The following is a 54,151-nucleotide window of genomic DNA, read 5'->3' as shown; positions in this document are numbered from 1 at the left end:
ACGGCGTCGCCGGGGACGACGCGGAGCCGGTCGCCGATCTTCTCCGTGCTGAAGACGACGCCCGTACGGCCCTTGCCCGGCGCGACGCGCACGCCGTCGGCGACGAGGCTCACCCGGTCTCCCGTGATCAGCGTCACGGTACGGGCGGGGCCGCCCGGCGGGGCCGGCAGGCCGGAAGGAACGGCTCCGAGGAGCGCGATGGTCACTGAGACCGCTGTCGTTCTGAGGATCACATGTCTTCTTGGCGGAATGCCCGCCCCCTCTTCACGGGCTGAGAGGGCGTGAAGAAGGACGGGCGCTCCCGCCAAGTAGGGGTGTGACACAAACCATGACGGTCGAGGACGAGCAGGCGATCGCCGAGTCCCTGCGCCTCCCCGAGCGGTTCGGGGTGCTCTACGACCGCTACTTTCCCGAGATCCACCGGTACGTCGCCGGCCGCCTCGGCACCCAGGCCGCCGACGACCTCACCGCGGAGATCTTCCTGGCCGCCTTCCACGGCCGGGCCGGCTTCGACTCCGGCCGTGGCGTGGTCCGCGGCTGGCTGTACGGCATCGCCACCAACGTCGTCGCCCAGCACCGCAGGAGCGAGCTGCGCCGGTTGCAGGCGATGCAACGGGCGCCGGAAGGGACGCTCACCGGCGAACAGGCCGAGGACGGGCACGAGGACCTGGTCGCCGGGCGGCTGGCGGCGGCGGGCGTCAAGGACGACCTGGTGGCGGCCCTGCAGGAGATGCCGGACGCCGACCGCGACGTCCTGCTGCTCCTGGCGCTGGCCGACCTCAGCTACCAGGAGATCGGCCAGGCCCTCGACATCCCGTCGGGAACGGTCGGTTCCCGGCTGAACCGCATCAGAAGGAAGCTTCGCGCCGCCCTGGGCGGCGTCAATCCCCTGCTTGGAGACTCCCGTGGATGACCTGAACCAGGACCTGACCCTGATCCGCGACCTTTACGCGGCCCCGCCTCCCACCCCCGAGGTGCTGGCCGACGGCCGCGCCCGCCTCGCCGACGCCTACGCCTCACCCATGGACGCCGGCGTCCGCGGGGAGGAGCGGCGGCCGGCGCTGCGGGCGCTGCCGGACGGCAGGAGGGGCCGGCGGCGCTGGCCGCTCGTGGGGGCGAGCCTGGCCGGGGCGGCCGCCGTCACCGTGGCCGCCACCTTCCTCACCGCCCCCTCGACGCCTTCGACACCCTCGGCCTCCGCAGCGCCCGCCCGGCTCTCGGCCGGTGACATCCTGCTGGCCGCCGCCGGCTCGGTCACCCCCGTCGCGGGCGACGGCGCGTACTGGAGGCGCGACGGCGTCATCGGCCGGTACGAACGCGCGCCCGGCGGCCACTACACCCTCAAGACCACCCGCTCGATCGAGCTCTGGCTCCCCAAGGCGGCCGACCGCCCCACCTGGGTGATCCGCCAGGACCTCGGCGCCGAGCCGGCGACGCCCGAGGACGAGACGGCCTGGCGCGCCGCCGGCTCCCCCCGGACCTGGACCCTGAGCGGGGGCACGCCCCCGGTGAAGCTGCAGGCCGGCCCCGGCGAGCGCGACGCCGTACGCGACGACAGCGGCAAGACCCTCACCCTGCTGGGCACACCCATGACGCCCGCCACCCTGAACGCCCTGCCGACCACCCCGGAAGGGCTGCGCGACACCCTCGAACGCGTCGTGTCCAAGGGGTACGGCAAGGAGCGGGTGGACATGAACGCCCAGCTCTTCGAGACCGGCGTGCGGCTCGTCATGAACTTCCCGACCTCGCCGGAGGTGCGTGCGGCGACGTACCGGATGCTGGCCGCGCTCCCGGGGGCGAGCGCGGAGAGCGAGGCCACCGACCCGCTCGGCCGCAAGGGCCAGGCGGTCAGCCGGCCGGGCGGGCCGGGCGAGCGATACCGGTTCGTCGTGGACACCGCCACCGGCCTGCCGCTGGCCCTGGAGTCGACGGTCGGCCAGGACCGCTCGTACGAGGCGATCAGAACGGCCGCCTGGACCGACGAGGAGCCCCAGCTCCCGGCCCTGCGCCGTGACATGAACCGCTGACCCCCGTCGCGACGGGGGCGGCGGCACGTTCCCGGAAGGGCGGGTCACCGTGGCAGGCATGCGCGAAGGCGGATCATCCGGCACCGCCGCCCTGGCCGAACGACTCCCCGGAGAGGGAACGCCGCCGGCGGTCGGGTGCGGGTTCTGGGGGGTTGTGGTCCAGACCGTAGGATCGCCCGATATGTCCGTGTTCTCTTGCCGGTGGCGACGGACGGCGAGCACCATCGCCGTCCTCGGTGTGGGCATTGCCGTCTACCTGGCGGTACGCACCGAGGGCTCGCCCCAGCGGACGGCGACCGCGTTCCTGACGGCCTGGCAGCGCGGCGACCTGTCCGCCATGAAAGCCCAGGTGCTGGAGCCGCCCCGAGACTTCGACGGCGTCTACAACGCCTTCACCAAGGGCTCCCAGGCCAAGCGGATGACCATTCAGGACGTCCGCGTCCGCCCCAAGGCCTACCTGAACTTCGGGGAGACCGCCACCTACCACGCCTCGTTCGCCGTCACCCTCGACGGGCCGGTCCCCTACACCTACGACGGACAACTGGAGATCATCGAATTCGACCGCGCCTGGAAGGTGAGCTGGTCGCCGACGGCGATCCACCCCCAGCTGCAGAAGGTCGGCTTCAGCGAGGTGCGGCAGATCCGCGTCGTACCCCAACCCGACGGCTCCTCCCGGCTCGTCCTCCTGGAAACACGTGCCGAGGGAGAGCGGGCAGGAGCACTTTTCGCCGACGAGGGACTCAAACCGGTGGCCGTCCTGGCCGACTCGGCCCAACCTGGGGTCGCGGGTTAGCCGTCGTCGGGAAGACCGGTTCATCGCGCGTCACCAGCGCCGGAGGCCCGGTCAGCGGGTGCACAGGGCGGTGTCGAAGGCGGCGATCAGGAGATCGCGGGCCTTGCCGCCGTTGGCCGAGCCCGTGGCGTAGACGGTGACCGTGCGGCCGTCGCGGTCGCGGCCGCTGAAGGTGGACACGCCCGGGACGTCGCCGCCGTGCCCCCACAACTTCCCGCCGCAGCTCAGCGGGATCTCCATGACGCCGTAGCCGTAGCGGGCGCCCTTGGGCCAGCCGGGCCGGTCGACGTCGACGTACGAACCGGATCTGACGGACTGCGCCCGCCAGAACGTGCTCAGGTCGCGCGGCGTCGAGACCAGCCCGCCGCTGGCGCCGAACGCGTGGCCGGGCAGCCGGGTCACGTCGACGACGCCGTCCTTCGGGTGCAGCGGGTGCACGCCGTAGGTGTGCGCGTGCGGGCCGCGGATGCCGGTCTCGCCCTCGGCCGGCCAGTACGTGTCCCGCATGCCCAGCGGCTTCAGCACCAGGTCGCGGCTGACCACGCGGAAGTCGCGCCCGGTCACCGCCTGCGCGACCAGGCCGAGGACCATGTAGTTGGTGTTGGAGTAGGCGAACCGGCCGGGGGGCGTCGGTTCGAGGGAGAGGGCCAGCTTGAGCAGGGCCTGCTTGCCGATCTTCGACCAGTCGGCGACGGGGGTGAAGTCCGGCAGGCCGCTGGTCTGCTGCAGGAGCATCTTCACGGTGATGTCCCGTCCGTCGATGCCCTTGCCGCGGATGACCCCCGGCAGGTACGTCTCGACCGGCTCGTCCAGGTTCACCTTGCCCTGGTCGGCCAGCTTCAGCACGGTGGCCGCGATGATCGACTTGCTCACGCTGGCGATCCTGAACCGGCCGTCGGCGCCGGGCATGGGCCGCTTCGTGCCGCGCCGCGCGGTGCCGGAGACGACCGTCGTGGTCCGGCCGTCCGGGTGGCGGATGTAGGCCACGGCGCCGGGCACGTCGGGGGAGGCGGTGAGGGCGTCCAGCCGCGACTGCACCGACGGCGCCCGCTCGGCGGCGAACGCCGGAGCCATCGGTGCGAGCGCCAGCGGGACGATCACGAGCAGGGCGAGTGCGCGCCGGGCGGCGGAGGAAGGCATCGGGACTCCTTGTCGCGTCGATCAAGCTATGTCCCGACTGTGGCGAATCGGCGGCTTCGCCGCAGTCACGGCACCACCCACCCTCATGCGGGGGCTGTCCCTACCACCCGGTGCGCTGCCTTCTACCCGCGGGGGCGGGCGATGGCCAGGACGTGGCCGACGAGGGCGGCGTTGTCCTCGGCCGGGTCGCCGTCCGGGTCGAGCAGCGTGTCCTCCAGGCCGATCCGGGTGGCGAGGCCCCGCCGTACGGCCTCCGCCACGAGCGGCCACGTCGCCGGCCCCTCGCCGTGCAGCAGGCGGGGGGCGGGCGACCCGTCCAGGCGGTCCAGAATGGCCGCAGCCCGGGGGACGGCCTCCTCGGACGGCGCGTCGATCACCTCGACGAGGATGCGCGTCATGCGTCCGGCCAGGCCCGATGCGGTCAGCGTCGCGGCGTCGGCCGGCGTCCACACCCCCGCCTCGACCCCGATCCCGGCCGCCAGCAACGTCCGCGCCAGCTCGCCGAACCCCGGCTCCGACAGGTTCACCGAGGCGAAGTCCGGGCGGGCGCCGGCGGGCAGCTCCGCCCAGGCGGTCACCGCGTCCAGGCGGGCCGCGGCGTCGCCGCCCGTGATCCACAGGCCGGTGGACACGCCCACGGGCAGCCCAGGCGCCGCCGCCCTGACGGCCGACGTCGCCGCCCCGACGTCGGCGGCGGCCAGTGACTCGCGCCCCGCCGCGTCCCGCGGATGGACGTGCACCGCCCACGCCCCCGCCCGCCGCACGGCCACGGCGTCGGCGGCCAGCTCGGCGGGCGTCAGGGGCAGCCGGGGATGCTCACCTGCCGCCCGGCTTCCGTTCAGACACGCTTTGATGAACATGAGCACCATCCTTACCCGGGCGAATCGGGCTCAGGCGCGGCGTCCCGGCCGCTGCTCCGAGCCCTCCGCGGCATCAGGCGGGCGGGGTTTCAGTGGGCGGCGTCCAGGCGGGCGCGCTGGTCGTCGGTCAGCTCCAGGTCCACGGCGGCCAGGCTCTCCTCAAGCTGGGCCACCGACGACGCCCCGACCAGCGGGATCACCGGGAACGCCGAGCCGATCTGCCAGGCCAGCACGACCTGGTTCAGGCTCGCCCCGCACTCCTTCGCGACCTCGCCCAGCACCGCCATGCGGGCCGGGGTGCCGGGGTGGTCGTAGTCCGGCGGCACCTGCTTGTCCTGCCGGGTGTAGGCCCCGCCGAGCAGCGGCGAGTAGGCGACCAGGGTGAGGGCGGGCTCGGCGCGCAGGTAGCTCAGCAGCTCGGCTCCGGCGTGGCCGAGGCTGCCGTCCTGGAAGATCGACTCCGGCACGTCGAAGCGCGGGCGCAGCAGGCTGTGCTGGTACTGCAGCACCTCGTACCCGGCCACCCCCGACGCGGCGGCCAGGGCGCGGGCCCGCTCCACCCGCCAGATCGCGTGGTTGCTCGCCCCGAGCAGGCCGACCGTGCCCTCGGCCACCAGGGCGCCGAAGCCCTCGACGGTCTCGGCCACCTCCACCGTGCGGTCCTCGATGTGGGCGTAGAGCAGGTCGATGCGGTCCACGCCGAGGCGTTCGCGGCTGCGCTCGGCCGACTCCCTGATGATCTTGGCGGACAGGCCCTCGGCGTTGTCGACGTAGCTGGTGCCCGGCGCGAGCGGCCGCGCGCCCAGCTTGGTGGCGATCACGATCTCGTCCCCGGCGCCGCTGCTGCGCAGCCAGCGGCCGAGCAGCTCCTCGCTCTGCCCGCCCTGGCCGCCGTCCACCCAGAAGGCGTAGTTGTCGGACGTGTCGATGAACGTCCCGCCGGCCTCGGCGTAGCGGTCGAGGATGGCGAACGACGTCTTCTCGTCGGTCACCGAGCCGAACAACATCGCCCCGAGGGCGAGCACGCTCACTTCGCGGCGGGTGTCCGGGTTCGCGCCGATCGTCCGGTACTTCATGCTGTCTCCCCAGTTCGTCACGTTCTGTACGAGGCCCCGGAACGGGAGTCTGGGGGCTGGAGCGAACTCCAGGTCAAGCCGGACCGGCCATCTTCTTGAAATTAGATCATTTCTCTAGAAAAATGCTCTGATATGTCGATCATGGTGGTGACCGGCGGCAACCGGGGCATCGGGTACGCGGTGTGCGAACGGCTGGCCGGCGACGGGCACACGGTGCTGCTGGTCGCGCGGGACGCGGAGCGGGGCCGGCAGGCCGCCGCGCGGATCGGGGGCGACGTCCAGGCCGTGGCGGGCGACCTCACCACGGCCGAGTCGGTCCGGCGGCTGGCCGCCGACCTGCTGGACCGCTGCCCGCGCATCGACGTGCTCGTCCACAACGCCGGCCTCTGGCCCGCCCGCCGCGTCCTGACCGAGGACGGGCTGGAGGAGTCGTTCGCGGTCAACCACCTGGCGCCGTTCCTGCTCAACCACCTGCTGGAGGACCGGCTCGGACGCGTGGTGCAGGTCACCGCCGGCCTGTACGTCAAGGGCCGGGCCGAACCCGGACGCACGGCCGTGGGCGCCGCCTTCTCGCCGATGCGCACGTACGCCGACACCAAGCTGTGCAACCTGCTGACCGTGCCCCTGTTCGCCGAACGCTGGCGGACGGCCGGGATCACGATCGACGCCGTGCACCCCGGCGTCATCCGCACCGGGCTCGGCGACCGCCGCGGCCCGCTCGGCTGGCTGCTCAAGGCCGCCAAGCGCAGCTGGGCCGCGCCCGAGGAAGGCGCGCGGCACGTCGTCTCCCTGACCGGGGACGCCGGCACCGGCCGGTACTTCGACCAGGACCGCCAGGTCCCGTTGCAGGGCCCGGCGCTGGACGCCGACCTGGCCCGGCGCGTCTGGGACGAGGCCGAGGCGCTGGCCGCGGCGCGATGACCCGGCACCGGCGCAGCGAGGAGACCGTGCGCAGGCTTCTGGACACCGCCCTGGAGGTCTACCCCGCCGACTTCACCCTCCGGGCGGTGACCACGCGCAGCGGCGTCAGCATGGGCAGCGTCTACCACCACTTCGGCAGCCTGGAAGGGCTGGCCGCCGCGCTGTACAGCCGGTGCATGGACGAGCTGCTCGACACGCTGGTCGCCGTCACCGAGCAGACCGCCGACGCCCGTGACGGCGTGCGCCGCGCCGTGACGGCCTACCTCGGCTTCACCGCTTCGCACCCGGACAAGGCCCGCTTCATCCACGCGGCGCCGTACGCGCTGGACCTCGGCCCGTACGCCGAGCGCATCGCCGCGGCCAAGGCGTCCCGGCTGGGCAGGCTGAACGCCTGGATCGGGGCGCGCATGGCGGAGGGGACGGTGGCGCGGCTGCCGGCGGCGCAGGTGGAGATGCTGCTGATCGGGCCGGTGGCCGAGGTGAGCAGACGGTGGCTGGCGGGCGCGCCGGACATCGACCTGGACGAGGCGGCCCGCGTCCTGCCCGACCGCGTCTGGTTGTCGCTCAGCGGTTGACGCCGGGGGCCGGCGGCCTGTGGGGGGCACCTCTCGGCGGTGGGGTGCGGGGTGGTCGCCGGTATGATGGGGGCGGCTTCCCGTGCCGGGAGCCGCGGCGGTGGGGCCCGCCGCCTCCCGCCCGTCCGGGGGTAACCGCGGTGTCGCCGCCAACGGTCCCTGCCAGAGATGTGCCACGCTCATGTGCTGGTAGGAGATGCCTCATGACCCAAGCTCGTCCCCCCGAACCCGACCCCGACCCCGGCCGCGCGCCCGCCGCCGACGAAGGGGCGAAGGTTGGATCCCCGCACGCCGCCGCAGGGGCGGAGGCCGGGTCCCCGCACGCCGCCGAAAGGGTGGAGGTCGGTGGCGCGCATGCCGCCGGAGGCGCCGGCGCGCAGGTCGATCCGCGGGCCGCGGTCGATCCCGACGTCGACCTCCACGTGCCCGCCCAGCGCGGCGAGCTGGCCCGCGCCCCGGTCGCCACGCTGGCCGTCATCGCGGCCGGCGGCGTGCTGGGCGCGCTCGCCCGCTACGCCGTCCTGACCGCCTTCCCGGTGCCGCCCGGCGGGTTCGCCTGGCCGACGCTGGCCGTCAACGTCACCGGCTGCCTGCTGATCGGGCTGCTGATGGTGGCCATCACCGAGATTTGGCAAGCTCACCCGCTGACCCGGCCGTTCCTGGGGGTGGGGGTGCTGGGCGGGTTCACCACGTTCTCCACCTCCATCGCCGACGCCCACGGGGCGCTGGCCGCGGGGCAACCGCGCACGGCGCTCGCCTACCTGGCGGTCACGCTGGTCATGGCGCTGGCCGCGGTCTTCCTGGGCCAGGCGCTCGGCCGCGGGCTGTTCGGCCGGTTCGCCACTCCCGCCGAGACCACTCCCGCCGAGACCGGTCCCGCCGAGACCACTGCCGCCGAGACCGGTCCCGCCAAAGCCAGTCCCGCCGAGACCGGTCCCGCCAAAGCCAGTCCCGCCGAGACCGCCCCCGACCGGGCCGCCCCCGACCGGGCCGCCCCCGACCGGGCCGCCCCCGACCAGGCCCCGCGGGCTCCGCGCGGCGGGAGGCGTCCGTGACGACGTTGCTGCTGGTGGTGCTGGGGGCCGCCGTGGGCGCGCCCGCCCGCTACCTGATCGACCGCGCCGTCCAGGCCCGGCACGACAGCCTGTTCCCGTGGGGCACCTTCACCGTGAACGTGACGGGCTCGGCGCTGCTCGGCTTCCTGCTGGCGCTGCCCGCCACCGGCGCGGCGCAGGCCCTGCTGGGCACGGGCCTGTGCGGGGCGCTGACCACGTACTCGACCTTCGGTTACGAGACCCTGCGGCTGCTGCAGAACGGCGCCCGCACCTACGCCGCGCTCAACGCCGTGGCCGGCATCGCGGCCGGCCTCGGAGCGGCCTGGTGCGGCATCGCCCTCGCCCAGGCCGTCATCCGGTGAGCCGTCCCGGGAGCTCGACGGCGAGCGGCCGGCGCGTTTGACGATCACTCGACGGGAAAGCTGAAAGGGGCCGGCGTACCCCTTCCCGACCTCCGACAGACGAGACGATCATGCTTGTGGAGTTCGAGCTGCGCTGTCCCATCAGCGCCGATCTGGCGTTCATCCGCGACCTGGTGCGCATCCACGGCCACCACAGCGGACTGTCCGGCGAGCGGCTGGAGGACCTGGTGCTCGCGGTGAACGAGGCCGTCACCAACGTCCTTGACCATGGCGGCTCGGCCGGCCTGGTCACCGCGACCCGGGACCCGATCGGCGTCTGCGTGGAGATTCTGGACACCGCGGGCCGCCTGACCCCCGACCACCTCGACACCGCGGGCGTCGACCCGACCGCGTCCCACGGCTTCGGCCTGTGGGTGATCCAGCAGCTGTGCGACTCGGTCGCGCTGGAGCGGACCGGCCTCGGCTCGCGGCTGCGGCTGCGCATGCTGGTGCCCTCGGAGACCCCCGGCGCCGCCGATCGCCGCCTCAGCAGCACCATGGCCGGCGGCGCCTTCCCCTGGTCCTAGCCCGGCCGGCGCCGGCCCGGCACGTTCCGGGGTACACGCAGTCGGCATGTCAGTAATCATCCGATAACGTAGTGTGATGATGGCTGATGGGGGCGACGCCGGACACCGGCCGGACGGCTCCGGTTCCGGCGCCCAGCCGGCGGAGTGGCTGCTGCGGGCGGCCTTCGACGGCACGGGCATGGGCATCTACCTCACCGATCTCGCCGGCCGCATCACGTGGGTCAACCCGGGGGCGACGGCCCTGCTCGGCTTTCCCGCCGACGAGCTGCGCGGCGCCGACGCGCACCAGAAGCTGCACCGCCGCCTCGACGGCAGCCTCCCGCCCCGCTCCGGCTGCGAGCTGGTGACGGTGTGCCGGCAGGACCGGTCCGTACGCAGCGAGTTCGCCACCTTCGCCACCGCCGGCGGCCGGCTGCTCCCGGTCGCCTGGCTGGCCTCGCCCATCCACCACGACGGCGAGCCGGCCGGCGTCGTCGTGGTCTTCATCGACGTCGTCGAACGCCTCGACGCGGCCGGCCGGCAGGCCGAAGAGCTCGTCCGCGCCCAGAAGCTGACCGAGCAGTTCCGCCTGCTGACCGAGATCAGCACCGTCCTCACCCAGACGCTGGACGTGCGCGAGGCGATGACGCGGCTCGGCCGGCTGCTGGTGCCGCGCCTGGCCGACTGGGCGGCGGTGGACATGTTCCTCGGGCCGCGCGAGCTGCGCCGCCTGGCCATGGCCTGCGCCGGGGCCGCGCCGGTGGACCCCTCGTGGTTCGCCGAGCTGCCGTCGTTGCCGAAGGGCCCGTCGCGGTCGGCGCTGGTCCGGGTGCTGCGCGGGGAGCAGGCCCTGCTGCTGGGGCCCGAGCAGATCGCCGCGCCGCCCGACGGGCCGCTGGCCGCCGCCCACGACTCCCTGTTCAACGTGCTGGGCGGCTCGTCGGCGATCGTGGCGCCGCTGCGCACGCCGCGCCGCGTGCTGGGCGCTCTGACGGTGGCGCGCACCGACCCGGCGCGGCCGTACACGGAGGCCGACGTGGAGCTGGTGGCCGACATAGCCCGCACCGCGGCGCTGGCCGCCGACAACGCCTGCCTGTTCGGCCAGCAGCGCGACATCGTCGACACCATGCAGCGTCACCTGCTGACCGCGCTGCCCCAGGTCGATCACCTGCAGCTCGCCGCCCGCTACCTGGCGGCCCCGGCCGGGTCCCAGGTGGGCGGCGACTGGTACGACGCGTTCGTGCTCCCCGACGGCGTCACCGCGCTGGCCATCGGCGACGTCGCCGGCCACGACCTGGAGGCCGCCGGGCAGATGGCCCAGCTCCGCAACATGCTGCGCGCCCTGGCCTGCGACCACAAGGAGTCGCCCAGCCTGATCCTCGACCGGCTCAACAAGGTCATGGCCGTGGCCAGCGACGCCCACACGGCCTCGGCCATCCTGGCCAGGATCGAGCCGCCCCAGCCGGAGAGCGACCCCGACACGCGGATCCTGCGCTGGACCAGCGCCGGCCACCTGCCGCCGCTGCTGGTCACCGCGCACGGGCAGGCCCGCTACCTGGAGGAGGGCCAGTCGCTGCTGCTGGGCGTGCATCTCGACGACGTGACCCGCCACGACGCCCTGGCGCCGCTGCCGCCGGGCAGCACGCTGCTGCTCTACACCGACGGGCTGGTCGAGGTGCCCGGCGTCAACCTGGACAACAGCCTGGCCCGGCTGCGCCGGCACGCCGCGACGCTGGCCCGGCGCCCGCTCCAGGACTTCTGCGAGCAGGTGCTCGCGCTGGCGCCGTCGCCGCGTACCGACGACATCGCGCTGCTCGCCCTGCGCCTGCCGCCGCCCGGGCAGTAGGCGGACGCCGCCTCCGGGGCAGGGGCGGTCAGGGAGCGGTGAGCGCGGCGTCGATCGCCGGGCCGTGGCGCTCCAGCCACGCCTCGCGCCGCTTGATCAGGTCGCCGACGCCCTCCTCCCACATCCGGGCCCAGCCGCCGCCCTGCTCCTCGGCGATCTGCCGCATCGAGAACCACGACCGCCGGGTACGCAGCACAGCCACCTCGACCAGGCGCGAACGGTCGACGCCGGACATCCCGTACGCGTCGGCGAGCAGGCGGCAGCGGCGCGGCACGTCCAGCCCGCGCAGGGGCGGGTCGGCGTCGGCCGGGTCGGCCAGCGGCGCCCAGTACAACATCGCGCTCATCAGCTCCTCGACCCGGGTGGCCGGCCTGGCGATGTCGAAGTCGATCAGCCCGGCCGCCACGCCGTCGCGGAACACGATGTTGTCCGGCGTGTAGTCCAGGTGCCCGACCAGCTCCGTCGGGTACGGCGGCGCGGGCGGCATGCCCGGCGGCTCGGTGAACCCGAAGTCCGCCCGCACGCCGTCGGGCGGGACGAACCCCGCCACCGCCTCGTGGTAGGCCCGGATCAGCCGGCCCACGGAGGCCAGCCGCTCCTCGTCGGCCAGCCACGCGGGCCGCGGCTGCCCGGCGACCTCACCGGGCACGAAGGTCAGCACCTCGCGGCCGGCGGCGTCGATGCCGAGGAACCGCGGCGCGCCCGCGAACCCGGCCTCCTCCAGGTGCCCCAGCAGCGCGTGGACCAGCGGGGAGTTGGGCCCGACGGGGCGGCGTACGGTGTCGCCGACGCGTACGACGCCTTCGGTGACGTCGCCGCCGACGAGCGGGATCTCGGGTTGGGGCTCGGCGGGCTCGCTGTAGGTGACGGAGCTCATGATTCCCTGGGGTGGTGAGGAAGTGGGCCGGTCATGGTCTCAGGCGTGGGCGGCGGAGGGCAATCGTCCACGACGGGCCGGAGGAGGACCTGGCGCACGATCTCCGCGACGGCGGCCGGGTGGGTGAGGTGCGGGTGGTGCCCGGCCCCCGGGATGACCGTCACTGGGAGGGGGCTGTCGGTCAGCGGGTCCAGCTCGCCGGCCACGAGGTGCACGGGGACGGGGCCGCCGAGCAGCCTGCGGAGGTCGGCGCGCTCGGCGGGGCGGTGCGCGGCGCGCAGCACGCGGGCGGTGCGCCGGGCGACCCCGGGACGGCGGAGCCCCGCCGCGGCGCTCGCGACCGCCCGCCGCGCGTCCTCGGACGGGGACGCCGGGCCGAGGAGGGTGGATGCGAGCCGGTCGGGGCCCATCCTGCCGAGGGCAGGGGCCGCGAGCAGCAGCGTGAGCGCGGACGGCCGGCGCTGGAGGAAGTACGGCGACAGCAGGATCAGGGCGGCGATCCGGTCAGGATGGGCGGCGGCGTACCGGAGCGCCGGGGCGGCGGCGGCCGAGTGCGCGACGATCACCGGACGGGTGCGCACGGGCTCCAGCAACTCGGCCAGCCAGTCCGCCGCCGCGCCCCCGGCGGGTGAGGAACGCCCCAGCCCCGGCAGATCGGCGACAAGCGCGGGAAACCGGCCCGCGGCGGTGCTGTCGAGATCGTCGAGCACGCCGTGCCAGGAGTCGCCGTCGAGCGGAAGCCCGTGCAGCAGGACCAGCCGCGGCGACGTACGCTCACCCGCCACGTACGTACGCGACCCCGCCACGCTGTGGAAACCACCGGGACGTGCGGCCGGAGCGGCCCCGAAGCGGTCGGCGACCAGCCGGTCGGCCCAGCGGCGCAACGCGTCCTCCACGGGTGGCCGCCGGAGCCCCGCGGACGCGGCGACCCGGTCGGCCGAGCCCGTGTCGTACCGGTCCTCGGTCAGGAAGCCCAGCGTCTCGGGCTCGGCGCCGGTCAGCGCGGACGGCAGCCGGCGGATCACGCCCGCCGGCACGCGAATGCGCGGCGCGGGTACGCCGAGGTGGTCCGCGATCAGCCGGATCAGGTCGGGCAGGTCGGGCGTGGCGGGATCGAGCACCCAGTGCAGGCCGCCGGGCTCGGGGTCGTGCTCGGGCACGGCGGCCATGAACCGGGCGAAGTGGTCCACCGTCACCACCGGGACGAACGTACGGGCGCCGCCCGGCAGCGCGGGCAGCCGCCCCGCCCACAGGTCGCGGACCAGCGAGGCCAGCCCGAGGTACTGGCCGGCCTCGCCGGTCAGCGAATGGCCGATGACGCTGCTCGGGTTCACCACGGTCAGCGGCACGCCGAGCCGCGCCGCGGCGACCCGTACGGCGGCGTCCCCCTCGGCCTTGGAGCCCTCGTACGCCCCTTTGTCCCGGTACAGAGCCGCCAGCTCGGCCTCGGGGAGCGGATGGCGCGGTCGCGGGTCCAGCCCGACGCGGTAGCCCGACACGTGCACCAGCCGGCGCAGCGCGGGACGGGCGGCGGCCCAGTTCAGCACGTTGAGCGCGCCTTCGACGTTGACCGCCCTGGCCTCCTCGCGTCCCATGCCGAAGCGGTAGACGCCGGCGGCGTTGAACACGTCCCGCACGTCCGCCGCCCCTTCAACGGCCGCGCTCAGCCCAAGGCCGGGCCCGGCGGTGACGTCGCCCTCGACGACGGTGAGCCGCGTGCCGGGCACGCCGCGCTCGCGCAGCCAGCGGCCCAGCCCGTCGTCCGCGCGGCGGACGACGGCCGTCACGGCGCGGCCCTGTTCCAGCAGGTGCAGGACCGTCCATCTGCCGATGAAGCCGGTCGCGCCGAACACCACGGCGTCTTCCATGAAAATTCCTCTCTAGACCGATCTGCATATTCTGTGGGCACGAAAAACCGCCGGCTCAGGCCAGCAGCCTGACGACCTGGCGGCGGACCCGTTCGACCGGCAGCCGGGAACGGCTGGCGCGGGCCAGCACCAGCGCGCCCTCGATCATCGCGAGCACGGTCGCCGCCAGCTCGTCGGCTGTGTCGTTGCCCGTGTCGTTGCCCGTGTCGTTGCCCGTGTCGTTGCCCGTGCCGCTGGCCGCGTCGTGCTTCTCTGCGTGCAGGGCGTCGGCCGCGGCATGCCCGTCGGCGCGCAGGGCGTCGGCCAGCCTGCGCTGCCAGCCTTCGTAGATGCCGGCGCAGACGCGCCGCAGTTGCTCGTTGGAGGAGGCGACCTCCAGGGCCACGGTCGCCACCGGGCAGCCCTTGGCGTACCCGGCCGCCACCATCCTGTCGGCCAGCGCGTCGAGGACGGCCGGCACGAGGTCCCGGGCGGCCGGCAGCGTGCCGGCCAGATCGTCGATCATGGCGTCGACCTCGCGCCCGGCGGCGGCGAGCGCCTCGCCCACCAACTGGTCCTTGCCGCCGGGGAAGTGGTGGTAGAGCGACCCGCGAGGCGCGCCGGCCACCGCCAGCACCTCGTTGAGGCCGGTGCCGTGACTGCCCTGGGCCTCCACCAGTGCGCGGGCCGCCGCGATGATGCGCGCCCGCGTCTCGTCCCCCTTGACTGCCATGCGGCACACACTAGACCGGTCTGCATATTCCTGTCCACACGGCCGCCGGCGGTGGACCGGCCGCCCGACGTCGTGAGGGGCGGCCGGTCCCGGGGGTCAGGCGGCTTCGTGCTGGCGCTGGCAGTTGATGCAGAACCGGGCCAGCGGCCGGATCTTGAGCCGTTCGAACGGGATGCCCGCCTCGCAGTGCGAGCAGCGGCCGTACGAGCCGGCCGTCAGCCGGTCGCGGGCCTGGGTGAGCTCGGCGATGGCCCGGTCGGCGGTGGCGAGGGAGGCCAGCAGCTCCTGCCAGGTGTCGTCCGCGCCGTTGCCGTCCTGGGCCGCGGCCTGCAGGCCCAGCAGGTGGCGGCTGCGCCGCTCCAGCTGCTCGTCGATGTCCTGGCGCAGGGACTGGAGCTGCACGGTGCTGAGGTGGTCGGTCATGGTGGTTTCCTTTCCGCGCTGTGATTGCGGGGGTTCAGAGAGCGATGACGGGCGCCGCGGGGCGCAGGCACAGGCGCAGCAGGCCGCGGACAGTGGCGTGCTGCGGCTCCGGCGCGGCGTTGATCCGCGTGCGAAGGGCGGTGTGCAGGCGGTCCAGCAGTCGTGTCTGGAGCGCGCCCCCGCCGGTGACGGTCAGGCCGTTGTCGCGGACGGCCGGACGGAGGTGGGCCGGCTGGCGGCGCAGCAGGCCCGCGGTCATCTCCACGACGCCGTCCAGCGCGTCCGGCAGCAGGCCCGTGCTCGTCGTGGCGCTGAGCTGGAGCGCCGCCGCGTCGCTGACCGCGCCGCCGCTGACGACGACGGCCTCGACGATGCCCGCCCCCACGTCCAGCAGCAGGTACGGTCCCGGCCCCGCGACGTCCAGACCGGCGCCCGCGGCGGCGGCCAGCGGCGCCTCGACCAGCGTCACCTGGCAGCCGGCCGCCTCGGCGACGGCCGCGCGCACCGCCTGACGGTCGCTGCCCGTCGCGGCCCTCGGCACCGCGGCCATCACGTGCTCCAGCGGCCGGCCGCCGGCCAGCCAGGCGTCCTGCAGCACGAGATGCACCAGCCGCAGGCAGGCGCCCGGGTCGACGACCATGCCCCGGCGGATCGGGCGGACCGGGATCCCGGCCGCGCTCTCCGGCGACGGGACGACGACCGCCGAGGGACGGTCGGCGATGGCGAACCCGTCCAGGGACAGCGAACGGGTGCGTGAGGTGCCCAGGTCGAGCACCACGTGGGCGCGGTGCACCGCGGATGTTCGCGGTGAGTGTTGGTGGACTGATCCGGCGTCGGACATGACGATGATCGGCTCCTTGCTCTGACGCGGAGAACTCGTACGCGAAAGACGAGAGAAACGGGCGCATCCCGCACGCGGGCACGCCACGACGGCGACCTCCGGCCGTACGGGAACGCGCGGAACCCGCGGGCGACCGGGCAACGCGTGGACCCGGCCGTGCGAAGGCCGGGCGCGACGACCGGCCCCGCGGCGCGCTCGGCGGGCCGGGAGGCGGCGACTCGTGAAGAGGGAGGGAGCTAGATCAGCGGCGGGCTGCGCGAGCCCGCGGTGCGGTGCCCGACCTGCTGCGGGTCGCGGATCGCGGCCGCGTCGGAACCGGGCGCCGGGAGCAGCGCGAGGTGCGCGGCCTCGGCGTGCCGCGCGCCGCGCAGCGGCGGCCACAACGACAGCACGTGGTGCTCACGGCCGCTGGACGCCTGGGGCGGCAGGCTGGGCATCCGGTCGCCGCTCTTGTCCGGGGTCCATTCGTGGCCGGCGGACAGGGGGCGCGGGTTCGCCTGGTCGTCGGCGTAGGAAGGGCCGGCGATCAGCAGGGACAGCAGAACCAGGCCCACCACGCAACACAGCGCGATGGGGCCTCGTGGCGCTCTGCACGGTCCCGTCATAAGGCCGACCATAGCCCAGCCGGTGAGAAAAGGCATTACCGTCCGGTTTCCGGTTCCGGCGGTTTGGCGCTCGGTCGGCGGGGAGGCGGGGAGGGGCGTCCGAAGGGGCTTCCGGTGCTGGTGGGGGCGGGGGCGTGCGGGCGGGGCAGGCAGAGGTGCGGGTGTGCGGGACGGAGGCGTGGGGCGGGGCAGCAGGGCGGGGTTCGCCGGGACATGGGCGCGTGGCCGGTCGCCGGACCGGGAGCCGGTCTTCGTCCGGACGGCCGGTGTGCGCATGTCGCCGGGAACCCCGCCGTTCAGCGTGCTGGTGTGTCAGCGGGAACTTCGCCGCGGGTCATTTAGAACCCGTCGAAGTTCTCGCCCCACTCGCCCCAGTCGTCGTCCTCGTTGTGGTCGTCGTGGCCATGGTCCTCGCGGCCGTGGTCGTCGTCGTCGTGGCGGTCCGGCTTGTGGACCGACCGGCCGGGAGGGCCTTCCGGACCACGCGGGCCCTGGGGACCACGCGGGCCTACGCGGTGGTGGTGGTCGTGGTCGTGGTCGTGGTGGTGACCGCCGCCCCACCAGCCGCCCCAGCGCGGGCCCCACCAGCGAGGACCGCAGTGACGCCAGCCGCAGCCGCCCCGGAGGACCGGCTTCTCATCGGCTGGGCTCTGATACGACGCCGTGCCGGCCGTGCTGGCCTGGGCGGCCGGCATCTGGCCGCCACCCAGCAGCAGGCACGCGCTCGTGGCGAGCACGGCCGCCGGCTTCTTCATCATTGATTTCATCGCGCTTTCCGTTCAGAAGTTTCCAGAACCGCCGCGGGACTTCTCGACTGCCGTCGGTCTCCGGCATGAGCAGTCTTACCCGCGCATTGAGTTCGGAGTTCTGACAAGACAGGCATGAGCTGCTAAAGCTTGACCAGATTTACCAGGCCCTTACAGCCGACTTGTCCAGTTTTATTGCGACAAGGAGCGGTGGTGTCGCTTTACTGTGACTCGATAATTCCCTAGCACTGTCGCCCCGAAAATGCGGCGCTGCCGGGAACATGCGCTCCGGGCGGCCGGCGTCGCGGGCGCGGGGGTGCCGGTTTGGCCGGACGTCCGCTATCGTCACTGTCGTACCACGACTAGACAGTGAGGTTGAGGGTGACGGAACGTACGGACGTACGGCTGGAACTGCTGACCGGCGAGCAGGCGCTCGCGCGCCGGGCGGAGTTGATCGACCTCTACCGCGAGGTGTTCACCGGGCCGCCGTGGAACGAGGGGGAGGGCGAGGTCGCCGAGTTCGGCGTGCGGTTCGCCGCCGACGCGGCCCGGCCCGGCTTCCGCGCGGTGCTGGTCGTCGATGGCGCGGGTCCGTGCGGGTTCGGGACGGCCTGGCCGACCGCGACCCCGCTGCCGCGCACCCGCAGCTACGGCAAGGTGCTCGCGGCGCTCGGCCCGGACGGGGTGTCCCGGATGCTGGCCGGCGCGCTCCAGGTGGACGAACTGGCGGTCGCTCCGCGCGCCCGGGGCCGGGGTCTGGCCGGGCGCATTCTGAACCTTCTGTGCGGCGAAAACCGAAGCTGGCTGCTGACCTCCGTGAACGCCCCCGACGCCATTCGCCTGTACGAGCGCTTGGGGTGGCGACGTGTGGGCGAGAACGAGGGAATTGTAGTATTCATCAACCCCGAATAACCACGAACTTTCACGCAATCTCTAGACTAGTACCATATCCAGAACAAATCCCCACGAAAATCGAATAAGCCAGACATTACCCCCAAGAACCCCAGGCAAATCCCCCAAACCAAAGACATAGCCCCCCAAACGCCCCTGTGCCGCGTCCCCGTGCCGCGTCTTCGCGCTGCGCCCCCGTGCTAGCCCTCATGGCGCTGCGCGCCCGCTCGCCCCTCGCTGCCCCCGCCGTCGCGTCCGCCGCGGCGCGCCTCCCGCCGTCGCTGTGAGGGGGTTTGCGTTTGAGTGCGCTCGAAGTTCTACCGTTTCGGACATGACGAACATTGCTGAAGGATCCGACCGTGAACAGCGCTACGAGCATGGCCTTGAGGTGCTGCGGAAGGTCGACGGCGAGGCCGGGCAGCGGGTTGTGGACGCCCTTGCCGACATCTCGCCCGAACTGGCCCACCAGGTGGTCGCCTGGGCCTTCGGTGAGATCTACGACCGTCCCGGCCTGGCCCCCCGCGACCGCCAGTTGGTGACCCTGGGCGCGCTCACCGCGCTCGGCGGCTGCGAACCGCAGCTCGACGTGCACATCAACGCCGCCCTGAATGTCGGCCTGACGCCCGATGAGATCACGGAGTCCCTGTTGCACTCGGCCGTCTACTGCGGCATGCCACGTGCGCTCAACGCGACGTTCGTCGCCAAGAAGGTCTTCGCCGAACGCGGCCTGCTCCCCGTGCCGGACGGCACGGTCTGACCCCAGGCCCCCGCTCGCCCGATCCGGCCGTGACAGCGGGCTGCTCCACGATCCGGCCGGTGACAGCCGGGCGGCCCGCTCGATCCGGCCGTGGCAGGAGGCGGCCCGCTGGGTCCGGCCCGATCCGGCCGTGATGGGGGCTGCCTCCCGAGCGCTCGGTCTGTCATGATCGACTGGGATGAGCGTGCAGGCGTTACAGGCGACGGACCCACCCGAGATCGGCGGCCACCGGCTGCTCGGGCGCCTCGGCGCGGGCGGCATGGGCGTGGTGTACCTGGCCAGGAGCCGCCGCCTGGGCCTGGTGGCCATCAAGGTCATCAAGCATGACCCGGCCGACCCCGAGGCCATGGAACGCTTCCGCCGCGAGGCGGCCACCCTGCGCGGCCTGCGCAGCCCGTACGTGGCGCCGCTGGTGGACGCCCGGGTGACAGCGCCGCCGTACTGGCTGGCGACGGCGTACGTTCGGGGGCCGACGCTGTTGCGGGCGGTGGCGGAACGTGGGCCGTTGCCGCCGGAGCTGTGCCGGCGGCTGCTCGCAGGGCTGGCCGCCGCCATGGCCGACGTGCACCGGCACGGTGTGCAGCACCGCGACCTCAAGCCGCACAACGTCATCCTGTCGCCGCAGGGCCCGCGGCTGATCGACTTCGGCATCGCGCGGGCCCCCGGCCAGAGCACGATCACGACGTCGGGGGAGATCGTCGGCACCCCCGGCTACATCGCCCCCGAGGTCGTGCGTCAGGAGCCGGTCACGGCGGCGGCGGACGTCTTCGCGCTGGCCGGCACGATCGCCTACGCCGCCACCGGCCGTCCGCCGTTCGGGCGCGGCGAGCCTATGGCGGTGCTCTACAGCAGCCTGAACGCCGACATCGACGTGGACGGCGTCGAGCCCGCGCTCGCCGAGCTGATCCGCTCGTGCGCGGCGCGCGACCCGGCGGAGCGGATCACGTCCGACCGGGCGGCGGCCCTCGCCGGGAGCGCCGCCGGCCCGCTGTCCTGGGCCTCGGACGCGGAGTACCAGGCACTCATCGCCGAGACCGGCCCCACCGAGGGCGCCCCGGTCGAAGGCAACCCCGCCGAGGGCGTCTCCGCCAAGGGCAATCCGTCCGAGGGCGGCCCCGCCAAGCGCGACCTGGTCGAGGGCGTCCCCGCCAAGCGCGACCCGGTCGAGGGCGGCCCCGCCAAGGACGACCCGGCCGACGACGGCCCCACCGGGACGACCCAGCCCGCGCGGACGTCCTGGCCGGGCCGGGCGCTGGCGGCCGGAGCCGTCCTGCTGGCCCTGGGCGCGACGGCCGCCGTCCTGTTCCCCCGGCTCACCACGCCCACGACGGGCCCCACGACAGGCCCCGCGACGGGCGGGCCGGCGGCCGTCCGGGCGACGGTGGCGGACGATCCCGGGACCGTGGTGGTCACCCAGCCGCCGCCCGACCCCACCCCCACGGGCCCCGTCCGGTGGAAGGCCGTGCACGGCCCCCGGTGCGCGGCCGAGTGGTTCTACGCCGACCCCGCCTGGCGTCCCATCACCGGCGGGGGCGGGTGGAAGGACGACGGCTGCACGGGCGCGGCGCTGGCGCTGCGCGTCGGCAACGAGCCGGCCCACTTCAACCAGGCGGTCAACTGGTACTTCGACACCCGCGGCGGCGCACGCTGCACGATCGACGTGCACATCCCCGACGACCCCCGCTCGACCGGCCTGGCCTTCTACTACCTGGACGACAACGACACGAACCCGCCGCACCTCGGCCCGCCGGTGACCGTGGACCAGCGCGCCTTCCGGGGACGCTGGGCCCCGCTCGGCACCTGGCGGGTGCCCGCCCCGGGCCGGCTCACCGTCCTGGTCGGCAACCAGCCCGTCACGGCCGACGACACCCACGAGGTGACGGTCTCCGCCGCCCGCGCCCGTTGCCGCTGGTGACCCGGCGGCGCGGCCTGAGGGGTCAGCACAGGGTTCTGCCCAGGGTGCCCTGCTCGGGGTAGGAGTACCGGACGCGCAGCACGAGCTTGGCCTTGCGCGGCTGGCTGCCGGCGTAGGCCAGCAGGCCCGAGAAGAAGTCGAGGCCGTCGGCGTTCACCCCGACCTCGACGCAGCCGTGGCTGTACCCCTTGTGCGAGTTGTGCAGGTAGAAGCCGCCACGCCCGTACATGTTCCCCTGGATCGGGGTGAGCCGGACGCGGAAGGTGCCCCAGTCGGGGAAGACCGGGCCGTTGCCGCCCACGGGCAGGAACTGGATGCCCTCCCCGGGGTTGGAGACGGCCTTGTCGCCTCGCTGGTTCGCCGCCTCGACGGAGTTCTGCCGGGGATCGACGTGGGTGAGGAACGTGTACAGGCCCTCCGGCAGCGGGCCGTGGTCCTTGCTGTTCTGCATGGCGCCGATCTGGTGTCCCACCAGGCCGGACGTGGCCGCGTACAGCAGCGTGCCGGAGCCCTGGAGGGAGGCGGGCATGGATCTGCGCCAGTACAGGAACTTGCCGGTGTAGACCAGGTCGGCCTGGTCGTCGGTGGCGTCGCGGACGTCGAGGTCGAACCGGCCGAGCGTGCGCAGCGCGCCCGTCCGGGGTACCTCTATGGCCTCGAACCGGCCCGATCCGGGCGTCCTGCCGGTCAGCGCGAACAGCCGGTAGGAGCCCTGCGGGCCGTAGGAGGCCCGGGTCTCCTCCAGGAACACCAGGCCGGCGGTGTGGTGGAAGAGCACGCCGTGCACGTTGTCGTCGGGCTGCTCGCCCTTCCACATCATCGGCTGGGTCTCCTCGCCGATGGTGAGGGAGATCCGGGAGACCCGGTCGTTCTGGCTTCTCTGGAAGCAGAAGTACGTCATCGGGCCGTCCGCCGCCCTACGAGATCGTCGCGAGGTTGGACGTGAGCGCGATGTCGGTGCCGGACGACGGCGTGTACTCGTGCCACTCGGCGATGAGCGCCCCCTTCTCGCCCGGTTGCAGGATCGGCACGGGAGCCTGCGTGCCGCGGTGGGCGAAGCTCAGGCGCTCGACCGTGAGGTGGGTGGCGTCCGGGACGGCGACGACGAGCTGGGCCTCCTGGACGCGGCGGTCGTCCTCGGCGTCCAGCACGACCGGCAGCCCGACGACGAACGCCGAGCTGTTGCCGACCTTGATGTTCACCGGGTTCGGGCTCGGCGCCAGGTCCGACGAGGACGTGGTGAAGGCGGCGTCCTGGAGCCGGGCGGCCGCCCGTTCGGGGTTGGCGGGCGGGATGCCGGGATAGTTGCGGTCGTCGTAGGCCGCGATCTCCTGCGCGATCGTCAGGTAGGGCGCCGGGATCGGCGCGCCGACCGCGCCTCCCTCGGCGAAGCGCATCCACTCCTCCTCCCAGCCCTTGCGCACGGTCAGGACGATCCGCGCGCTGCCGGCCCGCAGGAACGCCTGCCTGGTCGGGTCCGGGTGCCGCAACTGCCGGATGAACGGCCAGCTCGGCGGGACGTCCCAGAAGTAGGAGTAGAGGAACGTCACCACGTTCTCCCACTCGATCGCCTGGTTGATGAAGCGCACCAGGTCCTCGTGCCGGCGCAGCAGCGTCCACTGCTCGGCGCTGAGCCCGAGGCTGGGCCCGTCGAAGCCGATGCCGTGCTGGAGGTCGACGTGTGCGGCCAGGAAGGCGGCCAGGACGTCGGCGGGCATGAAGTCGAAGTCGCTGCCGAGGACGAACCGCAGGACGCACTTCATGATCTCGTCGCTCTCCTCGCGCCGCAGCGTCAGGGTGTCGACGTTCGCCAGCTTGTCCTCGATGGCCGCGATGCGCGCGGCGATGTCCTCCTGCTCGGCGAAGTACCTGCTCTGGGCGGCGTTGTAGAGCGTGTTCCAGACGTCCGTGCGCCACTGCTCGACGGCCTCGTCCGTGAGGTCGAGCCGCACGCCGAGCCCGACGAACACCCGCTCGGAGTGGTGGAAGAAGAACGTGATCTTGTGGCGGCCGGTGAAGCCGCGCATGTAGGGCGTGGCGCCGTCGAAGGACATGATCCGGTGGTCGCGGATGATGAGCGCGTCCGACAGGTTGCGCCACGTCGGCTCCGAGCGGGCCCCGATGACGTCGAAGTTCATCTTGTCGTCGGAGTCGTCCTTGCCGACCTGGGCGTCCAGCATGATCTCCCGGATGTGCGTGCCGCCGGGCACGTCGAACTCCAGGTCCAGGAACCACCAGTTCCCGTCGGTGTTGACGTGCGAGCTGACGGTCAGCGGCGTCGGCTCCTCGGGGTGCGGCCGGACGGTCACGCCGTGCCGGTCGGCCAGCCACTGGTACTTCGGGACGCCGGTCGGCGACGGGTGGCCGTCCTGGTCGACCGGCTCGGTGGTGATGTCGGCGTGCTTGACCGGGAACTCGAAGGGGCCCTGCTGCGAGCGCAGCAGTTCCAGCTCCGCGTACGCCCGCCGCATCGACGCCCCCGGCTCGGGGACCGCGATGTCGTACGTCAGGCGCAGCCCGTACCGGTAGAGCCGGACCCGCCACTTGCGCATCAGGCTGAAGTAGTCGATCCGGACGGGGTCGTTGCCGGTGTTCCTCAGCACCCGGGTCGAGGTCTCCTCCGACCCGGTCACGGTGGTGGTGGAGATGGTCACCTTGTGCTCGCGGCGGGAGCGCGAGGACGCCTTCTGCGTGGTGGCGCGGGCGTGCTTGATGCTCTCGGCGGCCGAGGCCGACTCCGAGCCCTGCGCGGTGAACCCGGTCGTGCTCGAACCGGAGATGATCGGGATGCCGCCCTGGACCGTCCCGGTGATGTTGAACTGGTTGGAGTGCTGGCTCTGCGACGCCGTCGACTGCGACAGGTCGGTGTTGTCGGTCACGCCCGTCTCGCTGACCTCCTCCAGCGAGTCGGTGACGATGGTGGTGAACTCCTTCGAGGTGACCGACCACTCCTTGTGCGTGACCGCGGTCACCTCGCCGGGCGCGAGCGGGATGGTCGAGACGAGCTCGCCGCGCTGGATCCCGACCGGCACCATCTCGATGCGTTCCAGGTTGAGCATGCCGATGGGCGGCGCCGCGGTGTTGACCGCCAGGCCGCGCAGGGCCACCGCGGCGGTGTTGAGCGCCTGCGCGGCCCGGCCGGCCGCCTCCCGGGCGCCCGCGCCCTCCGCCTCGCGCAGCCGTTCGGCGCGCAGCTCGACGAGCGTCCCGGCGAACAGCGCCAGCTCGGCGGCCGGCACCCGCGCCAGCGCCGCGGGATCGGGGCGCAGCGCCGCGACGGGCTGCTCCTCGAAGCGCCTGAGCAGGTCGAACGCCTCGCCGGAGACGCCTTCCTGGGCGTTCCCGGCCCGGAGGCGGTCACGGACCGCGTCGGTGTCGCCGGGGGCCAGCGCGAGCTGCCGGACCGCCCCCAGCTTGACGATGCCGCCGCCCGCGCCGTCCTGCGGGTCGTCGTGCGCGCTGGGCACCCGCAGTGGAACGAGCGTGCCCTTCAGCACCTCCCGCGCCGAGTTGTCCAGCACCGGCGCGGCCGGCGGGGACGGCGGCCCCGCGGCCGCCGCGCTGTGGATGTCTGCCATGGTCGTCCCCCTCGTGGATGAGCAGCTGTGCCGCCATGGTGCGGGCGGGCGGCGGGGGAGGGCATGAGTAGGGGCTACTCAGAAAAAGGCGGCCCGCGCCTCCGCCGAGATGGCCGTCGGAGGCGCGGGCCGTGCACCGGATCTTGTCAGGTGCGGCGCGCGCGCAGCAGGCGAATGGTGATCGCCGCGCCGAGCAGGACCACGGCGCCCACGACCCAGGGCAAGGGGGTGCTTCCCGGGCCGGGGACGCCGTAGCCGCCCGCGTAGCCGTCCCTGGCGTAGGAGCTGCCGGGGAGCTTGGCGGCGTAGCGCTGTTGCGCCAGCCGCCGGTAGTCGGCCACGGGGACGCCCGCCCGGCCCACCGACTGCGCTGCCTCGTCGTTGAGCGGCACGACCGTGCCGTCGCGCAGGGCGTACCAGGCGTTGAGCTGCGGCTCGCGGAACACGGTGCCGGTCTGGCCCGCGTACCGCTGTTCGTCGCCGCCGCCGGCGATGTTGCTGACCACCCACGTCCCCCGGCGGTCGCGGGTGGTCCAGACGGAGGCGGTCTGCCCGTCCGGCGCGGTGGCGCCGGTGGCGAGGAAGGCGAAGCGGGCGATCTCCGCCGACCGTCCGGCGACGAAGTCCGGGTTGAGGTCGTTGACGGCGACCGTGGGGCCGTCGACCCGCGCCGCCACCGGCGCCAGGCTGGTCTTCCTGCCCTGGCCGGCGAAGAAGCGGCCGACCGTGTCGCCGGCGCCCGCGGCGGCGGCCCTGGCGGCCTCGACGTCGGCCTGGGTGGGCGCGCCGGGGTCGGCCAGCGCCGGGCTCGGGACCCACAGGAACAGCGCGGTCAGGGCCGCGACCGCTGCGAAGAGCTTCATGTCGATGGCCTCCTTCACGCGCCGATGTAGTCGAGCGAGTGGGTCCAGAAGAACGAGGAGTTCGAGACGTAGTAGTTGTAGGTGGACCAGTTGTAGCGGGTGCTGGACGGCCACGGGTTGCTCCAGTACACGTACGACGAGCTCTGGTCGTAGCCGTAGATGACCTCCATGTGGCCGCCGCCGCTGGTCCACTGGATGCGGGCCATGATCGGGCGGTTGGCGTCGATCTCCCGGACGATGGCGGCGTAGGTCAGGTAGTCGTAGACGTACACGCCGGGGTTGATGCCGATCTGGCGGAAGGCGGTCTGGTCGTTGCCGAGGGTGGCCTGGTTGTTCGGGCAGCTGGTGTTGACGCCGCGGTTGAAGGCCAGGTTGCAGAACTGGTTCTGGCTGTAGGAGTACCCGTAGTAGGCGGCGACGGAGTTGCCCGTCGCGGCCCAGCACCAGTTGGAGTACTGCTGCGACTGCTGGGTGAAGTTCAGCTTGTACCAGGTCGCGGCCTCGGCCGGGGGGCCGCTCGCGATCCAGGTGGCCGCCGCTAGGGCGAGGGCCACGGCCAGGCGGAACATAGGCGCTCCTTCTGCTGGGGGGGTGCTGCGAAGGATGTTCGACCTGCGGAGATGGCCGTACAAGGGGGAGCGGATTTCCCTGACAGATCACTGTGGAAGGTGACATTTCATGACGTTCATGAAGTGATGACGAATCTGTGGAAATCTGTGAACATTCACAACGTGGCGGATGAGCTCCAGGCCGCGCTGCGCGCCGGCCCCTTTCACGTCGCCCTGCGGGCCGCGGTCGGAGCGCGGGGGCTGACCCTCGACCGGCTGCGCCACCGCCTGGCGCAGCGCGGCCTGCACGTCGGGGTGAGCACGCTGAGCTACTGGCAGCAGGGCCTGCGCCGGCCGGAGCGCGAGGAGTCGTTGCGGGCCGTGGGAGCCCTGGAGGAGATCCTCGACCTGCCGCCGCGCTCGCTGATCGGGCTGCTCGGGCCGCCGAAGCCGCGTGGCCGCGCGCCCGGGGTGGCGTACTCGACCCTGTTCCGGCCCGCCCAGGTGGTCTCCGCCATGCTGGACGAGCTGGACGCGGTGGCCGACGACCGCCGTCTGCACATCGCCGTGATGTACGAGTCGCTGCGCATCGGCCCCGACCGCAGCCTCACCAGCCGCGAGACCACGCAGGTGGTGCAGGCCCACGAGGAGGGCGCCGACCGCTACATCATGATCTACCGCGGCGACGCCGGCTGCGACGTGGACCGGGTCACCGTCGCCGCCCTGGAGGACTGCCGCGTCGGCCGCGTCACCAGGGACGGCGAGACCGCCACGGTGGTCGCCGAGCTGCTGTTCGACCGGTCGCTGCGGGTCGGCGACACCCACGTGCTGCGGTACGAGATCGCCGACCTCAGCGGCGCCGAGTCCTGCTTCTACGAGCGCGGCTTCCGCTTCCCGGCCGGCCAGTACGTGCTGCGCGTCGCCTTCGACCCGGTCGAGCTGCCGGTGCGCATCCACCGCTTCGCCCGCCGCGGTCCGGGCGGCGGCGAGCTGACCGCCTCCGAGCTGACGCTGAACGCCCAGCACGCCGTCCACCTGATGGCCGCCGCCCTCCAGCCGGGCCTGGTCGGCATCCGGTGGGCCTGGCCCTGACCGGCGCGTCGCTGTCACACTCCGGGCCGCTGTCCCGTCCTGTCGCCACAATGACGATGAACGGAGAGGCGATGACCATGAGAGCGATACGCGTTCACCGGCCCGGCGGCGACCTGACCCTGGAGGACGTGCCCGTGCCGCGCCCGGCCACCGGCGACGTGGTGGTGCGCGTGCACGCGGCCGGTTTCGTGCCCGACGAGCTGGACTGGCCGGGCACCTGGACCGACCGGGCCGGACGGGACCGGGCGCCGTCCGTGCCCGCCCATGAGGTGGCCGGCGTGGTGTCCGAGGTCGCCTACGGCACCACCGGCCTGTCCGTGGGCGACCGCGTCTTCGGCCTGACCGACTGGCACCGTGACGGCGGCGCGGCGGAGTACGTCGCGGTCGAGGCGCGCGACCTGGCCCCGATCCCCGCGAACGTCACCTCCACCGAGGCGGCCGCGCTGCCCCTCGCCGGGCTGACCGCCTGGCAGGGCCTGTTCACGCACGGCGGCCTGGAGGCGGGCCGGACGGTCGTGATCCACGGCGCGGGCGGCGGCACGGGCACGCTCGCCGTCCAGCTCGCCCGCCGGGCCGGCGCGCACGTCATCGCCACCGGGCGCGGACGGGTCGCGGGCCTGGCGGTGGAGCTGGGGGCGCACGAGTTCGTCGACCTGGAGCGGCAGCCGTTCGAGGAGGCGGTCGAGCCGGTGGACCTGATCTTCGACACGATCGGCGGCGACCTGCTCGCCCGCTCGGCGGCCAAGGTGAAGCCGGGCGGCGCGCTGGTCTCGATCACCGCGCCGCCGCCGGTCGTGCCGGAGGGCGGGCGGGCGGTGTTCTTCATCGTCGAGCCCGACCGCGCCCAGCTCGCCGAGCTGGCCGCGCGGGCCGGGGCGGGGCTGCTGCGCGCCCACGTCGGCGCGGTGTACCCGCTGGCCGAGACCGGTCGGGCGTTCCGTGACAAGCGCGGCGGCGTGCCGGGGAAGGCCGTGATCGAGATCTGACGACCGGCGGCACATGTATGGATATTTCGGCCTATTGAGGAAACCTTGACCGGCCTGCCGTATGACCGTCCGGGCCACGGGCACGCGCAGTTACGGAGCCAAGCGACCCGCTGACTCCGCGTATCGAAGAAAGGAACCGTCATGGCGCAGAGCAAGGCCCGCAAGACGAAGACGGGCGACAAGGACAAGGACAAGAGCCGGAGCTCCTCGACCCAGAGCCGCACCGGCGCCGACAAGAAGTCCTCCGGCAACAAGTCCCAGGAAGGCAAGAACCTCCCGGGGCACCAGAGCTGAGCCTGACCGGCACGACGGCGTGACACCCGGCCTTCGGGCCGCGGGTCACGCCGTCTCTCTTGTCGGGGTTGTTCCTGTCTGTGGACAGATGACCAGAATGAGGAGACAGTTCCCCGCCCCTTCAGTCTCTCCATGCACAACGTTCACCCGTGCGCTCCAACGTGTCCGCTCGAAGGGCACGCCGCCTCATCGGCTGCCCCGTGAACGTCATGGAAGGACCCGATGCAGCCGATGGCAGCACGACAGTTATCAGGCGGTTCGAGGAGCAGGGGACGGCTCGCCGTCACCACCGCGCTCGCGGCGGTGCTGGTGGGCGGCTTCGTGACGGCGGCGTACGCCGACCCGGGTGAGCAGGGCCGCGGACGGCCGACCCCCACCCCGACGAGCACCCCCGCCCCGCCCGCCCTCACCCCCGCCACCGGCTCGTACCTGGAGGGCACCGCGAAGGTCGCCGCCGTCCCGGTCACGGCCGGCGACAGCGTCACGAAGCTCGACCTCGACGGCAACCCCGTCACCGCCACCGCGACGGTGGGCGTCTCCAAGCTGGCCTTCGACGTCGGCTCGAACTCCACCGAGGCGCAGTACCACAGCTACGTGCAGGTCAACGGCGCTTACAAGGCCGAGATCGGCAACTTCGCCAACCAGCGGGCCATCATCGAGATCCCGAACGAGCACCTGGTCAAGGGCGAGAACACGGTCGAGATCGTGGTCGGCACGATCCAGTCGTCCTGCGGGCAGAACTTCGACGACTTCGTGCTCTCGGACGTGGGCCTCGAACTGCTCGGCGAGGTGGCCGACGGCGAGGACAACCCGTACACGCTCAACTTCGGCGACGGCAACTGCGGCAGCAACAGCACGCTGCTCAAGCGCGCCACGCTCAAGTTCTTCACCCAGTCCGACCCGCGCGGCACGACCGGCCTCGCCGCCGAACTGGATACCACCGGGCTGGCCAACGGCGAGCACGTCCTCAGCGCCGCCACCGTGGCGGGGGCGACCGTCCGGAACACCGTGACGGTGAACAACGCCCCGGCCGGCGCGCCGCGGCTGCTGCCCACCGACGGCACCATCGTGGCCGGCGTCAGGACGGTGAACGCGACCGTCCCGGCGGCCGGCGCGGGCGGCGTCGAGTCGCTGACCGTGGACGGCGGCAAGCCGGTCACCAGGGCCACGCTCGGCAACGGCGCCGCCATGCTCGCCTTCGACGTCGGCGCGGACTCGATCGACGACAAGTACGACGACTTCCTGCTGGTCAACGGCAAGCGCATCGACCTGGGCGGCACCTTTGCGAGCCGGCGCGTGACCGTCGCGGTCCCGGCCAGGTTCCTGACGCCGGGCGAGAACACGATCAAGGTCGTCACCGGCGACTACAAGGACGCCTGCGGCGTCAACCGCGACGACTTCACGATCGCGAACCTCGCCCTGACCCTCGACGGCGCCACGGTGACCGGGACGGACGTCAAGCCCTCGTACGCGCTGGGCGACGGCGACTGCGGCAGCGACCAGGCCCTCCCGCGCGAGGCCGAGCTGCGCTACACGATCGAGGCCCCCGCCGTGCACGTCGTCGAGACGCTCGGGGCGGGCCAGGCGACGCTCGGCTTCACCGTGGGCAGCAACTCGATCGAGGCCCGCTACCAGAACTTCGTGCTGGTCAACGGCCAGAAGGTGGTGCTCGACGGCGACTTCGTGAGCCGCCGGGTGGACCTGCCGATCCCCAACGAATACCTCGTGCCCGGCTGGAACACGATCGACTTCGTGGCCGGCACGTACCCCACGTCCTGCGGCGCCAACCGGGACGACTTCGCGATCTCGAACATCGTCCTCACCCCGGCGCAGGGCACCGCGGCCGGTCAGATGATCAAGCCGTCCTACGGCATGGGCGACGGCAACTGCGGCGACACGGCGAACCCGCTGACCGAGATCGACCTGGAGTTCCTGGTGGACGCCCCGGCTCGCGGCCTGCGCGCCGACCTGGACACCACCGCGATCAAGGACGGCCGGCACACCCTGGCGGCAAGGTCCACCTCCGGCCAGACCGCCGAACGCGTCCTGATCACCGACAACTCCGCGCCGAAGGTCGCCCGGAGCGTCCCCGCCGCGGACGAGAAGATCACCGCGACGGTCGTCCTGGACGTCAAGCTCGAAGACGCCTCCGGCGTGGTGTCCGGGCCGGACGTCAAGCTCGACGGCCAGGCCGTGGAGCTGGGCGCCCGGATCGGCCCCGGGCTCAAGGCGGGCCGGCACACGCTGTCGGTCACCGGCGCCGACGGGCTCGGCAACACCGCGGCCCGGGAGATCGTCTTCGAGTCGGCCGGCATCCCGGACGCCCCCGCCGAGCTCACCCCGGCCTCCGGGACGGCCGACGTGACCGACCCCCTCACGCTGTCGGCCAAGGTCGGCGAGCCCGGCGGCGGCCCGGTGACGGCCACGTTCTCCGAGGCCAGGATCCTCACCCCGGACGAGGCGTACCAGGGCACGGCCACGACGCTGCCCACGACGCTCAAGGTGCGGGGCGAGCAGCGGATCACGGCCGACGGGCTCGAACCCGGCGACGGCCGCACGCTCGACGCCCCCACCGGCCGCGACCTCGTCTACCAGCGCTTCGACGTCAAGGTGCAGGGCCACGTGGACGCGCCCGTGCTGCGCTGGGAGGGCGTCGTCGACCCCGAGCGGCTGGCCTCGCTGCGGGCCTGGAACACCGAGGCCAAGGCATGGGACCTGCTGACCAGCGCCCGCGGCGGGGCCGACGGCAGGACCGTCCTGACCGCCGTCGTCGGCCCCGAGTACGTGGACCGGCAGCAGGTGCACGTCATGGTGACCGGCGAGGACCCGTTCGCCGACGACATCGACCCCGGCGACCCGAACGGCTTCGCCGACCCCGCCACGTACGACTTCTCGATCGTGCACTTCACCGACACCCAGTACATCTCCGAGGGCGCGGTGGAGCAGGAGACCCCGCAGGAGCGCGCGGTGTGGGAGTCGGCCTACGCCGGCATCGTCAACTGGATCACCGCCAACAAGGACCAGCGCAAGATCTCCTACGTCGCCCACACCGGCGACATCATCGAGAACAACATCCGCAAGCCCGCCGACGAGGCCACGCAGCGCGAGGTCGTCGGCGAGTTCGAGGTGTCGTCGAAGCAGCAGCGCGTGCTGGACCAGGCGAACATCCCGAACGGCGTCATCGCCGGCAACCACGACAACCAGTCGGGCACCGAGGAGGGCCCCGGCGCGATCTACAACAAGTACTACGGCCCGTCCCGCTACCAGGACGCCTCCCAGGGCTGGCGGCACGCGAAGTACGGCGGCCCGTGGAAGGAGGGCGACAACCAGAACCACTACGACCTGTTCTCCGCGGGCGGCCTGGACTTCGTGGTCGTCGGCCTGTCGTACGGCGTGACCAGGGAGGAGGCCGAGTGGGCCGACTCGGTCTTCAAGAAGTTCCCGGGCCGCAACGGCATCCTGCTCTCCCACGACTACCTCGTGCCGAGCGCCAACCCCGACGGCCGCGGCGCCGCCTTCTCCGCCCCCGACGGCTCGATGCTCTACAAGACGGTGGTGGAGAAGAACCCGAACGTCTTCCTCATCCTGGCCGGTCACGAGCACGGCGTGGGCACCAACGTGAAGCCGAAGGTCGGCCAGGTCGGCAACGGCGTGGTCGAGCTGCTGGCCGACTACCAGTTCTACACGGTCTCGGCCGACCGGCTCGGGCTCACCGAGATCGGCGGCTACAAGCCGGAGGACCAGCTCCAGTTCGGGGCCAGCTACTTCCGGCTGCTGCAGTTCGACGTCAAGCGGGCCGAGCTGAGCGTGGACACCTACTCGCCGCTGCTCGGCGACTTCGGCGCCGGCGAGTTCGACCCGCTGCGCCGCTACGACGGGCGCGAGGACAACATGGTCCTGCCCGTCGACCTCACCACCCGCACGACGAGCTTCAGGACCGACTCCCTGGCGCTCTACAAGCCGACGAAGATCATCGGCACGAGCACCGCGGCCTCCGGCCAGGTCGCCTCGGTGACGTGGCGGCACCTCAAGGACGACACGGCCTACGCCTGGTTCGTCACGGCCCGTTCCGCGGGCGGCGGCGTCACCGCGTCCGAGCCCAGCGTCTTCGTCACCAAGGACGAGCACGGCCGTCCCGGCAAGTGGGACAAGGACTCGCCCATGTACCGCTGGTTCACCCGCTGATCCGCCCCCCTCGCCGCCCCGGGCCCGCGCCCGGGGCGGCGCCCTTCCCCTGATCCTGGAGACCCGAGACATGCCTCGCTGGCGCTGGCCGTACGCCGTCGTCCTGGCCGTCATCCTCTGCGCGGCGCTGGCCGACCTGCTGCATCCCGCCCCCGCGGCGGCGCACGACGCGACCACGAAGGCCCACGCCGAGGTGACCGGCACGGCCACCGACGTCAGGGTCGTGCTCGACCTGGAGTACGACCTGCTGATGAAGTCCGCCTGGCTCTACGCCGAGGCGTACGAGGCCAAGGAGCGGGCCGAGCAGCTGCGGCAGCTCGCGGCCAACCGCGACGCCGTGTTCGGCTACGTCACCCGCCGCTTCGCCGTCGCCCGCGCCGACCGGCCGTGCGTCCCCCGGCAGGTGGGCGGGGCGGACGTGCACCCGCGCGGCAAGGCCGCCTTCGCCACGCTGACCCTCGCCTACGCCTGCCCGGCGGTGGACGGGGGCGAGCACACGATCTCCAGCGCCCTGTTCCCCGACGCCGAGACGTTCGTCCACAGCACCCAGACGCTCCTGCGCTACGACCTCGCCGGCGAGCGGGGCTCGGCCGTCCTGACCGCCGCGAGCCCGACCCTGCGCCTGGCCGAACGGGCGGCGGCCGGCCAGATCGGGGAGTTCTTCCTGCTCGGCGTCGAGCACCTCGTGCTCGGGCTGGACCACGTCTTCTTCCTGCTCACCCTGATCATCGGCGCCCGCGGCGCGCGTGACGTCGTGGTCACCGCCTCGGCCTTCACGGTCGCCCACAGCATCACGTTCCTGCTGGCCGCCATGGGCGTGGTGAACGTGCCGGCGGCGGTGGTCGAGCCGGTGATCGCCGCCTCGATCGTCGTCGTCGCGCTGGCGAACCTGCTGGGCCGCGACCGGCCGGGCGCCTGGCGGCTGCCCGTCGTCTTCGCCTTCGGCCTGATGCACGGGCTGGGGTTCGCGGGCGCGCTCGACATCCGCGAGAGCGGGTCGTGGGACCTGCTGCTGTCGCTGCTGAGCTTCAACGTCGGGATCGAGGTGACCCAGCTCGCGATCATCGCCGTGCTCTTCCCGCTGCTGGTGCTGCTGCGGCGGACGGCCGCGGCCCGCTGGACGGTGGCCGCGGTGTCGCTGTCCATCGTGGCGGTCAGCCTGTACTGGTTCCTCGACCGGATCCCGCTCCCGCTCTGAGCGCCCACAGGCGGCCGGCTCCCCAGGCGAGCAGGGCCAGCACGCCGACCAGCAGGTATTCGATGGCCGGGATCCTGATCGCCTCGTTCGTGCCGGCCAGGTCGCCGCGCAGGGCGTACACGGCGAGCAGGGCCGCCGCGTAGCAGCCGGTCAGCGCCCAGCGGGCGGCGCGGGACAGGCCCAGGCCGTGCATCTGAGTGATCACGAAGACGCCGAGGAAGCCGAACAGGAACATCGGCCACAATCCGTCCGGGCCCGAGGTCATGACGGCCACCAGCGTGCCGTGGACCACGACGGCCAGCTCCAGCGTCACCGTCCAGTAGCGGTTGGTGTGCGCCCTGGTGAGGAAGAGGCTGCCCTGGAGCAGCAGCAGGAACATGTAGAAGAAGCCGATCAGGTGGCCGGGCGTGGACTCGGCCGGGTGGTACCAGAAGGTGTAGACCGCCGCCCAGCTGAACAGGTAGCCGTGGTACCGGCGGGCGAAGTCGACGATCTCCCGCCTGATGGGCGCGGGCCGGCCGAGGAACAGGCCGCGCCGCCGGTTCTCCATGATCAGGATGACCACCAGCAGGAGGACGACCGAGCCCTGGGAGCTGTAGATCGACACGTCCTGGGCCAGGCCGTCGTAGAACAGGTGGGTCTGCACGGTGTGCAGGGCGACGAACCCGGCGTTCGCCGCCAGCGCGACGACGTTGACCGGGTGGAGGCCGGCGGAGTGGCGGCGGACCCGGGTCTGGGCGTGGTGGATGAGCCACCAGAACACGAGCTGGTGGGCGGCGTAACCGGCCCAGGCCGACAGCCTGGTCCACACGGTGGGCTCGGGCAGCTTCCAGTAGTACCAGGACGCGCCCTGGTCGGGCAGCAGCACGACGTCGTCCAGCCACCGGCCCAGGAACCAGATCAGCCCGGTCAGGACGGCGCTCGCGACCACTCCGGCGACGAGTACCGTCTCAGGACGGATCGCGGCTAACGTTTTCTTTCCACGATGGAATACTTCCACGATAGAAATATAAGGGGTGACATGACGGCCTATGACCTGATGGTCCTCATCCGCCGGCTCAACGTGGAGAGCGACCGGTTCGTGGAGGGCTTCGCGGTCGGGCACCGGCTGCACAGGACCGACATGAACGCCCTGGTGGTCATCCTCGACGCCCACCTCGCCGGCCGGCCGCTCTCGCCCGGCGGGCTGGGGGCCGCGCTGAACCTCTCCGCCCCCGCCACGACCGCCCTCCTCGGCCGGCTGGAGCAGGCCGGCCACGTCGTGCGGCGGCGCGACGAGGGCGACCGCCGCAAGGTCGAGGTCGTTCTGAACGAGCAGGCCGTCGAGCTGGCGGGCGCCTTCTTCGCGCCGCTGGTCCGGCGGCTCACCGCGGCGATCGACGCGTTCACCCCGGCGGAGCGGGAGGTCGTCGGCAGGTTCCTCGCGGACGCCATCGACGCGACCGTGGCGGCCAGGAAGGAGCACGAGGCGTGAGCGCGTCCCGGTCGATCGTGATCACCGGCGGCACCCGCGGCCTCGGGTTCGGCCTCGCCCGCTCGCTGACGGCCCGCGGCCACCGGGTCACCGTGTGCGGCACCGACCCGGACCGCGTGGCCGCGGCGGGGGCCGAGCTCGGCGTGCCGGCCGTCGTGGCCGACGTCGCCGACCGCGCCCGCCTCCAGGACCTGTGGGACGAGGCCGTACGGCGGCACGGCCGGGTGGACATCTGGGTCAACAACGCCGGGATCTCCCACGACCGCCTCCCGCTGTGGCGGCTGCCGGCCGCCGAGGCCCGCGCGGTGACCGAGGTCAACCTGCTGGGCACGGTCAACGGCTGCGCGGTGGCGGTGGCGGGCATGGCGGCGCAGGACGGCGGCGGCCACGTCTGGAACATGGAGGGGCTCGGCGGCGACGGCCGGACGGTGCCCGGCCTCGCCGTCTACGGCGCCACCAAGCGGGCCGTGACGTACCTGACCAGGGCGCTGGCCAAGGAGGCCCCCGACGGGGTGACGGCGGGCCTGCTCAGCCCCGGCATGGTGGTCACCGACCTGCTGACGCACGGCTACTCGGCGGCCGAGCGGGAACGGTCGGCCCGCGTCTTCGCGATCCTGGCCGACCCGGTGGAGACGGTGGCGCCGTGGCTGGCCGAGCGGCTGGTCAGCCGGGCGCGGAACGGCGCCCACGTACGCTGGCTGACCCCCGCCAAGATCGCCTACCGCTTCGCCACCCGCCGCCCCTGACGCGGCCTCGGTTCAGCCGTCCTGCCTGCGGACGAGGAAGCCGCCGCGGCCGTCGAACTCCACCGCGTACACCGCGTCGAAGCCGTCGGAGGCGCGGGGCCGGCGCAGCCGTCTGAGGGTGGCGAAGACGCCCACCTCGGGGACCCTGGCCCGGCCCGTCCGTTCGGCGTTGCGCTGGAGCGAGGCCTTGACGTTGGGCGGGAACCAGTAGGCCACCACCCGCGCGCCGTGCTCGCGGCCGGCCACGATGAGCGGCTGCCACTCCTCGGGCGCGGCGTTGGTGTTGTCCACGGCCACGTTCCGGTCCTCCTCCAGCGCCTCGCGGATCAGCCGGAGCTGGCGGTGCTGACGGCGGCGCGCGTTGGGGAAGTCGTCCTTGCTCACGTGCGCGTGCGTGGTGGCCAGGCAGCGCCGGTAGAAGGTGGACTTGCCGGAGGCCTGCAGGCCGATGAGCACGGCCACCTCCCGATCGATCATGGTTCCACCCTATTTGCTCCTGGACAGGCTAACGTCGTTAGCCTAGAGTCTGGCTAACAGTGTTAGCTTCTGAGGGAGGGCATCATGACCGCGGTGACCGTCAGGCGGGTGGCCGGCCGTTCCGGGTGGGCCGTGCTCGCCGCCTTCTGCCTGGCGTTCCTCGTCTTCGAGGTGGTCAAGCACGGGGGCGCCACGCCGGTCAGCTCGGCGTTGTTCGTGCTGGCGCCCTATGCGACCAGGTTCGGCGGGCCTGCGGTGGTGCACGACCTCGCCCACCGTCCGTGGATCCCGCTGGCCGTCCTGGTCGGTTACTCGGTCTCGCCGCTGGGCTGGGTGCCGGTCTTCACGGCGGGGCTGGCCTGGCTGACGTACGTCGCCGTCGCCCGGCTCCTCGGTCACGGTCCGAGGAGCGCGCGTGGCTGAGCTGTCGCCGCGCGCGGGGCAGATCGTCGCGGCGGCGCGGGAGCTGGTCGAGGCGGGCGGGGCGGACGCGCTGACCATGCGCGCGCTGGCCGAGCGGCTGGGGATCCGCGCGCCGTCGCTCTACAAGCACTTTCCCGACAAGTCCGCCGTGGAGGCCGAACTCATCGCCATCGCCCTCGCCGAACTGGCCGCCGCCCTGGAACGCGCCGAGCACGACGGTGGCGGGGGCGGGCTGGCGGCGCTCGGACGGGCCTACCGGGCGTACGCGCTGGGCCATCCGCATCTGTACCGGCTGATGAGCGCGGGGCCGCTGCCGCGTGACCTGCTGCCCGCCGGGGTGGAGGAGCGGGCGGCGCTGCCGCTGGTCCGGATCGTGCGGGGCGAGGCCGCCGCCCGCGCGGTCTGGGGGCTGGCCCACGGCCTGGTCATGCTCGAACTCGACGGCCGCTTCCCGCCCGGCGCCGACATCGAGGCCGCCTGGACCGCCGGGATGTCCGCGTTCGCGACGGCGGCCCGCTGAGGGGCCGCATGGGGTTCAGGGGCGGGGGTGGAGGCCGTCCAGGGTGAGGGTGAGGAGGCGGTCGGCGCGGGCCGGGTCGGGGGTGGCCTGGGCGATGCCCGCCGCCAGCTCGACCAGGTCGGCGACCTCGACGTCCGCGCGCACGGCCCCCGCCTCCTGGGCGGGCAGCAGCAGCCGGGTGGCGGCGGCGCGCAACATCGCCCAGCAGTCGACCCCCGCCCCGTCCTGCGTGAGCATCATCCGCGCCCCGAGCCCCCGGTCGGTCATGGCGTGCGCGACCAGCGACCGCAGCCAGGCCACCAGCGCCTCGCCGGGCGGCAGCGTCTCGCCCGCCTCCTCCGCCCGTGCGCACAGCCGGGTGAGCCGCCCCTCGAACACGGCCGCGAGCAGCGCCTCGCGGGTGGGGAAGTGCCGGTAGAGCGTGCCCGCCCCGACGCCGGCCCGTCTGGCGATCTCGTTGAGCGAGGCGTCGGGCCCCTCCTCGGCGACCACGGCGATGGCCGCCGCCACCAGTTGCTCGTAGTTGCGGCGCGCGTCGGCGCGCATGGTCCGTGCCGGCACTGGACACTCCCGCGGGTTGAATCGGAGAACGTCTCCGATTATAGTCCCCGACGTAACCGGAGAAGTTCTCCGTATAGACGGGACGGTGACCCATGACCGACGACGGACCTCACCTGGGCAAGGTGGGCCTGTGGACGTTCGCCCTTGAGGCCCACCCCGCCGGGGTGGCGCAAGAGGCCGCGGCCGAGATCGAGGAGCTGGGGTACGGCGCCCTGTGGTTCGGCGAGGGGTTCGGCCGCGACTCGGTGAGCCAGTCGTGGCTGCTGCTCTCGGCGACCAGGCGGATCACGGTGGCCGCCGGCATCGCCAACATCGCCCTGCGCGACCCGATCACCATGGCCGCCGCCGAACGGGCGCTCAACGAGGCCCACCCCGGCCGGTACCTCCTCGGCCTCGGCGGCCACCGCATCAGCGACGAGCCGATCCAGATGGACGGCTACAAGATCCCCAGCCTGGGCCGGGCGGTGACCACCATGGGCGGCTACCTCGACGCCATGGACGCCGTCCCGCTGGAATCGGCGGCCCCGGCGCACGCGCCGCGCCGCGTGCTGGCCGCGCTCGGCCCGAAGATGCTGGGCCTGGCGGCCCGGCGTACGCTCGGCGCCCACACGTACTTCGTGCCCGTCGAGCACACCGCGCGGGCCAGGGAGGCGATGGGGCCGGGCGCGTTGCTGGCCGTCGAGCAGGCCGTCGTGATGCACCGCGACCCCACCAGGGCCCGCGAGGTGGCCGCGGAGCACGTCTCCTTCTACCGGACAGCGGCGCCCCACCAGGCCGCCAGCCTGCGCAGGCTCGGCTTCGGCGAGGACGAGATCGAGCACGGCAGCGACAGGCTGGTGGACGCGATCGTGGCCCACGGCGACGCGGCGGCGATCGAGAAGCGCGTACGGGCCCACCTCGACGCGGGCGCCGACCACGTGTGCCTCCAGGTCCTCACCGACCGCCCCGGCGACGTGCCCCTCCCGGAGTGGCGCGAACTCGCCGCCCTGACCTCCCTGTGACGACGTGACGACCACGCCCCGGCACGGGCGGCGGCCCGCCGTCGGTGCGGCGGGTACGGGTGCGTGGGCTGCGGCGAGCGCCGCGGGCCTCCGGCACGCATGGCGGCGGCGGCCCGAGGGGGTTCCCGAAAAGACCGGACGGCGGGAGAGCCTGTTCAGACGGGCGCGGGCCGTGAGGTGATCAACGCGAAACGATCAGATGATCGAAAGCTGAGTGGTCAGGTGAGAAGCCGTCAAGTTGTCGGGGCCCGGTAGCGGATCCAGATGTCGCCCTGGCTGTGGCCGGAGAGGCGGAGCACCACAGCGTCGGGGGCGGGCGGTTCGACCGGTTTGTTGTGGACCCGGCCGAGCCCCGGGGAGACCACCTCGTCGGCGCGCACCCGCCAGCCGTGCGGCACCTTCAGATGCAGGTCGCCGAACCACGAGGTGATCGCCACCTGCACCAGCACCTCGGGATGGGAACACTCGGCGGCCAGGAAGTCGAGCTTCGCGGTGCCCCACACGCCGAGCCGGACGTCGATGCGCGGCGGCACCACCCACCGCCCGGCCCGGCTCACCCGCCAGTGCGCGGTGTGCATCCTCAGCACGTCGGAGGGAGAGGCGGGGACGGGGGAGAGGGCGGGCAGGTCGGCGACGAGGGCACTGAGCTCGCCTACGGTCCTCGCGGCGTACGTGCGGTCGATGCGTTCGCGTAACTCGTCGAGGCTGATGCGGCCTTCGGCGACCGCCTGCCGCAGCCTGTCGGCCACCTGGTCGCGGTCGTGGTCGCCGGCCCGGATGTCGGCGTCGTCCGTCATGGCGACCACTCTAAGGATCATCGGGCGCGCGGGCCATGCGCGGGCTCGGTCAGTCTGCGGCGGCCCGGTAGCCGGTGGCGCGGAACAGGAAGGACGCCCACGACCGGTAGGGCCGCCACGACTCGGCGAGCTTGCGGTAGGCGCCCGCGGGGGCGTCCTCGGGCAGCCCGTACGCCTCGCGCAGGATGCCGAACAGCCGGGGTTCGTCGCCGGGGAACGCATCGGGCGCGCCGGCTCCGCGGATCAGGATCAGCCCGGCCGAGAACGGCCCGACGCCGGGCAGTGCGCGCAGTTCGGCCAGGGCGTCCTCGGGGGTGAGCGAGCGCAGGTGCTCGGTGGTGAGCACGCCGTCGAGCGCCGCCCGCGCCAGGCCGCGCAGCCACTCCTCCTTCTGCGCGGGCAGGCCGAGACCGCCCGCGTCCACCAGGCTCACGGGCGGCGGGAACGCCTGGTACGCCTGCCCGTCCACGGTGACGGCGGCGCCGTACCGGTCGGCGATGCGCTGCTTGACGCGCGAGGCGATGAGCATCGACGAGCGCTGCACGATCACCGCCCAGCAGGCCGCCTCCCACGGGCTCCAGAAGCACACCGGCCGCAGCCCGGGACGGTCCCGCTGCACGTCGCCGAGCACCGGGTCGGCCGCGCCGAGCTCGGCGAAGCCGGTGGCGTCCACGTCGAGGGAGAGGATGCGCGCGATCTCGCCCCGGATGGCCGGGCCGGGAGCGCGGGTGGTGGTGACGGCGACGCCGCCGGGGGCGGCGGTGACGCTCACGCCGATCGGCAGCCAGTCGGACTCGGCGCAGTAGGCGAAGCGCAGCGTCCGGCCGTCGGAGGGCAGCGCGCTGGTGGCCGGCCAGTCCTCGACGAAGCGCAGCGCGGCGCCGAAGTCGAACGGGCCCCTCGCGGTGAGCGTGAATCCGTGCGTGGTCATGGGCCGTATGGTAGGCGCCGCGGCGGCATGGTCCCTGGTGGGGCCGGGCCTGCGCATCACGGGGCCCGGCGGGGGCAGCGGGCGGGCATGAGGAAGTTCATGAAGATCTTCGTGGCGCGCTGGCTGGCCCGTACCCCCTGGGGGCTGGCGATCATGGCCGCCGCCTACCTGCTCGGACGGCGGAGGAGGCAGGCCGGGCGGCCCGCCGGACGGCCGACCGGCCGCCGGCGGGCGCGCCGCGGGCCCGCCCACCACCGCCGCTAGTCCCGCACGGAGGCGGGACGCCGGCGGTCGCCCTCCGCGGCCGCCGGGCGTCTGTCCCAGGTGCGGTAGAGGATGGACCGCGCGGCCACCACCACGCAGAACACCCCGAGCAGCAGCCCCCACGTCACGTCCGAGAAGAAGTGCATGCCGCGGTAGAGCCGGGAGAAGGCGACGATCAGCGGGGCGGCGATCCCGATCGTCCAGATCACCACCTGCAGCGCCCGGTTGCGCACGTGCGTCGTCAGCACCAGCGCCAGCCCGCAGTAGAAGGCGACGGCGGCGCTGACGTGCCCCGAGGGGAAGCTGGAGGTGGGCGGCGCGGGGTCGAGGTGGGGCACCGGCGGACGGCTGCGGCCGACGGGCTCGGTGGTGGCCAGGAAGACCAGCGACTGGCCCCAGACCGCCGCGATCATGAAGATCGACTCCCGCCAGCGCTTGTAGACCAGCCGGAACAGGATCACCGCCACCGCCGTGAACGCCACGACGTAGGGCGTGTCCGACAGGCTGGTGCCGTAGTCGGTGAGCGTGTTCCACAGCGACGTGCGGATGGAGGCGAAGTCCTTGCTCACCGCCACGTCGCCGGGCTGCGGGACGCCGACGATGAGCAGCCCCATGCCGTACGTGACGGCGCCCATCAGCACCAGAGGTAACACCAGCGACAGCGCGTAGTACCGGACATGCTCAGCTTTGCTCATCGGGCACCTTCACCGGTTCGGGTTCCATACCTTCGGTCAGCGGCGCGGTGGGCCGGCGGCCCGTGTCGCGCCGCCACGTCTCGAACGCCGCCGCGGTCGCGGCGATCACCGCCACGCCCAGCACGACCCCCGCCACGACGTCGCTCACCCAGTGCACGCCGAGGGCGATCCTGGTGAAGCCCACCGAGACCACCACGAAACAGGCCAGCACCCAGGCGAGCCGGCGCCCCCACCGGGGCAGCATCGGCAGCAGGAGCAGGGTGACGACCCCGGCCCCGAGCGTCACGTTGACCGCGTGGCCGGAGGGGAAGGAGTCGCCGGGCGCCAGCGCGACGGGGTCGGGCAGGTGCGGCCGCACCCGCGCGACGAGGATCTTCAGGCCGAGCCCGATCAGGCCGCCCGCGGTCACGGTCGTGATCGCCCACAGGGCCAGCCGGCGCCTGCCGTGCATCAGCAGCCAGACGGTGAACGCCGCCACCGCGACGCGCCACGGCCACGGCCCGAACAGGTCGGTCCAGACGATGAGCACCCTGGTCACGCCGGGATGGGCGAGCGCGTACTCGTGCAGTTCATGGGCCACCCCGGCGTCCAGCCGGTTGAGCGGCATCTTGGCCACGACGAGCAGCAGGGAGAACGGGATCATGATGAGCGCGACGGCGAACGCCGCGACCGTCATCCGTGGTCCCAGCCTGTCGAGCAGGAATGTCTTCATCAGAACCTCCGCGATCTCCGCAGCTCCGGCGGCCGGCCGTCGGGGTCGACGGCGAACCGGTAGAGCGGCATGGCCATCGCCCTGCGCACCCGGGACAGCGTGGGGGCCGGGTGCGGGCGTAACCGGCCGGACGGGCGCGGGCCCCGGCAGCCGGCCGAGTGCCACCCCTCCAGCCGGGCCGCCGACTCGGCGAACGCGTCGAACGCGGCGACCGGGTCGCACAGCTCGTCCCGGCCGGACTCCGACTCCTCGTCCAGGTGCTCGGCCATGAGCGCCAGCCGCAGGTCGCGGGCGAACCGCAGGGCGCCGTGCGGCGGCCTCGGGTCCTCCCGCTCGTCCAGGACGGCGCAGCTCAGCTCCGAGTCGTAGGTCCACGAGCGCAGGTTGACGTTGTCCGACCCGACCGACGCCCACACGTCGTCCACCACGCACACCTTGGCGTGCACGTAGACGGGGGTGCCCTGGTGGTTCTCCAGGTCGTAGATCGCGACCCGGTCGCCGCCGGCCCGCGTCAGCCGGTCCAGCGCCTCGACCCGGCCGATCAGGCTCGCCGGGCCGGCCAGCCAGCCGTCCTGGTCGGGGTGGCGCGGCACCACGATGATCATGCGCAGCTCCGGCTCGCGCTCCAGCGCCTGGGCGAACGGCTCGATCACGTCCGTGGACCACAGGTACTGGTCCTCCAGGTACACCAGCGACCGGGCCCTGCCGAGCACCTTGTGGTAGGCGTGCGCGATGCTGCGCTCGCCGTCCGGCGCGAACGGGTACGCGCTGTGCCGGGCGGGGTAGGTGCGCAGGAGCTGGACGTGGTGCGTGCCGGCGGGCGGGGGCGGCGGGCCCGGGTCGGGCAGCGGGGGAGCGTCGTCCAGCTTGCTGAAGTGGTCGCGCAGGCGGCGCAGCGGGTCCCTGGTCTCGGGGGCCGGGTCCTCCCAGCGCTCGCAGAAGGTCTTCTCCACCTCGGCGACCGCCGGTCCGTGGATGGCGAGCTGGATGTCGTGCCAGGGCGGGCGGGGGCCGTACACGTCGGGCATCGGGCAGGACTGCGGGTCGCCCAGGTGCTCGGCGTCGTCGCGGCGGCTGTGGCACAGGTCGATGCCGCCGACGAAGGCCACGTCCGCCGAGGGGTCACGGTCGTGGCGGAGGATGACGAACTTCTGGTGGTGCGAGCCGCCCGGCTTGGTGCGGGTGTCCAGCAGCGCCTGCCCGTGCGCGTTCTCGATCTTCTCGCCCAGGTGCCGGTTCTCGGCCGCGCTGAACCGCAGGCGGTCCAGGTGGGAGCGCCAGATGAGGCCCCTGACGACGGCGCCGCGCTCGGCCGCTGCCCCGAGGGCGGCGCTCACCGTGGGGCCGTCGTCGGTCAGCCGCTCGTCGGGGTCGCCCCGCCAGTCGGCGAACAGCAGCAGGTCGTCCTTGCGCAGCGCTTCCAGACAGGTCTTCAGCTCGGCGAAGTACGTGGCGCCGTGGATCAGCGGCCGTACGTCGTTGCCGCTGGACCACGCGTCGAGGCCGGTCGCCCGGTTGTCGCGTTCCTCCTCGGTGAGGAACCAGTCCTGGATGCGCATTCGGCCACCGCTACCCGCACAAAAGCCATCAATAACCCGGTAAAGCCCGGGTAGTGCGGGAGGAGTGTCCCCCACTATCGCGGTTGTCGCACATCAGAAGAAGATCCTCGGGGCCGGCCTGGACCGGCTGCGCGTGCTGCTCACCGAGCGGGACGTCGGCGAGCTGATCTGGCACGAGGTGCCCAAGAGCAAGAAGGCGCCCAAGAAGGTGCGCAAGGCGCTCAAGGCGGGTGCGGAGCTGGTGTTCGTCTGGGGCGGTGACGGCATGGTGCAACGCTGCGCCGACGCCATGGCCGGCTCCGGCGTGCCGATGGCGATCCTGCCCGCCGGGACGGCCAACCTGTTCGCCGGCAACCTGGGCATCCCCACCGACCTGGAGGAGTCCGTACGGATCGGCTTCGAGGGCCGCCGTGCCGAGCTGGACCTCGGGGTGCTCAACGGCGAGCACTTCGCGGTCATGGCCGGGGCCGGGTTCGAGGCCGAGATGATCGCCGAGGCCGACGGCAAGGCCAAGCGGAAGTTCGGCAAGCTGAGCTACGTCAAGGCCGCCGTCCGGCACGTCGGCGGGCCCCTGGTGCCGATGACGGTCAAGGTCGACGGGGCCACCTGGTTCGAGGGGGAGGCGAGCTGCCTGCTGCTCGGCAACGTGGGCACGATCGCCGGCGGGGTCGAGGCGTTCGACGACGCCCGGCCCGACGACGGCTGGCTGGAGGTCGGGCTGTCCACGGCCAAGGGGCCGATCCAGTGGGCCCGGGTGATGGGCAAGATGGCCGCCGGACGGTCGGAGGACTCGCCGTTCGTGCGCATCACCCGGGCGCGCAAGGTGTCGGCCCGGTTCGGCTCGCCGATGACGTACGAGCTGGACGGCGGCGACCGCGAGGCCACCACCAAGATCAAGGCGAAGGTGGCCCCGGGCGCGCTGACCGTCTGCCTGCCGTCCTAGCCGGCGCGGGCGGCGTCCATGACCCGCGCGGCGTCGCGCTCGAAGGAGGCGCGGGCGCCGAGCGTCAGGAGGCCGCCCACGATCATGGGGACGACCAGCAGGTACATGCCGCCGATCAGCGAGCCGAACCGGTCGGAGGCGATGCCGACGACGAGCGAGCCGAACGCCCCGGCCGCCGTGATGAGCAGCTGCAGGACGGCGAAGCCGAGACCGCGCGCGGCGGCCGGGACGACGTCGGCCAGGCAGGCCGTCATGTTCGGGATCGCGATCGACATGAGCGAGCAGGCCAGCAGGACCAACGCGGTCATCGGGCCGATCGAGTCCATGGCCAGCGCGCCGGCCAGGACGGCCGCGCCCGCCGTGATGCCGCCGCCGCCGGCCAGCAGCCTGCCGCCCTTGCGGGTGCCGTGCCACCTGCGGCCCAGCCAGGAGCCGACCAGGGTGCCGGCCAGCGTCCCGGCGATGGTGATCAGGCCGCTCAGCGAGCCGGCGGCGCCGACGCCGACGCCGTACTCGCGGACCATGAGCGTGGGCAGCCAGTAGAAGATCCCGGCCAGGCCGAGGGTGAGCAGGCCCAGCCCGACGCAGACGAACAGCAGCGTCGGGATGCGGATGACCTGCCCGAACTGCTGCCAGAAAGGCGCTTTGGGCGGGGTGGCCCGCTCGGCCGGCTCCGCGGTTTCTGCGGGGGCTCCGGCGACCATCCGGTCCAGGTCGCCGCGGCCCGGCTCGCGCAGGAACCACACGAGCACCGCCGTGAGCACGCCGGGCACCACCATCACCAGGAACGCGGTGCGCCAGGAGAACACCTCGGCCAGCACGCCGCCCAGCAGCGTGCCGATGCCGCCGAGGTAGGTCGTGACGCGGGTCAGCCCGTACGCCTTGGCCCGGCTGACCGGCGGGTAGTAGTCGGCGAGCAGGCTGCCGGCCGCCGGGTTGTCGATGTTCTCGGCCGCCGCCAGCAGCACCCGCATCAGGTAGAACATCACGAAGCCGGTGGCCAGGCCCGAGCCGAGCGTGGCGACGGCCCACAGCAGCACGACCACCGCGATGATCCGCGTCCGGCTGAACCGGTCGGCCAGGAAGCCCGCGGGCAGGGAGACGATCGCGGCGGCCAGCGCCGCGGCTGTCGGGATCGAGCCCGCGGCGGTGTCGCTGAAGCCCCACTCCTTCTGGACGAGCGGCAGCACCCCCGACAGCAGGTTGTACTCCATGCGGTCCACGAGCCCGACGATGAAGAGCACGACCAGCGGCGCCCAGCCGAACGGCGCCCTGGTCCGCGCGTCGATGACGCCGGCACGCGGCGAACCCAACGTCCTGACCATGCCCACCCTTCCCGTAGGAAAATCTAGAATGCTGTTCTAGGCGAACGTTCTAGCCAGAGTGGCAGAAGTCACACGATTCGTAAATGGGCGTTTTCTGGGAAATTTCGCAGTTTGGGGCTCATGTACGGTGATCGCATGAATCCTCGGCAGGTCACGGGCGCGATGCTGGTCGCCGGCACCACCTCCGACGCGGGCAAGAGCGTGGTCACCGCCGGGATCTGCCGCTGGCTGGCCCGCCAGGGCGTGCGCGTGGCGCCCTTCAAGGCCCAGAACATGTCGCTCAACTCCTACGTCACCGCCGGCGGCGCCGAGATCGGCCGCGCCCAGGCCATGCAGGCCCAGGCCGCCGGGCTGGAACCGGTCGCCGACATGAACCCCGTCCTGCTCAAACCGGGCAGCGACCGCCGCAGCCAGGTCGTGCTCCTGGGCGAGCCCGTCGCGGACGTGGACGCCATGGAGTACGGCGCGCTCAAGGACCTCCTGCGGACCACCGCCCTGGCCTCCCTGGACCGGCTGCGCGCCCAGTACGACGTGGTGATCTGCGAGGGCGCCGGCAGCCCCGCGGAGATCAACCTGCGCCGCGGCGACATCGCGAACATGGGCCTGGCCAGGGCCGCAGGGCTGCCCGTCGTCGTGGTCGGCGACATCGACAGGGGCGGCGTGTTCGCCGCCTTCCACGGCACGGTCGCGCTGCTGGACGCGGCCGACCAGGCCCTCGTCTCAGGGTTCGTGGTGAACAAGTTCCGGGGCGCCCGCGAGCTGCTCGAACCCGGCCTCGACATGATCAGGAAGCTCACCGGCCGATCGGTGTACGGCGTGCTGCCCTGGCTCGACGGCCTCTGGCTGGACGTCGAGGACTCCCTCGCGCTGGACAACCGCCGGGTCGCGACCGGCCGGCCGCTGGGCAGGCAGACGTTGCGCGTGGCGGTCGTCCGGCTGCCCCGGATCTCCAACTTCACCGACCTGGACGCCCTGGCCGCCGAGCCCGGCGTGCTGGTGCGCTTCGTGACCGACCCGGTCGAGCTGGACGACGCCGACCTGGTGGTGCTGCCGGGCTCGCGGGCCACGGTCGAGGACCTGGCCTGGCTGCGGCGCACCGGCCTGGCCGACGCCCTGCTCGCGCGGCGCGGGCCCGTCCTCGGGATCTGCGGCGGGTTCCAGATGCTCGGCCGGGAGATCGTGGACGAGGTCGAGTCGCGGGCGGGCCGGGTGGACGGGCTCGGGCTGCTGCCGGTGCGCGTCGAGTTCGCGCCGGACAAGCGGCTCGCCCGGCCGGTCGGGCAGGCCTACGGGCAGCCGGTCAGCGCGTACGAGATCCACCACGGGCGGGCGACGGTCGAGGGCGGCGAACCCTTCCTGGACGGCTGCCGCGCCGGCGACGTGTGGGGCACCACCTGGCACGGCGCCCTGGAGAACGACGCCTTCCGCCGGGCCTTCCTGGCCGACGTGGCCGAACGGGCCGGGCGCGCCTTCGTCCCCGCCCCGGACACCGACTTCGGCCGCCTGCGCGAGGCCCGCCTGGACGCCCTGGGCGACCTGATCGAGCAGCACCTGGACACCGACGCCCTGCTCGGCCTGCTGCGCGACGGCCCGGCCCCCGTGCCCTACCTGCCGCCGGGCGCCCCCTCGGCCTGATCCCGCCGGGAACGCTCGCCCTGGGCGGTGATCCAGGCGTCGATCTCCTCCCAGTGGGAGTACAGCCAGCGGACCTGGCTCTCCCGGTCGCCCCTGGGCACCTCGGCCGCCGGCACCCGCCACCACCTGGCCGTGATCCGCGCCGCGTACGGCAGCCTGCGCCACACGTCGCCGATCGTGACGAGGTCGTCCAGGCCGGTGTGCGCGACGAAGACCACGTCGGCCTCCGGGCAGGCGGTGATCGCGGCGATGGCCCCGTTCGGGCGGGGCGGCAGCAGGTGGGTCATGCCGCGCGCCCGCTCCGCCTCCTCGGCCAGCCCCTTGTCCTCCAGCCGGCGGATCGCCAGCCGCCGCCGGCGCGGGGTGAAGTTGCCGCCCTCGGGGAAGATCACCAGCGCGTCGCGGTCGTCCATGGTCGCCGACAGCCGCCGGATCTCCTCGATCACCCGCTCGCGTCCGGACCGCCGCGGCACGAAGGCGTTCGGCAGGCGGTTGACCACGACGTCGAGTGACGGGTCGTACTGGAGGGCGGCCTTCATGACGATCCGCGGGTGCCGCCCGTACACCGCCAGCAGGTGATAGATCAGCAAAAAGGAGTCGCCCGGCCCGGCGTGCCGGGAGAGCACCACGACCGGGCGGCTCAGCCGGGCGGCGCGCTCCTGCGGGGTCGGCGCGGGCTCCTCGACGTCCACGGTCAGCCGGAAGATCCGCACCGCCGCCGCGTACACCTTGGCCAGGAACCAGCGGATCAGCGCGTAGTGCCGCTCCTGGCGCCGGGCCCGCCCGAACGCCCCCGACAGCCACAGCCCGAGGCACGCGATGAGCACCGCCGACTCCAGCGTCAGCCAGGCCGCGCCGAACCAGACGAACCGCAACCCCCTGCGCTGCGGCGGCGGCAGCCGCAAGGACGCCCCGAACGTGACCAGCAGCCACAACGGCAACGTCACCAGCACCACCACGGTGACCACGATGACGAGCGGAGCCAGCACGATCCGGCGGACGATACGCGGTGGGATCAACGGCGCCTCCCTGAGGTCTGCCTGCCCTGAGGCCCTACCTTCATCCTCCTCTTGTCCGCAGATAGTGCGAAGAAGCCTGGTACGCCCGCTCGATGTAGGTGGAGATCTGGGACAGGTCGCGGTAGCGCAGGGTCGACAGCGGCGCGGCGACCCCGGCGGGCAGCACGTGCACCTCCACCCCCGGCGGCAACGAGGCCATCTCCTCGGCGAACCGGTAGCGGCGCGCGATCTCGAACGCCACCATCCCCACCTCCCAGAACCGCCGGGGCGCGGTCAGCGGGCGCTCGATCCGGCCGACGTGCAGCACGTAGACCCGCCTGGCCCCGAGCTGCACGGCCCGCCCGACGGGGATGCTGTGCACCAGCCCGCCGTCGAAGAAGTGCTCCCCGCCGATCTTCACGGGCGGCAGCAGCCCCGGCACCGCGCACGACGCCAGCACCGCCTCCACCAGCGGCCCGCTGGCGAACCAGTGGGCCGCGGCCCGCTCCACCGAGGCCGCCACGCACTGGAACGGCACCGCCAGCTCCTCGATCAGCTCGGTGCGCACCGTCCCGGCCAGCACCTCCCGCAGGGGGCCGTTGGGATGCAGGTGGGTGCCGGTCCTGGCCAGCGTGGACAGCCGCGTCACCCACGACCCGGCGAACGCCGTGCGCACGACGTCGGACCGCCACAACGAGGTCAGCCGGTCGACCGCCCGCGCCGGGTCGGCGGCGATGAGCGCGCCGTTGAGCGCGCCCACCGACGTGCCGACGACCACGTCGGGCCGGATGCCGAAGTCGTCGAGCGCCTGGAGCATGCCCACCTCGTGAGCCCCCAGCACGCCACCGCCACCGAGCACGAACGCCGTCTCCACGCTCTTCACCCTGCCCATTCTTGTTGCCGTGTCCCGGAAGGGAACCGGCCAGGACGCTGCCGACTTCGGCCAGTGACCCCACCGCGCCCCGGCGGGACGATTCCGGCATGACAGCAGTGGTACAGGCCGAAGGGCTGACCAAGTACTACGGCGGGCGGCGCGGGCTCGAAGACCTCACGCTGGAGATCCGGCCCGGCGAGATCTTCGGCTACCTCGGGCCCAACGGCGCCGGCAAGACCACCACGATCAGGTTGCTGCTCGACGTGATCAGGCCCACCCGCGGCACGGTCCGCGTGTTCGGCCACGACCCGCGCGCCGCCGCCACCCGCGCCCGCATCGGCTACCTGCCCGGCGAGCTGGCCCTCGAAGGCCGCGACCGGGCCCGCGACTACCTGGGCTTCCTCGGCCGCGTGCGCGGCGGGGTGCCGGGCAGCCGCATCGAGGAGCTGGCCGAACGGTTCGACGCCGACCTGTCGGTGCCGATGCGCAAGCTCTCCAAGGGCAACAGGCAGAAGGTCGGGCTGATCCAGGCGTTCATGCACGAGCCGGAGTTCCTCATCCTCGACGAGCCGACCAGCGGGCTCGACCCGCTCGTCCAGCAGGAGTTCCTGGCCATGGTCCGGGAGGTGCGGGCGGCCGGCCGGACCGTGCTCATGTCCTCGCACGTGCTGGCCGAGGTGGAGAGCGTCTCCGACCGGGTCGGCATCGTCCGCGCGGGCCGCCTGGTGACCGTGGAGAACGTGGCCGCGCTGCGCGAGAAGGCCGTGCGCCGGATGGAGCTGCACTTCGACGCCCCGGTGCCGGCGTCGGCGTTCGAGGGCCTGCCGGGGGTGCGCGACCTGCGGGTGGAGGGCGCCAGCGTCCGGTGCACGATCGACGGCCGCCCGGACGCCCTGGTCAAGGCCGCCGCCCGGTTCACCGTCGTCCATCTGGTCAGCGCCGAGCCCGACCTGGAAGAGATCTTCCTGACCTACTACAGCGAGGAGGACCGGCACCATGATCACCAAGAGTCTGCGTGACCACCGCCGGGCCCTGATCTGGTGGACCGTCGGCATCAGCGCGTTCATGGCCCTCTACATCAGCATCTTCCGCAGCGTCAGCCAGGACCCGAGAACGTTCAACCAGCAGGCCCTGGCCAAGTACCCCGGCCCGCTCAGGGACCTCATGGGCGGCATGCCCGACCTGGCGCTCGGCGTCAACTTCCTGCAGACGGTCGTCTACCAGCTCTTCGTCCCGATGTTGTTCGTCGTCCTCGCCACCATGCTGGCCAACCGGGCGATCGCCCAGCCGGAGGAGGCCGGGACGCTGGAGCTCGTCGTCACCCTGCCGGTGGACCGCAAGCGGCTGGTGCTCCAGCGGTTCTGCGCGCTGGCGCTGGCGCTGGTGGCGGTGTTCGCCGTGACGCTGGCCGTGGCGTGGGCGGCCGGGGACGCGGCGGAGCTCGGGGTGCCGTTCGACCGCGTCCTGGCCGCGCACGTCGGGGTGCTGCTGCTCGCGCTGTTCTTCGGCACCGTGGCCCTGACCGTGGGCGCGGTGACCGGCCGCAGGATGATCGCCTCGTCCGTCGTCGGCGTGTGGGTGGCGGCCGGGTACATCGTCGTCACGCTCGGCCGCGGCGTGGCGGCCATCGCCTGGCTGAAGTGGCTCTCGCCGTTCCACTACTACGCCGAGGGCCGGCCGCTCTATGAGGGCCTGCCGGTCGGGGACTACCTTGTGCTGGCGGGAGCGACGGCAGTGCTCGCGCTCACCGCGATCCTGTCCTTCGACAGGCGTGACGTAGGAGTGTGATGGTGCTCTCCAGGATGCCCGCCGACCTGCTCGGCGGGCATCGCCAGGTGCTGGCCGGGGCGGCCGCCGGGCGTCCGCCCTCGCGGGCGGCGCTCGACGCCTGCCGCGCCGACGGCACGCGCGCCGCCGAGCAGGGCGTCCCGCTGCGGACGCTGGTCGACGGCGCGCTCGCCGCCGCCGAGGGGCTGCCGGACGTGCTGCCCGCGCTGCGCAGGGCCGTCTCGGCGCTCATGGAGGGGTACGAGCTGGCCCAGCTCGCCGCCCTCAGAGGCGAGGAGACGGCCCGCAGGGAGTTCGTGGACGACCTGCTCCAGGGACGGGCCGAGCGGCTGGCCGAACGGGCCGAGCACTTCGGCCTCCGGCTGGCCGAGTCGTACGTGGTCGCCGCCGCCCGCGGGCTGCGCGACGGGGACCAGGACCGCATCGAGCGCGATCTGATCGCCCGGTTCGGCTCGCACAACGTGCTGGTGGCGGTGCGCGAAGGGCTGCTGGTGTGCGTCGTGCCCGCCACGCTGCCCGCCGCCGTGGGGGAGTTCACCCATCACGTACGCGCCCGCTTCCCGGCCGGATGGCGGGTCGGCGTGGGACGGCCGCACCGCGGGCCGGGCGGCGTCGTGACCTCCTTCAGGGAGGCGGCCGGGGCCCTGGAGCTGGCCGACGCGCTGCGGCTCACGCTCGACGTCGTCAAGGCCGCCGACCTGCTGGTCTTCCCCGTGCTGCTGCGCGACCGCGGCGCGATCGAGGACCTGGTGACCAGCGTGCTGAGCCCGCTGCTGCACGCCAGGGGCGGGCACGAGCCGCTGGTCGAGACGCTGGAGGCGGTCTTCGCCGCGCACGGCAACCAGGCGGCGGCCGCCCGCAGGCTGCGGATCAGCCCGCGGGCGGTGACGTACCGGCTGGAACGCATCCGCCGGCTGACCGGCTTCTCGCCCGACGACCCCACCCAGCGCTTCACCCTGGAGACCGCGGTGCTGGGCGCGCGGCTGCTGGACTGGCCGTGGGATCAGTCGTGAAGGGCGAGCCGGAGCCCGAACCCGACGATGACCACGCCGGTCACCCGGTCGAGGATCCGCCGTACGCGGGCCGACCGCAGGACGTCGCTCATCAGCGAGGCGAACCCGATCAGCACCGCGCTCCACGCCAGCCCCTCGGCCACGTGCACCCCGGCCAGCAGCAGCCCCATCGCCGCGTGCGGCGCGCCGGCCGGGATGAAGTGCGGCAACATCGCCACGTAGAACGCCCCCACCTTGGGGTTGAGCAGGTTCGTGAGCAGGCCGCGCCGGAACCCCTTGCCGAAGCCGAACGCGCGCTGCCCGTCCTCCTCCTCGCCCGCCCGCGCCCTGGCGAGAAGCATGCGCACCCCCATCCACACCAGGTACGCCGCCCCCGCCCAGCGCAGGACGTCGTAGGCGAACCGCGAGGCCGCCAGCAGCGCCGACAGCCCCGCCGCGGTGAGCACGCCCCAGACCAGCGTGCCGAGCTGGATGCCCAGCACCACCCCCCAGGCCGCCCGCCTGCCGGTGAGCAGCGACGTGCGCAGGGTGAGAGCCGTGTCGAGCCCCGGGGTGATCGTCAGGAGCGCGACGACGGCAGCGAACGACCAGACTGCCGCATTGATGTCCACAAGGGGCGAGCGTAGCGCTAGGGAATCAATAGCAACTTTCCGGTCGTACGCCGGGCGGCCAGGTCCTCGTGGGCCCGTCGCGCCTCGGCCAGCGGGTAGCGCTCGGACACGTTGATCCTGAGCTGCCCCGAGGCGATCCAGCCGAACAGGTCGGCGGCCCGCCAGAGCAGCTCATCGCGCTCGGCGACGTAATGGACCAGCGTGGGCCTGGTCAGGAAGAGCGAGCCGGCGCGGTTGAGCACCTGCGGATCGAGCGGCGGGACCGGGCCGCTGGCCGCGCCGTAGAGGGCCATGAGCCCGCGCGGGCGCAGCGCCTCCAGGCCGCCGTCGAACGTCGTCCTGCCGACGCCGTCGTAGACGACGTGGATCCGGCCGCGCAACGCGTCGGCGAACTCGTCGTAGCCCAGCACCTCGTCGGCACCGGCCGCGCGGGCCAGCTTCTCCTTCTCCGGCGTGGAGACCGTGCTGTAGACCTTGGCGCCGCGCAGCTTGGCGACCTGGATCAGCAGCTGGCCCATGCCGCCGGCGCCGGCGTGCACCAGCACCTGGTCGCCCTCCTTGACGTCGTACGTCGAGTGGGTGAGGTAGTGGGCCGTCATGCCCTGGAGCATCGCCGCCGCGGCCAGCTCGGCGGACACGCCGTCGGGCACCGGCACCAGCCGGTCGGCCGGCACCACCGCCTTCTCCGCGTAGCTGCCCAGCACGCCGGCCCAGGCCACGGTGTCGCCGACGGCCGGCCCGTCCACCCCCGGCCCGACGGCCGAGACCACGCCGGCCCCCTCGGACCCGATCGGGGTCGGCACCGGGAGCGGGTAGGCGCCGGAGCGGTGGTAGATGTCGATGAAGTTGACCCCGCTGGCCGCGACGTCGACCACGACCTCCCCGTCACCCGGCACCGGATCGGGACGCTCGACGTATTCGAGAACCTCTGGACCGCCCTGGGCGGAGACGATGATGGCATGCATCCCCCCAGTCAACTCCGCCCCAGCCCCCCACCGCCACCCCGCCCCACCGCGCCGCCGAAGGTATCCGAGGACCGCCAGCACCCGCCACGGCCGCCGGGCCCACATCGCGACCCCGGCGCCCCGCCGCCACCCGGATCCATCGCCCCCCGGCCCCACCGCGCCGCTTAGGCCGTGTTTCATAAGGCCTTCAGCCACTCGTTGATCGCAGCGATCGTGAGGACGGCTTCGTAGCGGACGGCGAGCTTGTCATAGCGGGTGGC

Annotated in this window: 56 protein-coding genes (1 of these 56 cut by a window edge); 28 read left to right on the top strand and 28 right to left on the bottom strand. The window is 73.1% G+C overall.

The genetic code is table 11. The features are described from left to right. Positions 1 to 206, bottom strand: partial view of a S8 family serine peptidase gene (locus ACWEJ6_RS27605; protein ID WP_452427318.1) — the 5' portion only. Its footprint begins 2,905 nt before the window's first position; only the first 206 of its 3,111 coding nucleotides appear in the window; its start codon is at positions 204 to 206; the stop codon falls past the left edge of the window. A 122-nt stretch (positions 207 to 328) separates the two neighbouring features. On the opposite strand from ACWEJ6_RS27605, the gene ACWEJ6_RS27600 reads away from it, so the two are divergent. The 3 genes from ACWEJ6_RS27600 to ACWEJ6_RS27590 all read left to right on the top strand — a co-directional run bounded on the left by ACWEJ6_RS27600 (position 329) and on the right by ACWEJ6_RS27590 (position 2,820). Further along, a complete protein-coding gene (locus ACWEJ6_RS27600) occupies positions 329 to 913 on the top strand; it encodes an RNA polymerase sigma factor (protein ID WP_387678758.1) in 585 nt (194 codons plus the stop codon). After that, positions 906 to 2,027 (top strand): CU044_5270 family protein, encoded by a 1,122-nt coding sequence (locus tag ACWEJ6_RS27595; RefSeq protein WP_452427316.1) that lies wholly within the window; start codon positions 906 to 908, stop codon positions 2,025 to 2,027. Before ACWEJ6_RS27600 ends, ACWEJ6_RS27595 begins: the two co-directional genes overlap by 8 nt. Positions 2,028 to 2,208: 181 nt before the next feature. Continuing rightward, positions 2,209 to 2,820: an NTF2-like N-terminal transpeptidase domain-containing protein gene (locus ACWEJ6_RS27590; protein WP_452427314.1), complete on the top strand. Its 612-nt coding sequence runs from the start codon at positions 2,209 to 2,211 to the stop codon at positions 2,818 to 2,820. A gap of 51 nt (positions 2,821 to 2,871) precedes the next feature. Here ACWEJ6_RS27590 and ACWEJ6_RS27585 read toward each other — a convergent pair whose 3' ends face one another. The 3 genes from ACWEJ6_RS27585 to ACWEJ6_RS27575 form a co-directional block, all read right to left on the bottom strand. Continuing rightward, a complete protein-coding gene (locus ACWEJ6_RS27585) occupies positions 2,872 to 3,960 on the bottom strand; it encodes a serine hydrolase domain-containing protein (protein WP_452427312.1) in 1,089 nt (362 codons plus the stop codon). 122 nt (positions 3,961 to 4,082) lie between these two features. Beyond that, on the bottom strand, positions 4,083 to 4,820 hold the full coding sequence (locus tag ACWEJ6_RS27580; RefSeq protein ID WP_452427310.1) for a 3-keto-5-aminohexanoate cleavage protein: 738 nt from the start codon (positions 4,818 to 4,820) through the stop codon (positions 4,083 to 4,085). Between the two features lie 89 nt (positions 4,821 to 4,909). Next, positions 4,910 to 5,896, bottom strand: a complete 987-nt coding sequence (locus ACWEJ6_RS27575; protein ID WP_452427308.1) for an aldo/keto reductase — start codon at positions 5,894 to 5,896, stop codon at positions 4,910 to 4,912. Between the two features lie 132 nt (positions 5,897 to 6,028). Here ACWEJ6_RS27575 and ACWEJ6_RS27570 point away from each other — a divergent pair, with 132 nt between their 5' ends. The 6 genes from ACWEJ6_RS27570 (at position 6,029) to ACWEJ6_RS27545 (ending at position 11,200) form a co-directional block, all read left to right on the top strand. Further along, positions 6,029 to 6,817 carry an SDR family NAD(P)-dependent oxidoreductase gene (locus ACWEJ6_RS27570; RefSeq protein ID WP_452427306.1) on the top strand — a complete coding sequence of 263 codons (789 nt, stop codon included), beginning with the start codon at positions 6,029 to 6,031 and terminating at the stop codon, positions 6,815 to 6,817. A 26-nt stretch (positions 6,818 to 6,843) separates the two neighbouring features. Then, positions 6,844 to 7,392 carry a TetR/AcrR family transcriptional regulator gene (locus ACWEJ6_RS27565; RefSeq protein ID WP_452427304.1) on the top strand — a complete coding sequence of 183 codons (549 nt, stop codon included), beginning with the start codon at positions 6,844 to 6,846 and terminating at the stop codon, positions 7,390 to 7,392. Positions 7,393 to 7,595: 203 nt separating this feature from the next. Further along, positions 7,596 to 8,447, top strand: coding sequence for a CrcB family protein (locus tag ACWEJ6_RS27560; RefSeq protein ID WP_452427302.1), 852 nt, complete (start codon positions 7,596 to 7,598; stop codon positions 8,445 to 8,447). Beyond that, positions 8,444 to 8,809, top strand: coding sequence for a fluoride efflux transporter CrcB (gene crcB, locus ACWEJ6_RS27555; RefSeq protein ID WP_452427300.1), 366 nt, complete (start codon positions 8,444 to 8,446; stop codon positions 8,807 to 8,809). The genes ACWEJ6_RS27560 and crcB overlap by 4 nt, the downstream gene beginning before the upstream one ends. A 110-nt stretch (positions 8,810 to 8,919) precedes the next feature. Beyond that, complete coding sequence (locus ACWEJ6_RS27550; RefSeq protein ID WP_358294920.1) at positions 8,920 to 9,375, top strand: ATP-binding protein; 456 nt, start codon at positions 8,920 to 8,922, stop codon at positions 9,373 to 9,375. Positions 9,376 to 9,451: 76 nt separating this feature from the next. Next, on the top strand, positions 9,452 to 11,200 hold the full coding sequence (locus tag ACWEJ6_RS27545; protein ID WP_452427298.1) for a SpoIIE family protein phosphatase: 1,749 nt from the start codon (positions 9,452 to 9,454) through the stop codon (positions 11,198 to 11,200). A 28-nt stretch (positions 11,201 to 11,228) separates the two neighbouring features. Here the strand turns inward: ACWEJ6_RS27545 and ACWEJ6_RS27540 are convergent, their stop codons facing one another. The 7 genes from ACWEJ6_RS27540 to ACWEJ6_RS27510 form a co-directional block, all read right to left on the bottom strand. Further along, positions 11,229 to 12,077 (bottom strand): phosphotransferase, encoded by an 849-nt coding sequence (locus ACWEJ6_RS27540; RefSeq protein WP_452427296.1) that lies wholly within the window; start codon positions 12,075 to 12,077, stop codon positions 11,229 to 11,231. Beyond that, the gene (locus tag ACWEJ6_RS27535) at positions 12,074 to 13,945 is read right to left on the bottom strand and encodes an alpha/beta fold hydrolase (RefSeq protein ID WP_452427294.1); all 1,872 of its coding nucleotides are present in this window, start codon (positions 13,943 to 13,945) and stop codon (positions 12,074 to 12,076) included. Before ACWEJ6_RS27535 ends, ACWEJ6_RS27540 begins: the two co-directional genes overlap by 4 nt. A gap of 55 nt (positions 13,946 to 14,000) precedes the next feature. Next, positions 14,001 to 14,657 (bottom strand): TetR/AcrR family transcriptional regulator, encoded by a 657-nt coding sequence (locus ACWEJ6_RS27530; protein ID WP_452427292.1) that lies wholly within the window; start codon positions 14,655 to 14,657, stop codon positions 14,001 to 14,003. A 96-nt stretch (positions 14,658 to 14,753) separates the two neighbouring features. Further along, complete coding sequence (locus ACWEJ6_RS27525; RefSeq protein ID WP_387678795.1) at positions 14,754 to 15,080, bottom strand: TraR/DksA family transcriptional regulator; 327 nt, start codon at positions 15,078 to 15,080, stop codon at positions 14,754 to 14,756. Between the two features lie 34 nt (positions 15,081 to 15,114). Next, positions 15,115 to 15,873 (bottom strand): rod shape-determining protein, encoded by a 759-nt coding sequence (locus tag ACWEJ6_RS27520; protein WP_358294908.1) that lies wholly within the window; start codon positions 15,871 to 15,873, stop codon positions 15,115 to 15,117. A gap of 284 nt (positions 15,874 to 16,157) precedes the next feature. Beyond that, the gene (locus ACWEJ6_RS27515; protein ID WP_452427290.1) at positions 16,158 to 16,478 is read right to left on the bottom strand and encodes a hypothetical protein; all 321 of its coding nucleotides are present in this window, start codon (positions 16,476 to 16,478) and stop codon (positions 16,158 to 16,160) included. Between the two features lie 386 nt (positions 16,479 to 16,864). Further along, on the bottom strand, positions 16,865 to 17,293 hold the full coding sequence (locus ACWEJ6_RS27510) for a hypothetical protein (RefSeq protein WP_452427288.1): 429 nt from the start codon (positions 17,291 to 17,293) through the stop codon (positions 16,865 to 16,867). 360 nt (positions 17,294 to 17,653) lie between these two features. Here ACWEJ6_RS27510 and ACWEJ6_RS27505 point away from each other — a divergent pair, with 360 nt between their 5' ends. From ACWEJ6_RS27505 to ACWEJ6_RS27495, 3 genes are all read left to right on the top strand, one after another. Then, positions 17,654 to 18,184, top strand: coding sequence for a GNAT family N-acetyltransferase (locus ACWEJ6_RS27505; RefSeq protein WP_452427286.1), 531 nt, complete (start codon positions 17,654 to 17,656; stop codon positions 18,182 to 18,184). Between the two features lie 310 nt (positions 18,185 to 18,494). Beyond that, positions 18,495 to 18,920, top strand: a complete 426-nt coding sequence (locus ACWEJ6_RS27500) for a carboxymuconolactone decarboxylase family protein (RefSeq protein ID WP_358294901.1) — start codon at positions 18,495 to 18,497, stop codon at positions 18,918 to 18,920. A 178-nt stretch (positions 18,921 to 19,098) separates the two neighbouring features. After that, entirely contained in the window at positions 19,099 to 20,835 is a 1,737-nt protein-coding gene (locus ACWEJ6_RS27495) for a serine/threonine-protein kinase (RefSeq protein ID WP_452427283.1), read from the top strand. Positions 20,836 to 20,857: 22 nt separating this feature from the next. Here the strand turns inward: ACWEJ6_RS27495 and ACWEJ6_RS27490 are convergent, their stop codons facing one another. The 4 genes from ACWEJ6_RS27490 to ACWEJ6_RS27475 form a co-directional block, all read right to left on the bottom strand. Beyond that, entirely contained in the window at positions 20,858 to 21,736 is an 879-nt protein-coding gene (locus tag ACWEJ6_RS27490) for a hypothetical protein (RefSeq protein WP_452427281.1), read from the bottom strand. 16 nt (positions 21,737 to 21,752) lie between these two features. Further along, positions 21,753 to 24,413, bottom strand: a complete 2,661-nt coding sequence (locus tag ACWEJ6_RS27485; protein ID WP_452427279.1) for a hypothetical protein — start codon at positions 24,411 to 24,413, stop codon at positions 21,753 to 21,755. 146 nt (positions 24,414 to 24,559) lie between these two features. Beyond that, complete coding sequence (locus ACWEJ6_RS27480; protein ID WP_452427278.1) at positions 24,560 to 25,276, bottom strand: hypothetical protein; 717 nt, start codon at positions 25,274 to 25,276, stop codon at positions 24,560 to 24,562. 14 nt (positions 25,277 to 25,290) lie between these two features. Further along, positions 25,291 to 25,845 (bottom strand): papain-like cysteine protease family protein, encoded by a 555-nt coding sequence (locus ACWEJ6_RS27475; protein ID WP_452427276.1) that lies wholly within the window; start codon positions 25,843 to 25,845, stop codon positions 25,291 to 25,293. Between the two features lie 162 nt (positions 25,846 to 26,007). On the opposite strand from ACWEJ6_RS27475, the gene ACWEJ6_RS27470 reads away from it, so the two are divergent. From ACWEJ6_RS27470 to ACWEJ6_RS27450, 5 genes are all read left to right on the top strand, one after another. Next, entirely contained in the window at positions 26,008 to 26,916 is a 909-nt protein-coding gene (locus ACWEJ6_RS27470; RefSeq protein WP_452427274.1) for a hypothetical protein, read from the top strand. A gap of 77 nt (positions 26,917 to 26,993) precedes the next feature. After that, positions 26,994 to 27,902 carry an NADP-dependent oxidoreductase gene (locus ACWEJ6_RS27465; RefSeq protein WP_452427272.1) on the top strand — a complete coding sequence of 303 codons (909 nt, stop codon included), beginning with the start codon at positions 26,994 to 26,996 and terminating at the stop codon, positions 27,900 to 27,902. A gap of 141 nt (positions 27,903 to 28,043) precedes the next feature. Next, the gene (locus ACWEJ6_RS27460; protein WP_387678823.1) at positions 28,044 to 28,196 is read left to right on the top strand and encodes a hypothetical protein; all 153 of its coding nucleotides are present in this window, start codon (positions 28,044 to 28,046) and stop codon (positions 28,194 to 28,196) included. 231 nt (positions 28,197 to 28,427) lie between these two features. Beyond that, positions 28,428 to 32,381 carry a metallophosphoesterase gene (locus ACWEJ6_RS27455; RefSeq protein ID WP_452427270.1) on the top strand — a complete coding sequence of 1,318 codons (3,954 nt, stop codon included), beginning with the start codon at positions 28,428 to 28,430 and terminating at the stop codon, positions 32,379 to 32,381. Positions 32,382 to 32,451: 70 nt separating this feature from the next. Further along, positions 32,452 to 33,579, top strand: coding sequence for a HupE/UreJ family protein (locus tag ACWEJ6_RS27450; protein ID WP_452427268.1), 1,128 nt, complete (start codon positions 32,452 to 32,454; stop codon positions 33,577 to 33,579). On the opposite strand, the gene ACWEJ6_RS27445 is transcribed toward ACWEJ6_RS27450, so the two are convergent. Further along, positions 33,536 to 34,510, bottom strand: a complete 975-nt coding sequence (locus ACWEJ6_RS27445; protein WP_452427266.1) for a hypothetical protein — start codon at positions 34,508 to 34,510, stop codon at positions 33,536 to 33,538. The two genes, ACWEJ6_RS27450 and ACWEJ6_RS27445, sit on opposite strands and share 44 nt — an antisense overlap. A 90-nt stretch (positions 34,511 to 34,600) precedes the next feature. Between ACWEJ6_RS27445 and ACWEJ6_RS27440 the strand changes: the two genes are divergently transcribed. Beyond that, positions 34,601 to 35,053 carry a MarR family winged helix-turn-helix transcriptional regulator gene (locus ACWEJ6_RS27440; protein WP_352360694.1) on the top strand — a complete coding sequence of 151 codons (453 nt, stop codon included), beginning with the start codon at positions 34,601 to 34,603 and terminating at the stop codon, positions 35,051 to 35,053. Next, entirely contained in the window at positions 35,050 to 35,799 is a 750-nt protein-coding gene (locus tag ACWEJ6_RS27435; RefSeq protein ID WP_452427263.1) for an SDR family oxidoreductase, read from the top strand. Before ACWEJ6_RS27440 ends, ACWEJ6_RS27435 begins: the two co-directional genes overlap by 4 nt. A gap of 12 nt (positions 35,800 to 35,811) precedes the next feature. Here ACWEJ6_RS27435 and ACWEJ6_RS27430 read toward each other — a convergent pair whose 3' ends face one another. Next, positions 35,812 to 36,276: an AAA family ATPase gene (locus ACWEJ6_RS27430; protein ID WP_452427261.1), complete on the bottom strand. Its 465-nt coding sequence runs from the start codon at positions 36,274 to 36,276 to the stop codon at positions 35,812 to 35,814. A gap of 84 nt (positions 36,277 to 36,360) precedes the next feature. On the opposite strand from ACWEJ6_RS27430, the gene ACWEJ6_RS27425 reads away from it, so the two are divergent. Both ACWEJ6_RS27425 and ACWEJ6_RS27420 read left to right on the top strand, forming a co-directional pair. Beyond that, the gene (locus ACWEJ6_RS27425; protein WP_452427259.1) at positions 36,361 to 36,699 is read left to right on the top strand and encodes a hypothetical protein; all 339 of its coding nucleotides are present in this window, start codon (positions 36,361 to 36,363) and stop codon (positions 36,697 to 36,699) included. Continuing rightward, a complete protein-coding gene (locus ACWEJ6_RS27420; protein ID WP_452427257.1) occupies positions 36,692 to 37,219 on the top strand; it encodes a TetR/AcrR family transcriptional regulator in 528 nt (175 codons plus the stop codon). Before ACWEJ6_RS27425 ends, ACWEJ6_RS27420 begins: the two co-directional genes overlap by 8 nt. A gap of 15 nt (positions 37,220 to 37,234) precedes the next feature. Here ACWEJ6_RS27420 and ACWEJ6_RS27415 read toward each other — a convergent pair whose 3' ends face one another. Then, a complete protein-coding gene (locus tag ACWEJ6_RS27415) occupies positions 37,235 to 37,780 on the bottom strand; it encodes a TetR/AcrR family transcriptional regulator (RefSeq protein ID WP_387678844.1) in 546 nt (181 codons plus the stop codon). A gap of 92 nt (positions 37,781 to 37,872) precedes the next feature. Between ACWEJ6_RS27415 and ACWEJ6_RS27410 the strand changes: the two genes are divergently transcribed. Next, positions 37,873 to 38,781, top strand: coding sequence for a TIGR03620 family F420-dependent LLM class oxidoreductase (locus ACWEJ6_RS27410; protein ID WP_452427255.1), 909 nt, complete (start codon positions 37,873 to 37,875; stop codon positions 38,779 to 38,781). A 233-nt stretch (positions 38,782 to 39,014) separates the two neighbouring features. Here ACWEJ6_RS27410 and ACWEJ6_RS27405 read toward each other — a convergent pair whose 3' ends face one another. Beyond that, positions 39,015 to 39,578, bottom strand: coding sequence for a DUF1707 SHOCT-like domain-containing protein (locus tag ACWEJ6_RS27405; protein WP_452427253.1), 564 nt, complete (start codon positions 39,576 to 39,578; stop codon positions 39,015 to 39,017). Positions 39,579 to 39,627: 49 nt separating this feature from the next. Further along, positions 39,628 to 40,509 carry a DNA-3-methyladenine glycosylase family protein gene (locus ACWEJ6_RS27400; protein ID WP_452427251.1) on the bottom strand — a complete coding sequence of 294 codons (882 nt, stop codon included), beginning with the start codon at positions 40,507 to 40,509 and terminating at the stop codon, positions 39,628 to 39,630. A gap of 99 nt (positions 40,510 to 40,608) precedes the next feature. On the opposite strand from ACWEJ6_RS27400, the gene ACWEJ6_RS27395 reads away from it, so the two are divergent. Beyond that, positions 40,609 to 40,773, top strand: coding sequence for a DUF6203 family protein (locus ACWEJ6_RS27395; RefSeq protein ID WP_397161795.1), 165 nt, complete (start codon positions 40,609 to 40,611; stop codon positions 40,771 to 40,773). Here the strand turns inward: ACWEJ6_RS27395 and ACWEJ6_RS27390 are convergent. The 3 genes from ACWEJ6_RS27390 to ACWEJ6_RS27380 are packed head-to-tail and all read right to left on the bottom strand — an operon-like array spanning position 40,770 to position 43,739. Continuing rightward, entirely contained in the window at positions 40,770 to 41,468 is a 699-nt protein-coding gene (locus tag ACWEJ6_RS27390) for a phosphatase PAP2 family protein (protein ID WP_387678853.1), read from the bottom strand. The two genes, ACWEJ6_RS27395 and ACWEJ6_RS27390, sit on opposite strands and share 4 nt — an antisense overlap. After that, a complete protein-coding gene (locus tag ACWEJ6_RS27385) occupies positions 41,455 to 42,180 on the bottom strand; it encodes a phosphatase PAP2 family protein (RefSeq protein ID WP_357980818.1) in 726 nt (241 codons plus the stop codon). The genes ACWEJ6_RS27390 and ACWEJ6_RS27385 overlap by 14 nt, the downstream gene beginning before the upstream one ends. Next, entirely contained in the window at positions 42,180 to 43,739 is a 1,560-nt protein-coding gene (locus ACWEJ6_RS27380; RefSeq protein WP_452427248.1) for a phospholipase D family protein, read from the bottom strand. The genes ACWEJ6_RS27385 and ACWEJ6_RS27380 overlap by 1 nt, the downstream gene beginning before the upstream one ends. A gap of 64 nt (positions 43,740 to 43,803) precedes the next feature. Here ACWEJ6_RS27380 and ACWEJ6_RS27375 point away from each other — a divergent pair, with 64 nt between their 5' ends. Next, positions 43,804 to 44,682, top strand: a complete 879-nt coding sequence (locus tag ACWEJ6_RS27375; RefSeq protein ID WP_452427246.1) for a diacylglycerol/lipid kinase family protein — start codon at positions 43,804 to 43,806, stop codon at positions 44,680 to 44,682. Here the strand turns inward: ACWEJ6_RS27375 and ACWEJ6_RS27370 are convergent. After that, complete coding sequence (locus ACWEJ6_RS27370) at positions 44,679 to 46,007, bottom strand: MFS transporter (protein ID WP_452427244.1); 1,329 nt, start codon at positions 46,005 to 46,007, stop codon at positions 44,679 to 44,681. The genes ACWEJ6_RS27375 and ACWEJ6_RS27370 overlap by 4 nt on opposite strands. A gap of 135 nt (positions 46,008 to 46,142) precedes the next feature. Between ACWEJ6_RS27370 and ACWEJ6_RS27365 the strand changes: the two genes are divergently transcribed. Further along, positions 46,143 to 47,642: a cobyric acid synthase gene (locus tag ACWEJ6_RS27365; protein WP_452427242.1), complete on the top strand. Its 1,500-nt coding sequence runs from the start codon at positions 46,143 to 46,145 to the stop codon at positions 47,640 to 47,642. On the opposite strand, the gene ACWEJ6_RS27360 is transcribed toward ACWEJ6_RS27365, so the two are convergent. Together ACWEJ6_RS27360 and ACWEJ6_RS27355 are read right to left on the bottom strand one after the other, a co-directional pair. Beyond that, positions 47,612 to 48,661, bottom strand: coding sequence for a 1-acyl-sn-glycerol-3-phosphate acyltransferase (locus tag ACWEJ6_RS27360; protein WP_452427240.1), 1,050 nt, complete (start codon positions 48,659 to 48,661; stop codon positions 47,612 to 47,614). The genes ACWEJ6_RS27365 and ACWEJ6_RS27360 overlap by 31 nt on opposite strands. A gap of 40 nt (positions 48,662 to 48,701) precedes the next feature. Beyond that, positions 48,702 to 49,532 carry a patatin-like phospholipase family protein gene (locus tag ACWEJ6_RS27355; RefSeq protein ID WP_397161788.1) on the bottom strand — a complete coding sequence of 277 codons (831 nt, stop codon included), beginning with the start codon at positions 49,530 to 49,532 and terminating at the stop codon, positions 48,702 to 48,704. An 89-nt stretch (positions 49,533 to 49,621) separates the two neighbouring features. Here ACWEJ6_RS27355 and ACWEJ6_RS27350 point away from each other — a divergent pair, with 89 nt between their 5' ends. The 3 genes from ACWEJ6_RS27350 to ACWEJ6_RS27340 are packed head-to-tail and all read left to right on the top strand — an operon-like array spanning position 49,622 to position 52,315. Beyond that, positions 49,622 to 50,533, top strand: coding sequence for an ABC transporter ATP-binding protein (locus tag ACWEJ6_RS27350; protein WP_358294849.1), 912 nt, complete (start codon positions 49,622 to 49,624; stop codon positions 50,531 to 50,533). Beyond that, entirely contained in the window at positions 50,511 to 51,302 is a 792-nt protein-coding gene (locus ACWEJ6_RS27345; protein WP_452427237.1) for an ABC transporter permease subunit, read from the top strand. The genes ACWEJ6_RS27350 and ACWEJ6_RS27345 overlap by 23 nt, the downstream gene beginning before the upstream one ends. Beyond that, positions 51,302 to 52,315 (top strand): PucR family transcriptional regulator, encoded by a 1,014-nt coding sequence (locus ACWEJ6_RS27340; protein ID WP_352323507.1) that lies wholly within the window; start codon positions 51,302 to 51,304, stop codon positions 52,313 to 52,315. The genes ACWEJ6_RS27345 and ACWEJ6_RS27340 overlap by 1 nt, the downstream gene beginning before the upstream one ends. Here the strand turns inward: ACWEJ6_RS27340 and ACWEJ6_RS27335 are convergent. Continuing rightward, positions 52,306 to 52,926, bottom strand: a complete 621-nt coding sequence (locus ACWEJ6_RS27335; RefSeq protein WP_452427235.1) for a LysE family translocator — start codon at positions 52,924 to 52,926, stop codon at positions 52,306 to 52,308. The genes ACWEJ6_RS27340 and ACWEJ6_RS27335 overlap by 10 nt on opposite strands. Before the next feature lie 17 nt (positions 52,927 to 52,943). Then, positions 52,944 to 53,891, bottom strand: a complete 948-nt coding sequence (locus ACWEJ6_RS27330) for a quinone oxidoreductase family protein (protein ID WP_452427233.1) — start codon at positions 53,889 to 53,891, stop codon at positions 52,944 to 52,946. Positions 53,892 to 54,151 lie beyond the last annotated feature (260 nt).

This window comes from Nonomuraea sp. NPDC004702, assembly GCF_053601695.1.
The sequence above is the reverse complement of the archived record's forward strand: the minus strand, read 5'-3'. Positions and strand labels throughout refer to the sequence as shown.

What these genes read in the sequence shown, in the direction of transcription:
- ACWEJ6_RS27450 (WP_452427268.1), top strand. Translation starts at nt 32,452, where the DNA reads ATGCCTCGCTGGCGCTGGCCGTACGCCGTCGTCCTGGCCGTCATCCTC.
- ACWEJ6_RS27525 (WP_387678795.1), bottom strand. Translation starts at nt 15,080, where the DNA reads ATGACCGACCACCTCAGCACCGTGCAGCTCCAGTCCCTGCGCCAGGAC.
- ACWEJ6_RS27540 (WP_452427296.1), bottom strand. Translation starts at nt 12,077, where the DNA reads ATGAGCTCCGTCACCTACAGCGAGCCCGCCGAGCCCCAACCCGAGATC.
- ACWEJ6_RS27400 (WP_452427251.1), bottom strand. Translation starts at nt 40,509, where the DNA reads ATGACCACGCACGGATTCACGCTCACCGCGAGGGGCCCGTTCGACTTC.
- ACWEJ6_RS27485 (WP_452427279.1), bottom strand. Translation starts at nt 24,413, where the DNA reads ATGGCAGACATCCACAGCGCGGCGGCCGCGGGGCCGCCGTCCCCGCCG.
- ACWEJ6_RS27385 (WP_357980818.1), bottom strand. Translation starts at nt 42,180, where the DNA reads ATGAAGACATTCCTGCTCGACAGGCTGGGACCACGGATGACGGTCGCG.
- ACWEJ6_RS27550 (WP_358294920.1), top strand. Translation starts at nt 8,920, where the DNA reads ATGCTTGTGGAGTTCGAGCTGCGCTGTCCCATCAGCGCCGATCTGGCG.
- ACWEJ6_RS27330 (WP_452427233.1), bottom strand. Translation starts at nt 53,891, where the DNA reads ATGCATGCCATCATCGTCTCCGCCCAGGGCGGTCCAGAGGTTCTCGAA.
- ACWEJ6_RS27570 (WP_452427306.1), top strand. Translation starts at nt 6,029, where the DNA reads ATGTCGATCATGGTGGTGACCGGCGGCAACCGGGGCATCGGGTACGCG.
- ACWEJ6_RS27340 (WP_352323507.1), top strand. Translation starts at nt 51,302, where the DNA reads ATGGTGCTCTCCAGGATGCCCGCCGACCTGCTCGGCGGGCATCGCCAG.
- ACWEJ6_RS27465 (WP_452427272.1), top strand. Translation starts at nt 26,994, where the DNA reads ATGAGAGCGATACGCGTTCACCGGCCCGGCGGCGACCTGACCCTGGAG.
- ACWEJ6_RS27495 (WP_452427283.1), top strand. Translation starts at nt 19,099, where the DNA reads ATGAGCGTGCAGGCGTTACAGGCGACGGACCCACCCGAGATCGGCGGC.
- ACWEJ6_RS27490 (WP_452427281.1), bottom strand. Translation starts at nt 21,736, where the DNA reads ATGACGTACTTCTGCTTCCAGAGAAGCCAGAACGACCGGGTCTCCCGG.
- ACWEJ6_RS27510 (WP_452427288.1), bottom strand. Translation starts at nt 17,293, where the DNA reads ATGAAATCAATGATGAAGAAGCCGGCGGCCGTGCTCGCCACGAGCGCG.
- ACWEJ6_RS27455 (WP_452427270.1), top strand. Translation starts at nt 28,428, where the DNA reads ATGGCAGCACGACAGTTATCAGGCGGTTCGAGGAGCAGGGGACGGCTC.
- ACWEJ6_RS27575 (WP_452427308.1), bottom strand. Translation starts at nt 5,896, where the DNA reads ATGAAGTACCGGACGATCGGCGCGAACCCGGACACCCGCCGCGAAGTG.
- ACWEJ6_RS27355 (WP_397161788.1), bottom strand. Translation starts at nt 49,532, where the DNA reads ATGGGCAGGGTGAAGAGCGTGGAGACGGCGTTCGTGCTCGGTGGCGGT.
- ACWEJ6_RS27405 (WP_452427253.1), bottom strand. Translation starts at nt 39,578, where the DNA reads ATGACGGACGACGCCGACATCCGGGCCGGCGACCACGACCGCGACCAG.
- ACWEJ6_RS27395 (WP_397161795.1), top strand. Translation starts at nt 40,609, where the DNA reads ATGAAGATCTTCGTGGCGCGCTGGCTGGCCCGTACCCCCTGGGGGCTG.
- ACWEJ6_RS27440 (WP_352360694.1), top strand. Translation starts at nt 34,601, where the DNA reads ATGACGGCCTATGACCTGATGGTCCTCATCCGCCGGCTCAACGTGGAG.
- ACWEJ6_RS27560 (WP_452427302.1), top strand. Translation starts at nt 7,596, where the DNA reads ATGACCCAAGCTCGTCCCCCCGAACCCGACCCCGACCCCGGCCGCGCG.
- ACWEJ6_RS27430 (WP_452427261.1), bottom strand. Translation starts at nt 36,276, where the DNA reads ATGATCGATCGGGAGGTGGCCGTGCTCATCGGCCTGCAGGCCTCCGGC.
- ACWEJ6_RS27390 (WP_387678853.1), bottom strand. Translation starts at nt 41,468, where the DNA reads ATGAGCAAAGCTGAGCATGTCCGGTACTACGCGCTGTCGCTGGTGTTA.
- ACWEJ6_RS27580 (WP_452427310.1), bottom strand. Translation starts at nt 4,820, where the DNA reads ATGTTCATCAAAGCGTGTCTGAACGGAAGCCGGGCGGCAGGTGAGCAT.
- ACWEJ6_RS27370 (WP_452427244.1), bottom strand. Translation starts at nt 46,007, where the DNA reads ATGGTCAGGACGTTGGGTTCGCCGCGTGCCGGCGTCATCGACGCGCGG.
- ACWEJ6_RS27480 (WP_452427278.1), bottom strand. Translation starts at nt 25,276, where the DNA reads ATGAAGCTCTTCGCAGCGGTCGCGGCCCTGACCGCGCTGTTCCTGTGG.
- ACWEJ6_RS27600 (WP_387678758.1), top strand. Translation starts at nt 329, where the DNA reads ATGACGGTCGAGGACGAGCAGGCGATCGCCGAGTCCCTGCGCCTCCCC.
- ACWEJ6_RS27590 (WP_452427314.1), top strand. Translation starts at nt 2,209, where the DNA reads ATGTCCGTGTTCTCTTGCCGGTGGCGACGGACGGCGAGCACCATCGCC.
- ACWEJ6_RS27530 (WP_452427292.1), bottom strand. Translation starts at nt 14,657, where the DNA reads ATGGCAGTCAAGGGGGACGAGACGCGGGCGCGCATCATCGCGGCGGCC.
- ACWEJ6_RS27500 (WP_358294901.1), top strand. Translation starts at nt 18,495, where the DNA reads ATGACGAACATTGCTGAAGGATCCGACCGTGAACAGCGCTACGAGCAT.
- ACWEJ6_RS27365 (WP_452427242.1), top strand. Translation starts at nt 46,143, where the DNA reads ATGAATCCTCGGCAGGTCACGGGCGCGATGCTGGTCGCCGGCACCACC.
- ACWEJ6_RS27460 (WP_387678823.1), top strand. Translation starts at nt 28,044, where the DNA reads ATGGCGCAGAGCAAGGCCCGCAAGACGAAGACGGGCGACAAGGACAAG.
- ACWEJ6_RS27380 (WP_452427248.1), bottom strand. Translation starts at nt 43,739, where the DNA reads ATGCGCATCCAGGACTGGTTCCTCACCGAGGAGGAACGCGACAACCGG.
- ACWEJ6_RS27345 (WP_452427237.1), top strand. Translation starts at nt 50,511, where the DNA reads ATGATCACCAAGAGTCTGCGTGACCACCGCCGGGCCCTGATCTGGTGG.
- ACWEJ6_RS27425 (WP_452427259.1), top strand. Translation starts at nt 36,361, where the DNA reads ATGACCGCGGTGACCGTCAGGCGGGTGGCCGGCCGTTCCGGGTGGGCC.
- ACWEJ6_RS27350 (WP_358294849.1), top strand. Translation starts at nt 49,622, where the DNA reads ATGACAGCAGTGGTACAGGCCGAAGGGCTGACCAAGTACTACGGCGGG.
- ACWEJ6_RS27545 (WP_452427298.1), top strand. Translation starts at nt 9,452, where the DNA reads ATGATGGCTGATGGGGGCGACGCCGGACACCGGCCGGACGGCTCCGGT.
- ACWEJ6_RS27535 (WP_452427294.1), bottom strand. Translation starts at nt 13,945, where the DNA reads ATGGAAGACGCCGTGGTGTTCGGCGCGACCGGCTTCATCGGCAGATGG.
- ACWEJ6_RS27585 (WP_452427312.1), bottom strand. Translation starts at nt 3,960, where the DNA reads ATGCCTTCCTCCGCCGCCCGGCGCGCACTCGCCCTGCTCGTGATCGTC.
- ACWEJ6_RS27475 (WP_452427276.1), bottom strand. Translation starts at nt 25,845, where the DNA reads ATGTTCCGCCTGGCCGTGGCCCTCGCCCTAGCGGCGGCCACCTGGATC.
- ACWEJ6_RS27410 (WP_452427255.1), top strand. Translation starts at nt 37,873, where the DNA reads ATGACCGACGACGGACCTCACCTGGGCAAGGTGGGCCTGTGGACGTTC.